The organism is Kribbella sp. NPDC043289 (assembly GCF_056436705.1).
In genome coordinates this window covers 1,003,556-1,060,505 of the sequence record NZ_JBWKCB010000002.1, presented here as the reverse complement: position 1 = coordinate 1,060,505, position 56,950 = coordinate 1,003,556, and the positions used below count along the sequence as shown (strand labels likewise).

56 protein-coding genes (2 of these 56 cut by a window edge) are annotated in these 56,950 nt (G+C 68.8%); 17 read left to right on the top strand and 39 right to left on the bottom strand.

All coding sequences use genetic code 11. The features are described 5' to 3' along the window. The 3 genes in view from AC0662_RS16840 to AC0662_RS16830 are tightly spaced (at most 21 nt apart) and all read right to left on the bottom strand, a layout consistent with a single transcriptional unit that may run on beyond the window. Window positions 1-1,127, bottom strand: the 5' portion of a protein-coding gene (locus AC0662_RS16840) for a lanthionine synthetase C family protein (protein ID WP_452194997.1). It extends 157 nt beyond the left edge of the window; only the first 1,127 of its 1,284 coding nucleotides appear in the window; the start codon lies at window positions 1,125-1,127; the stop codon falls past the left edge of the window. Next, window positions 1,124-3,844 (bottom strand): lantibiotic dehydratase, encoded by a 2,721-nt coding sequence (locus AC0662_RS16835; RefSeq protein WP_478301529.1) that lies wholly within the window; start codon window positions 3,842-3,844, stop codon window positions 1,124-1,126. Before AC0662_RS16835 ends, AC0662_RS16840 begins: the two co-directional genes overlap by 4 nt. Before the next feature lie 21 nt (window positions 3,845-3,865). After that, window positions 3,866-4,039 (bottom strand): hypothetical protein, encoded by a 174-nt coding sequence (locus AC0662_RS16830; protein WP_452194994.1) that lies wholly within the window; start codon window positions 4,037-4,039, stop codon window positions 3,866-3,868. A 212-nt stretch (window positions 4,040-4,251) separates the two neighbouring features. Between AC0662_RS16830 and AC0662_RS16825 the strand changes: the two genes are divergently transcribed. Further along, a complete protein-coding gene (locus tag AC0662_RS16825; RefSeq protein WP_478301527.1) occupies window positions 4,252-8,013 on the top strand; it encodes an endo-alpha-N-acetylgalactosaminidase family protein in 3,762 nt (1,253 codons plus the stop codon). Between the two features lie 98 nt (window positions 8,014-8,111). Here AC0662_RS16825 and AC0662_RS16820 read toward each other — a convergent pair whose 3' ends face one another. The 7 genes from AC0662_RS16820 to hppD all read right to left on the bottom strand — a co-directional run bounded on the left by AC0662_RS16820 (window position 8,112) and on the right by hppD (window position 14,589). Next, window positions 8,112-8,525: a hypothetical protein gene (locus AC0662_RS16820; protein ID WP_478301525.1), complete on the bottom strand. Its 414-nt coding sequence runs from the start codon at window positions 8,523-8,525 to the stop codon at window positions 8,112-8,114. Between the two features lie 71 nt (window positions 8,526-8,596). Next, entirely contained in the window at window positions 8,597-9,841 is a 1,245-nt protein-coding gene (locus AC0662_RS16815) for a HAMP domain-containing sensor histidine kinase (RefSeq protein ID WP_478301523.1), read from the bottom strand. Further along, window positions 9,842-10,507 carry a two-component system response regulator CseB gene (gene cseB, locus AC0662_RS16810; RefSeq protein ID WP_478301521.1) on the bottom strand — a complete coding sequence of 222 codons (666 nt, stop codon included), beginning with the start codon at window positions 10,505-10,507 and terminating at the stop codon, window positions 9,842-9,844. Window positions 10,508-10,555: 48 nt separating this feature from the next. Continuing rightward, a complete protein-coding gene (locus tag AC0662_RS16805) occupies window positions 10,556-11,155 on the bottom strand; it encodes a hypothetical protein (protein ID WP_478301519.1) in 600 nt (199 codons plus the stop codon). Between the two features lie 135 nt (window positions 11,156-11,290). Further along, entirely contained in the window at window positions 11,291-12,667 is a 1,377-nt protein-coding gene (locus tag AC0662_RS16800; RefSeq protein WP_478301517.1) for an FAD-binding oxidoreductase, read from the bottom strand. A gap of 58 nt (window positions 12,668-12,725) precedes the next feature. Next, a complete protein-coding gene (locus AC0662_RS16795) occupies window positions 12,726-13,202 on the bottom strand; it encodes a hypothetical protein (protein ID WP_452194982.1) in 477 nt (158 codons plus the stop codon). Between the two features lie 184 nt (window positions 13,203-13,386). Further along, window positions 13,387-14,589, bottom strand: coding sequence for a 4-hydroxyphenylpyruvate dioxygenase (gene hppD, locus AC0662_RS16790; protein ID WP_452194980.1), 1,203 nt, complete (start codon window positions 14,587-14,589; stop codon window positions 13,387-13,389). 118 nt (window positions 14,590-14,707) lie between these two features. On the opposite strand from hppD, the gene AC0662_RS16785 reads away from it, so the two are divergent. After that, window positions 14,708-15,211, top strand: coding sequence for an Lrp/AsnC family transcriptional regulator (locus tag AC0662_RS16785; RefSeq protein ID WP_452194978.1), 504 nt, complete (start codon window positions 14,708-14,710; stop codon window positions 15,209-15,211). 114 nt (window positions 15,212-15,325) lie between these two features. Here AC0662_RS16785 and AC0662_RS16780 read toward each other — a convergent pair whose 3' ends face one another. Continuing rightward, entirely contained in the window at window positions 15,326-15,970 is a 645-nt protein-coding gene (locus AC0662_RS16780; RefSeq protein WP_184835865.1) for a helix-turn-helix domain-containing protein, read from the bottom strand. Window positions 15,971-16,025: 55 nt separating this feature from the next. Between AC0662_RS16780 and AC0662_RS16775 the strand changes: the two genes are divergently transcribed. After that, window positions 16,026-16,775 carry a hypothetical protein gene (locus AC0662_RS16775; protein ID WP_478301514.1) on the top strand — a complete coding sequence of 250 codons (750 nt, stop codon included), beginning with the start codon at window positions 16,026-16,028 and terminating at the stop codon, window positions 16,773-16,775. Here AC0662_RS16775 and AC0662_RS16770 read toward each other — a convergent pair. Then, window positions 16,772-18,004, bottom strand: a complete 1,233-nt coding sequence (locus AC0662_RS16770; protein ID WP_478301512.1) for an MFS transporter — start codon at window positions 18,002-18,004, stop codon at window positions 16,772-16,774. The genes AC0662_RS16775 and AC0662_RS16770 overlap by 4 nt on opposite strands. Window positions 18,005-18,033: 29 nt before the next feature. Further along, window positions 18,034-18,795: a phytanoyl-CoA dioxygenase family protein gene (locus tag AC0662_RS16765; protein WP_478301510.1), complete on the bottom strand. Its 762-nt coding sequence runs from the start codon at window positions 18,793-18,795 to the stop codon at window positions 18,034-18,036. A gap of 89 nt (window positions 18,796-18,884) precedes the next feature. On the opposite strand from AC0662_RS16765, the gene AC0662_RS16760 reads away from it, so the two are divergent. After that, on the top strand, window positions 18,885-19,565 hold the full coding sequence (locus AC0662_RS16760; RefSeq protein WP_478301508.1) for an AraC family transcriptional regulator: 681 nt from the start codon (window positions 18,885-18,887) through the stop codon (window positions 19,563-19,565). Between the two features lie 112 nt (window positions 19,566-19,677). After that, the gene (locus AC0662_RS16755; RefSeq protein ID WP_452194969.1) at window positions 19,678-20,226 is read left to right on the top strand and encodes an NUDIX hydrolase family protein; all 549 of its coding nucleotides are present in this window, start codon (window positions 19,678-19,680) and stop codon (window positions 20,224-20,226) included. 112 nt (window positions 20,227-20,338) lie between these two features. Here the strand turns inward: AC0662_RS16755 and AC0662_RS16750 are convergent, their stop codons facing one another. Then, the gene (locus tag AC0662_RS16750) at window positions 20,339-21,067 is read right to left on the bottom strand and encodes an SDR family oxidoreductase (RefSeq protein ID WP_478301506.1); all 729 of its coding nucleotides are present in this window, start codon (window positions 21,065-21,067) and stop codon (window positions 20,339-20,341) included. 102 nt (window positions 21,068-21,169) lie between these two features. Between AC0662_RS16750 and AC0662_RS16745 the strand changes: the two genes are divergently transcribed. After that, window positions 21,170-22,012: a helix-turn-helix transcriptional regulator gene (locus tag AC0662_RS16745; protein WP_478301504.1), complete on the top strand. Its 843-nt coding sequence runs from the start codon at window positions 21,170-21,172 to the stop codon at window positions 22,010-22,012. 47 nt (window positions 22,013-22,059) lie between these two features. Further along, the gene (locus tag AC0662_RS16740) at window positions 22,060-22,839 is read left to right on the top strand and encodes a glycoside hydrolase family 16 protein (protein WP_478301502.1); all 780 of its coding nucleotides are present in this window, start codon (window positions 22,060-22,062) and stop codon (window positions 22,837-22,839) included. Between the two features lie 176 nt (window positions 22,840-23,015). On the opposite strand, the gene AC0662_RS16735 is transcribed toward AC0662_RS16740, so the two are convergent. After that, entirely contained in the window at window positions 23,016-24,806 is a 1,791-nt protein-coding gene (locus AC0662_RS16735) for a DEAD/DEAH box helicase (RefSeq protein WP_452194962.1), read from the bottom strand. A gap of 59 nt (window positions 24,807-24,865) precedes the next feature. Beyond that, complete coding sequence (locus AC0662_RS16730; protein WP_452194960.1) at window positions 24,866-25,438, bottom strand: Uma2 family endonuclease; 573 nt, start codon at window positions 25,436-25,438, stop codon at window positions 24,866-24,868. Between the two features lie 120 nt (window positions 25,439-25,558). Here AC0662_RS16730 and AC0662_RS16725 point away from each other — a divergent pair, with 120 nt between their 5' ends. After that, window positions 25,559-25,831 carry a DUF3039 domain-containing protein gene (locus AC0662_RS16725; protein ID WP_452194959.1) on the top strand — a complete coding sequence of 91 codons (273 nt, stop codon included), beginning with the start codon at window positions 25,559-25,561 and terminating at the stop codon, window positions 25,829-25,831. A gap of 95 nt (window positions 25,832-25,926) precedes the next feature. Here the strand turns inward: AC0662_RS16725 and AC0662_RS16720 are convergent, their stop codons facing one another. The 14 genes from AC0662_RS16720 to AC0662_RS16655 all read right to left on the bottom strand — a co-directional run bounded on the left by AC0662_RS16720 (window position 25,927) and on the right by AC0662_RS16655 (window position 39,545). Beyond that, window positions 25,927-26,484 (bottom strand): YqgE/AlgH family protein, encoded by a 558-nt coding sequence (locus AC0662_RS16720; protein ID WP_452194957.1) that lies wholly within the window; start codon window positions 26,482-26,484, stop codon window positions 25,927-25,929. 7 nt (window positions 26,485-26,491) lie between these two features. Next, window positions 26,492-26,884, bottom strand: a complete 393-nt coding sequence (locus AC0662_RS16715) for a VanZ family protein (protein WP_452194955.1) — start codon at window positions 26,882-26,884, stop codon at window positions 26,492-26,494. After that, window positions 26,881-28,308, bottom strand: a complete 1,428-nt coding sequence (locus AC0662_RS16710) for an NAD-dependent malic enzyme (protein ID WP_478301499.1) — start codon at window positions 28,306-28,308, stop codon at window positions 26,881-26,883. The genes AC0662_RS16715 and AC0662_RS16710 overlap by 4 nt, the downstream gene beginning before the upstream one ends. Before the next feature lie 85 nt (window positions 28,309-28,393). Further along, the gene (locus tag AC0662_RS16705; protein WP_478301497.1) at window positions 28,394-29,398 is read right to left on the bottom strand and encodes a substrate-binding domain-containing protein; all 1,005 of its coding nucleotides are present in this window, start codon (window positions 29,396-29,398) and stop codon (window positions 28,394-28,396) included. 13 nt (window positions 29,399-29,411) lie between these two features. Next, complete coding sequence (locus AC0662_RS16700; protein ID WP_478301495.1) at window positions 29,412-30,437, bottom strand: ABC transporter permease; 1,026 nt, start codon at window positions 30,435-30,437, stop codon at window positions 29,412-29,414. Further along, complete coding sequence (locus tag AC0662_RS16695; RefSeq protein ID WP_478301493.1) at window positions 30,434-31,990, bottom strand: sugar ABC transporter ATP-binding protein; 1,557 nt, start codon at window positions 31,988-31,990, stop codon at window positions 30,434-30,436. Before AC0662_RS16695 ends, AC0662_RS16700 begins: the two co-directional genes overlap by 4 nt. Before the next feature lie 188 nt (window positions 31,991-32,178). After that, window positions 32,179-33,684, bottom strand: coding sequence for an ABC transporter substrate-binding protein (locus AC0662_RS16690; protein WP_478301491.1), 1,506 nt, complete (start codon window positions 33,682-33,684; stop codon window positions 32,179-32,181). A 10-nt stretch (window positions 33,685-33,694) separates the two neighbouring features. Then, window positions 33,695-34,462, bottom strand: a complete 768-nt coding sequence (locus AC0662_RS16685; protein ID WP_452194945.1) for an endonuclease/exonuclease/phosphatase family protein — start codon at window positions 34,460-34,462, stop codon at window positions 33,695-33,697. After that, entirely contained in the window at window positions 34,459-35,115 is a 657-nt protein-coding gene (locus AC0662_RS16680; protein WP_478301489.1) for a histidine phosphatase family protein, read from the bottom strand. The genes AC0662_RS16685 and AC0662_RS16680 overlap by 4 nt, the downstream gene beginning before the upstream one ends. Then, on the bottom strand, window positions 35,112-36,116 hold the full coding sequence (locus tag AC0662_RS16675) for an ABC transporter ATP-binding protein (RefSeq protein ID WP_478301487.1): 1,005 nt from the start codon (window positions 36,114-36,116) through the stop codon (window positions 35,112-35,114). The genes AC0662_RS16680 and AC0662_RS16675 overlap by 4 nt, the downstream gene beginning before the upstream one ends. Further along, entirely contained in the window at window positions 36,106-37,092 is a 987-nt protein-coding gene (locus AC0662_RS16670; protein WP_478301485.1) for an ABC transporter ATP-binding protein, read from the bottom strand. The genes AC0662_RS16675 and AC0662_RS16670 overlap by 11 nt, the downstream gene beginning before the upstream one ends. Beyond that, complete coding sequence (locus AC0662_RS16665) at window positions 37,092-37,973, bottom strand: ABC transporter permease (RefSeq protein WP_452194939.1); 882 nt, start codon at window positions 37,971-37,973, stop codon at window positions 37,092-37,094. Before AC0662_RS16665 ends, AC0662_RS16670 begins: the two co-directional genes overlap by 1 nt. Before the next feature lies 1 nt (window position 37,974). After that, on the bottom strand, window positions 37,975-38,901 hold the full coding sequence (nikB, locus tag AC0662_RS16660; protein ID WP_452194937.1) for a nickel ABC transporter permease: 927 nt from the start codon (window positions 38,899-38,901) through the stop codon (window positions 37,975-37,977). Continuing rightward, window positions 38,901-39,545: a helix-turn-helix domain-containing protein gene (locus tag AC0662_RS16655; RefSeq protein WP_478301482.1), complete on the bottom strand. Its 645-nt coding sequence runs from the start codon at window positions 39,543-39,545 to the stop codon at window positions 38,901-38,903. The genes nikB and AC0662_RS16655 overlap by 1 nt, the downstream gene beginning before the upstream one ends. Window positions 39,546-39,732: 187 nt before the next feature. Between AC0662_RS16655 and AC0662_RS16650 the strand changes: the two genes are divergently transcribed. The 3 genes from AC0662_RS16650 to AC0662_RS16640 are packed head-to-tail and all read left to right on the top strand — an operon-like array spanning window position 39,733 to window position 42,097. Beyond that, window positions 39,733-40,677 carry a DUF6772 family protein gene (locus tag AC0662_RS16650; protein WP_452194933.1) on the top strand — a complete coding sequence of 315 codons (945 nt, stop codon included), beginning with the start codon at window positions 39,733-39,735 and terminating at the stop codon, window positions 40,675-40,677. A gap of 4 nt (window positions 40,678-40,681) precedes the next feature. Continuing rightward, a complete protein-coding gene (locus AC0662_RS16645) occupies window positions 40,682-40,999 on the top strand; it encodes a hypothetical protein (protein ID WP_452194932.1) in 318 nt (105 codons plus the stop codon). A 9-nt stretch (window positions 41,000-41,008) separates the two neighbouring features. Further along, window positions 41,009-42,097 carry a LacI family DNA-binding transcriptional regulator gene (locus AC0662_RS16640; protein WP_452194930.1) on the top strand — a complete coding sequence of 363 codons (1,089 nt, stop codon included), beginning with the start codon at window positions 41,009-41,011 and terminating at the stop codon, window positions 42,095-42,097. Window positions 42,098-42,145: 48 nt separating this feature from the next. Here the strand turns inward: AC0662_RS16640 and AC0662_RS16635 are convergent, their stop codons facing one another. From AC0662_RS16635 to AC0662_RS16625, 3 genes are read right to left on the bottom strand one after another with little or no spacing between them, the layout of a single operon-like run. Then, window positions 42,146-43,291, bottom strand: coding sequence for a CaiB/BaiF CoA transferase family protein (locus AC0662_RS16635; protein ID WP_478301479.1), 1,146 nt, complete (start codon window positions 43,289-43,291; stop codon window positions 42,146-42,148). Between the two features lie 46 nt (window positions 43,292-43,337). Further along, window positions 43,338-44,348: an alpha/beta fold hydrolase gene (locus AC0662_RS16630; RefSeq protein ID WP_452194926.1), complete on the bottom strand. Its 1,011-nt coding sequence runs from the start codon at window positions 44,346-44,348 to the stop codon at window positions 43,338-43,340. Then, on the bottom strand, window positions 44,345-46,168 hold the full coding sequence (locus AC0662_RS16625; RefSeq protein WP_478301476.1) for a hypothetical protein: 1,824 nt from the start codon (window positions 46,166-46,168) through the stop codon (window positions 44,345-44,347). The genes AC0662_RS16630 and AC0662_RS16625 overlap by 4 nt, the downstream gene beginning before the upstream one ends. Window positions 46,169-46,253: 85 nt before the next feature. Here AC0662_RS16625 and AC0662_RS16620 point away from each other — a divergent pair, with 85 nt between their 5' ends. Continuing rightward, window positions 46,254-47,006: a MerR family transcriptional regulator gene (locus AC0662_RS16620; RefSeq protein WP_478301474.1), complete on the top strand. Its 753-nt coding sequence runs from the start codon at window positions 46,254-46,256 to the stop codon at window positions 47,004-47,006. A gap of 3 nt (window positions 47,007-47,009) precedes the next feature. On the opposite strand, the gene AC0662_RS16615 is transcribed toward AC0662_RS16620, so the two are convergent. Next, window positions 47,010-47,867, bottom strand: a complete 858-nt coding sequence (locus tag AC0662_RS16615) for a phosphotransferase enzyme family protein (protein WP_478301472.1) — start codon at window positions 47,865-47,867, stop codon at window positions 47,010-47,012. Between the two features lie 130 nt (window positions 47,868-47,997). On the opposite strand from AC0662_RS16615, the gene AC0662_RS16610 reads away from it, so the two are divergent. Continuing rightward, window positions 47,998-48,219 carry a hypothetical protein gene (locus tag AC0662_RS16610; RefSeq protein WP_478301470.1) on the top strand — a complete coding sequence of 74 codons (222 nt, stop codon included), beginning with the start codon at window positions 47,998-48,000 and terminating at the stop codon, window positions 48,217-48,219. A 78-nt stretch (window positions 48,220-48,297) separates the two neighbouring features. On the opposite strand, the gene AC0662_RS16605 is transcribed toward AC0662_RS16610, so the two are convergent. From AC0662_RS16605 to AC0662_RS16595, 3 genes are read right to left on the bottom strand one after another with little or no spacing between them, the layout of a single operon-like run. Next, a complete protein-coding gene (locus AC0662_RS16605; protein ID WP_452194917.1) occupies window positions 48,298-48,486 on the bottom strand; it encodes a hypothetical protein in 189 nt (62 codons plus the stop codon). Continuing rightward, window positions 48,483-49,790, bottom strand: a complete 1,308-nt coding sequence (locus AC0662_RS16600; protein WP_478301468.1) for a hypothetical protein — start codon at window positions 49,788-49,790, stop codon at window positions 48,483-48,485. The genes AC0662_RS16605 and AC0662_RS16600 overlap by 4 nt, the downstream gene beginning before the upstream one ends. A 57-nt stretch (window positions 49,791-49,847) precedes the next feature. After that, complete coding sequence (locus AC0662_RS16595) at window positions 49,848-51,302, bottom strand: flavin-containing monooxygenase (protein ID WP_478301466.1); 1,455 nt, start codon at window positions 51,300-51,302, stop codon at window positions 49,848-49,850. Window positions 51,303-51,366: 64 nt separating this feature from the next. On the opposite strand from AC0662_RS16595, the gene AC0662_RS16590 reads away from it, so the two are divergent. Together AC0662_RS16590 and AC0662_RS16585 are read left to right on the top strand one after the other, a co-directional pair. Then, the gene (locus tag AC0662_RS16590) at window positions 51,367-52,002 is read left to right on the top strand and encodes a TetR/AcrR family transcriptional regulator (protein WP_452194911.1); all 636 of its coding nucleotides are present in this window, start codon (window positions 51,367-51,369) and stop codon (window positions 52,000-52,002) included. Window positions 52,003-52,011: 9 nt separating this feature from the next. Next, window positions 52,012-52,578: a GNAT family N-acetyltransferase gene (locus AC0662_RS16585; protein WP_478301463.1), complete on the top strand. Its 567-nt coding sequence runs from the start codon at window positions 52,012-52,014 to the stop codon at window positions 52,576-52,578. Window positions 52,579-52,581: 3 nt separating this feature from the next. Here AC0662_RS16585 and AC0662_RS16580 read toward each other — a convergent pair whose 3' ends face one another. Then, entirely contained in the window at window positions 52,582-53,481 is a 900-nt protein-coding gene (locus tag AC0662_RS16580; protein ID WP_478301461.1) for an aminoglycoside phosphotransferase family protein, read from the bottom strand. A 59-nt stretch (window positions 53,482-53,540) separates the two neighbouring features. Further along, window positions 53,541-54,575 carry a LacI family DNA-binding transcriptional regulator gene (locus AC0662_RS16575; RefSeq protein ID WP_452194905.1) on the bottom strand — a complete coding sequence of 345 codons (1,035 nt, stop codon included), beginning with the start codon at window positions 54,573-54,575 and terminating at the stop codon, window positions 53,541-53,543. Between the two features lie 131 nt (window positions 54,576-54,706). Here AC0662_RS16575 and AC0662_RS16570 point away from each other — a divergent pair, with 131 nt between their 5' ends. Both AC0662_RS16570 and AC0662_RS16565 read left to right on the top strand, forming a co-directional pair. Next, window positions 54,707-55,702, top strand: coding sequence for an alpha/beta hydrolase family protein (locus tag AC0662_RS16570; protein WP_452194903.1), 996 nt, complete (start codon window positions 54,707-54,709; stop codon window positions 55,700-55,702). A 418-nt stretch (window positions 55,703-56,120) separates the two neighbouring features. Continuing rightward, window positions 56,121-56,950 carry the 5' portion of an ATP-binding cassette domain-containing protein gene (locus AC0662_RS16565; protein ID WP_478301459.1) on the top strand. 46 nt of this gene lie beyond the right edge of the window, so only the first 830 of its 876 coding nucleotides appear in the window; the start codon lies at window positions 56,121-56,123; its stop codon lies off the right edge, out of view.

The following is a 56,950-nucleotide window of genomic DNA, read 5'->3' as shown; positions in this document are numbered from 1 at the left end:
GGATCGAAGCGCTCGATCAAGCGCTCGGCCAGCTGATCGGCCGCCGCCCCGAACTCCTGACCGGGATGCTGCCGATCGAACAGCACGCAAAGATAGAGCATTCCCGCCCAGCCGTGACAGAACGCGTCGTCACTGATGCCCCAGTCGTCGACCGGCCGCGCCAATAACGAGCGAAACGCATCGAGTCCTGCCTCTGTCCACTCCGGGCGGTCCAACGCCTCCGCAGCGAAGTGCAGCGCTCGCGCGATGCCGGGTGCGCCGTAACACCACGAGGCACGCGCCGGCTGCGGCGGCGGCCGATCCGCCCTGTTCGCATACAGATCCAGCGGCACGAAACCGGTCCAGTACTTGCCGTAGGCATCTGTCTCACGGTGTTCGAGCAACCACTCGGCCATACGGGCGATCGCCTCGCGCTGACCGTCGATGCGGGTCCCGGCCGTCCACGCGAGCGACAGTAACGCCAGCGGGCCGGGGATCCCATGCGCCAGGCCGAAGTTCGCCTGTCCGCGCTCGAATCCCGGCCCGACCATCGTCTTCTCGGTCCCGTCGAACCACCACCCCGGCACCTCGATCCCGTCCACGAGCAGCGGCTCACGCAGCGACGCCAGACACGTCAGTACCTCCGCGAGTACGTCGTACCGCTCGCGCGAGAGCAGGTACCGCCCGACACCGCTCAGCCCGCTCACCACGTCGACGACACCGGCGCAGGTCGGCACGCCGGCCCGCCGCGTCGCGTCGTGGACCCTGACCAGCCAGCGCGCATGCTCGCTCATTCGGTCGTCGAGTCGCGTCAGGATGCCTGCGTAGTCGCCAGGTTCGCGGGCAGCGATCCGAGTGGCCGTCGCCAGCGCGCCCAGGCCTTCGAGAGCGCCGGCGACCGGTGCGGACGCCGAGGACGCGACGGTTCTGGTCAGGTACTCGTGCGCGACGTCGCGCTCGCCGAGCTCGGTGAAGAGAATCGCCAGTGCGGCCGGTCCGCGGGAGAGCGTGGATGGGTCCCAGGGCGGGCAGCGAAGGTCGGCGATATCGATCACCGCACCGTTCGCGATCGTTGCTTCGATCACCGATTCGGGGTCTCGCAGGCGGTCCGCGAGTTCGTCGATCAGCTTCGCCGCTTGCTCCCTCATCGGCCGTGCCTCCGTCGGTCGATCCGCTGTTTCAACGCTGTCCGGAGTACGCCGTACGCGCGCCGCTCGAGTGCCCGGTCGGTCCCGAGCAGCCGATTGCTGTGCAGGTGCAGAACGCTCATCACGGCGGGCATCCCGACACCGGCGTAGCGCGCGATCGCCGCACGTCGTTGCCGCCAGCAATCGAGTGGCTCAAAGCTTTCCAAGAGTTGATTGAAGGCCTTGCGGTCGGCGGCCGGAACGGCGTTGGAGAGATCGATCGAGTAGGTGTCGACGAACCATTGTTCGAGATCGCCGAAGCTGTCGAGGATGTCCAGCTGATTGAGGGCCGTGAGTGACTCCCTCGGGATGGTCATGCGCATTCTCAACTGCTCCAGGACAGCCTGGCTGTCGGCGCAGAACACGTCTTCGGCCGCGGCCATCACCTCGGGGCCGCTGTAGCGCGCGACCTCCGGCTCGTACTCGTCCAGTACGACGGTGCGGATCCGGCCGGCGTCGATCAGGTCCGTCGCCCAGGCGTTGAGGATCGCGGGATCGCCGTGGTGGAAGCGGATCCGGAGATGCGCGTCGGGGTCGCGGTAGCGCAGGAAGAACCAGCGCTCGGCTCCCATGCGTTCGACGAGTTGGCGGACGGGTCCGGCGAGCAGTGCGTCCTGCAGGTCCGCAGCGAGGTAGATCTTCGCGGACAGCCACTCGCCGCCAGGCAGGTGCCGCGGCGGGCGCTGGGTCGCCGTACTCCACGACGGGTTGGCGGCGACCTCCGGCCGTTCGGCGACGGACAGCAGCGGTACGACGAGTTCGTTGGCGTGACCCGCGGTGACGCCGTACCCGGTCAGCGGTTCGCTCACCACCGACGACGGCTCCTTGCGCAACTGGTCGCGGAGCAGGCGGCGGTGCAGCGGGGCGCGCAGATCCAGGTCGAGGTGATGGTCGAACATACCGACCCGCACCACATCCGGTACCGCGAGACGCTCGCGCCAGCTGTCGAGAGCCTGGTCCCAATCAGCCGCCGTCGACAGGTCTGGATCCGTTCGCCACAAGGCGGGCGCGAGGATACTGCGGCCATACCTGACCCGAGGCAGCCGAGGTAGTACTTCGAGGCGGCCCCACTGCCAGGGCGTCCAGAACCGACGGCCGGCCAGACCGATCGCGGCTAGGAAACGCGCCACGTTGGGAGCGCCGGTGACGACGTTCAGCATGTTCGGCCGGATGACGGCGAGCTGACGCCCGAGCTTCGCCGAGAACACGTACAGCCGCTCGCCGGTACTGCCGACGCACACGTCACGGACATCCACGGTCCCCGGATCATCCGGATCCGCGAACGTCCCGACCGCCAACGAGTGCGGCACCACCCGCGGCTCCCGCAGCACATTCCCGAACCGCGGCTCGTACGGCGCGAACTCCAGCTGCACCGGCAACGGCCCAGGTACGTCGAGCAACTCGCCCAATCGGTCCTCGAGATCGAGCATCGACGCGAACCGCCCGATCATCGCTCCCGCGGCAATCGATCCACTGGTTGCGGCCAGCAAGAACTCGCCGCGGTCCAGAGCCTCGGGAGAGTCGGCCAACAGCTGCGCACAGAGGTCGAGCGAGTCCGGCGGCTGATCATCCGAGTCGGCCACCAGCCGGCTGATCAACTCGTCGTCCAGGACCAGCTCATCGGCTCCGGTCAGCGCATCGGCTCCCAGCGCGGCGGCGAGGGCCTGGTCGCGAGCCGCCGGATAGGTGTTGCTCGGCAACTCCTCGCGGCCGCGTTCGCCAATCGGGATCTGGTACCCCGCCGGCGGACCAAGCCCGACATGCGGATCCATCAACTCGAGAACAGGCACCACCCGATCGGTCCCATACCGGTCGAGGAAGGCGCGGTGGTAACTCGCGAGCGCGGGTAGCCCGTCACCGGGCGGCGACAAGCGCCACAAGAGCGAGGCCGCGCGAGCCGCCTCCTCCGCAACCGCCTGCGGCAACAGGACATCGGCATCCATCCGAAGATCGACCTGCACCTCATCAGCTGATGAGACGTCGGCATACTCGCCGAGCAGAATCTCGCGGGACAGCAGTTGGCCGAGCAAGCGGTCTGCGTCATCGGCAGTGGCGTCGGGTGTCGCGTCGACCAGTCGCGCCCGCAGGACGGCGTACTCGATCGGGTGGTGGGCCGCTTCCCGGATGAACTGGACGGCTTCGGAGTTTGCGAGGGTCAGCTCGCGGCCGGGGGTTTGCTCGGTCAGCTTGCGAAGGTACGGGAGGACAAGGCGATCGCCGCGGACCCCCGCCAGGTTGTTGGCGACGACGCGCGCGGGTTGTTGCCGTTGGCGCTCAGCGTGCAGCCAGCCTGCGTCCGGCAGGACGTGCCGCGTGTGGGCGGTGCCGATACGGATCTTGGTGGAGTTGTCAAAGGCCACCGGCGCGACGCCGGCCAGCAAACCGAACGGCGTCGGGCGGCCGGTCATCCGGAGGAGGTAGCGGGACGTGGCGAGGGCCGCGCGTTCGAGCTTGGCCCGGTCCAGTTCCTCACCGGACAGGACGCGGCGGAGTGATGCGGCGAGGGACGGGCTCGAGAGGTCGATGGCCTCCAGGAGCTCCGAGTCCTTCAGCACCTCACACAGGTAGGCGTTGAGATCGTCGAGGGCGGCTCGGGTGGGTGCTGCGGCGGCAGCGGGTGAGGCTGCCAGCCGCAGCACCGCGAAGGCGCCCGGCCGGAACTCGTCCGGTGGTGTCACGGTGCGCCGATCAGACCGGCGTCAGCAGCACGGGACGCAGGCGGCGATGCCGACCGCGTACGTGTTCACCGTGGTCGGCGTCAGGCCGCTCCGCTCGTCGACGTCCCGGGCGTCCTCGGGACGCGCCGGCCGGCCCAGGGCCGGGTCGGACGCGGGGATGACATCGAGGTCCAGCTCGAATGCGGTGAGGCTCATGGTGATGACCCTTCCTTCGATATGGGTAGTCGATCGACTACCTAGGGCAATCAATCATGTGAAGTGGAAGGTTTTCAACGGTTTCAACCGTTGACTTTGCACGTCTTTTTCCACCTCGGAGCAGAGCTGAATCTTTGGGCATCTTGCGCTGATTTGTTCATTAGTGTTCGTTTCTCTTGACGGCTTCGCGCTTACGTGCGAACTTTCTCGCCATGAAACGTTCAGTGGGGTCTGGAGTACTCGCTGTAGCGCTGGCTGCCGGTGTGTTGATCGTGCCCTCAGGTGCGCACGCTCAGAGCTCCGCCGGCGACCCGACGCTGCGGTCCGCGGATTTGACGGTCACTGTCGGGGCGGACTTCCCCCGCGTGATCAGGTACGTCGACAACGCTTCCGGCCGGGCTCTCGGTGGCCAGCCGGACGCGATCTCGACCGTGACGATCGACGGTGTGGCGCGGGTCGCGCACCTCACCGAACCCGCCACGATCGCCGCCGGCAAGGCGTCGTACACGCTCGCCTTCGACGCGCTGCCCGGCGTCGAGCTGGACGCGAGCCTGAACGTCGCGGGCCGGGTGACGACGTTCGCGATCGACGCGGTGCGCGACACCGACGCGAGTCGGGTGCACACGATCGACATCCCGAACCACGACCTGGTGTCGGTGGCGAGCACGGACGCCGGCGCGACGACGGCCTTCACGACCCTCGATCCGGACTCGACGCGGACGGCGGACAAGATCACGCCGGTCACCGCGAGTACTCCGGCCGAGACGACCGCGACCGGAGCGGCGTACGCGTTCGTCAACACCAGTGGGCTGGCCGCGGGGATCGAGTCGAACTCGACGTACGACAAGCCGTCCGGTCCGTCGGTCGACGACGGCGCGCGGTTCTGGCACCGCGCGCGCAAGGCGGCGGACGGCAGCACGCGGGTCGGCGTGTGGAGCGGGCAGTGGACGTACCGCGCCGACACCTCGCCGTACACCGAGCCGCTCCCCTGGGCGAAGGTCGTCGTCACGCCGGACGCGAACAACGACAACACCGTCGACTGGGAGGACGGCGCGGTCGCGTTCCGTTCGATCATGACCGAGCCGAACGGTGGCGATCAGGTCAAGGACCGGGTGGTCACCCACATCCCGTTCAACTTCGCCAGTCAGGCCACGCACCCGTTCCTGCGCACGCTCGACGACGTGAAGCGGATCTCGCTGTCCACCGACGGTCTCGGCCAGATGGCGATCCTCAAGGGGTACGGCTCCGAGGGCCACGACTCCGCCCACCCGGATTACGGCGGCAACTACAACACCCGCGCCGGCGGTCTCACCGACCTGAACACGTTGCTGAAGCAGGGCAAGTCCTGGAACGCCGCGTTCGGTGTGCACGTGAACGCGACCGAGTCCTACCCCGAGGCGAACGCGTTCAGCGAGGACCTGGTCGACAAGAACGCCAAGGGCTGGAACTGGCTGAACCAGAGCTACTACATCAAGCAGCGCCCTGATCTTGCCTCCGGCAACATCGTGAAGCGGTTCCAGCAGCTCCGCGACGAGACCGACAAGAACCTGCAGGAGCTGTACATCGACGTGTACTACCAGTCCGGCTGGCTCGCCGACGGACTCACCCGGCAGCTCGGCGCGCAGGGCTGGCAGATCGCCACCGAGTGGGCGGACCGGCACGAGCGCACCTCGCTGTGGTCGCACTGGGCCAACGACCTCGACTACGGTGGCGCGACCAACAAGGGCCTGAACTCCAAGATCATCCGGTTCGTCCGCAACCACGAGAAGGATGTCTGGAACAACGACCCGATCCTCGGCCAGTCCGCGATCGTCGAGTTCGAGGGCTGGACCGGCGAGACCGACTGGAACGCGTTCTACGCCAACATCTGGCAGCGCAACCTGCCCGCGAAGTTCCTGCAGCAGCAGAAGATCGTGGACTGGAACACCAATGACATCTCGTTCACCGGCGGTGTCCGCGGCGCCGTCGAGAACGGCAGGCGCACCGTGTACGTCGGGAACGCGAAGGTGCTCGACGGCGACAAGTACCTGCTCCCGTGGGACAACAACAAGAAGCTGTACCACTACAACCCGGCCGGCGGCAGCACCACCTGGCAGGTCCCTGCGGCCTTCGCCGGCGCGCGCACCTTCTCGGTCTACAAGCTCACCGACACCGGCCGCGTCAAGGTGACCAGCGTCCCGGTCAAGGGCGGCACGATCACCGTCGACGCGGTCAAGGGCCAGCCGTACGTGCTCTACCCGGTCGTCGCTCCGCAGCAGCAGCCCGCGAACTGGGGCGAGAGCTCGCACCTCAAGGACCCCGGCTTCAACGCCGGCAACCTCGAGGCCTGGAACGCGAACGGTGGCGCGACCAGCGCGACGCTCGAGAACGGCCAGCACGTGGCTGAGCTCGGCACGAAGGCGTCGTCCCTGAGCCAGCGCATCACCGGGCTGACCAGCGGTCGGATCTACAGCGCGTCGGCATGGGTGGAGGTCGAGCCCGGCAAGTCGCGTCCGACGACGATCACGGTCGACGGCGTGAAGAACGTGGTGACCAGATCGACCGCGCAGAACATGGTTGCCGCCGACGACAAACACGACGCTTACTACCAGCGCGCCCGCGTCGTCTTCCAGGCCAAGGGAACCGGCGCCGACCTGACCATCGGAGCAGCCGCAGGTACGGCGCGAGTTCGGTTGGACGACGTTCGTGTGGTGGAGACGAAGCGGCCCGCGGCGGGACTCGTCGACGACTTCGAGAACGTCGACCAGGGCTGGGGACCGTTCGTGAAGGGCGATGCCGGTGGAGTGACCGACCCGAGAACCGTGCTCGCTCGCAAACACGCGCCGTACACCCAGGCCGGGTGGAACGGGAAGCTGGTCGACGACGTGCTGGACGGCGACTGGTCGTTGAAGTCGCATGAGGAGAACGAGGGTCTGGTCTACCGGACCGCGCCGTGGACGGTGAACTTCCAGCCGGGCCACAAGTACAAGGTCAGCTTCGACTACGAGAGTGGTCGCGCCGGGCAGTACGCCTGGGTCCAGGGAGTCGACCGGCCTGATTCGGTCGAGGTGAAGGCCACTCCGATCGGCGAGCAGCGGAGCAAGGCGACGTACAACCAGGAGTTCGTGGCCGGCTGCGGTGGCGACTACTGGGTCGGACTGCGCAAACTCACCGACGGCGGCGACCAGTCCGACTTCGTCATGGACAACTTCGCCGTCACCGATCTCGGTACGACGTCGGAGCCGGCCGACTGCACGTCGGTCGCGGTCACCGGCCTGACCGGTCTCGTCTCGGGTGAGGCGAACACCGTGACGACCATGTTCACCAACAACGACGTGGTTGCCGCGAACAACATCACGCTCGGTCTCGCCGCCCCGGATGGTTGGACCGTGACGGCAACGACTCCGGCGACGCACGCCACGGTTGCCGCCGGTGCGACCGCGAAGACCACCTGGGACGTGACTCCCCCGGCCGGAACGCCGGAAGGAAAGTACGTGCTGACGGCAACGGGTGGTCAGGCGACGATCACGGGCGAGGCCACGGTGCTACCGCCGGGCATCGTGCCGCAGTCGCGCATCAAGGTGACGGCCGTGGACAGTGAGGATGTCGGCACCGGCGGAGCCGCGACCTCGGCGCTCGACGGAAACCCCAGTACTATCTGGCATTCCGCCTGGTCCGAGGTCAGTACGCCGGCCGGTTTCCCGCACTACATGACGCTTGACCTCGGGTCGTCGTACCAGGTGAACGGGTTCAGCTACCTGCCGCGGCAGAGTGGTACGAACGGGATGTTCAAGGGGTACGAGATCTACGTCAGCGCGGACGGTCAGGACTGGGGTACGCCGGTCGCGACCGGACAGTTCCCGAACTCCACCGCCGTACAGCGGGTCGACTTCACCGCGAAGCCCGGGCGCTACGTGAAGTTCGTCGGGACGAGTTCGCTCAACGGGGCGGTCTTCGGGTCGGCCGCCGAGTTCAACGTCTACGGAACCCACTAGCAGGGACCTGAAACACCAACTGGGGGCCTTGAACAGGTTATTGCCTGTTCAAGGCCCCCAGTACTTGTCCCCACCCCCGGCACGTGGCCGGCGCCGGACTACTTGGTGATGGTCACCGAGACCGGCGCGGACGCGGTGTTCGCCGCGACGACGCGGAACTTGTTCACGCCGACCCGGCCGCTCTGCACCCACACCGAGTACGTCGCGCGGCTGGTCACCTTGGTGGTGGCCGGGAAGTTCACCCACTTGCCGCTCTGCAGCCGCTGCACCTGCACGACGGTGTTCGCCGCGATCCCGGACGTCTTGCCGGTGAAGGAGACCTTCGCCCACGCCTTCGCGGTGGTCGCGCTCGACTTGATCGTGATCGACTTCGCGGCGGCCGGCGTCGAGACCGCGGCCTGCTGCGTGGTGGCGGCGTTGGCCTGCAGAGCACCGGCGACACCGAGACCGGCGGCGGCCAGCGCGACACCGGCGAACGTGGCAGCGGTACGGCGAACGAACTGAGTACGCATGATGATTGGTTTCCCCTCGTTTTTGTTGGTGTTACGGAGAGGAAGACGCGACGGCGGCTGGAAAGGTTGTGTTACGACTCCGTCTCAGGCCCGGCCGGCAATACGAGACGAGCCAGTGCACCACCACCGGGCGCCTCGCCGAACGTCAGCTCGGCGCCCAGCACCTTGGCGTGACCGGCCGCGATAGTGAGACCGAGGCCGTGGCCGACGCCGCGCTCGGCCATCCCGGACCGGAACCGGCGCGGGCCCTCGGCAATCAGCTCCTCCGGGTAACCGTTGCCTTGGTCAACAACCTCGATCGTCCGGCCACAGACCGTCACCTCGACCGGCGGCTTGCCGTGCCGCAGACCGTTGACGATCAGGTTGGCCAGGATGCGCTCGATCCGCCGCGAGTCGGTCGACACCGTCTCGTCCGGACCGAGCTGGTGCACGATGACGTCGTCCGGAGCGAGCGCTTGTTGCATCCGCAGGCGACCGACCGCCGAGCCGACGAACGCACCGAGCCCGACCAGTTCCAGATCCGCCTGCTCGACCCCCGAGTCGAACCTGGCGATCTCCAGGAGATCCTCGACGAGCCGGCGCAGTACCTTGGCGCGGTCGCGGACCAGCTCACTCGGTCGCCCGGGCGGCAGCAGCTCGGCCGCGGTGGTCAGCCCGGTGACCGGCGTCCGGAGGTCGTGGGCGACGTCCGCGGTGAAGCGGCGTTCGGCTTCGAGTTGACCGCGCAACGAGCTGGCCATCGTGTCCAGGGCGGCCGCGAGTGACTGCACCTCGTCCTTGCCCTTGCCGACGGCCTCGGACGCGGACGCGTCAAGGTCGCCGGCCGCGATCCGGCGGGCCGTACCGGCGACGGCGACGATCCGCTTGGACAGGCTGCCAGCCAGGATCACGCTGACCAGGCCGACCAGCGCGACCGTGCCGATGCCGCCCAACAGCAAGGCCTGCTGGAGCGCCTTCATCGAGTCGTCGCCCGTCTGGTAGTCCTGCTCGATCGAGAGGATCTTGCCGTCCTTGACCGCGACCGCCGCCCACATCTTGGCGTGCGGCGACCCGGTCTTGAACGTGGCCCGCTTGCCCTCGAGCACGGCGTCCCGCAGCTGCGGCGGCAGATCCGGATCGTCGAGCTTCGCCCCGAACACCGGTACGTCGTTGGTGTCGTAGCTCTGCGCCGCGAGTTGGATCCGCTCGTCCGCGAAACTCCGCGTCCGGTCCAGCCGGGCCGACTGGGCCTGGGTGTAGACCGCGACGCAGAGTACGAGGATCGCGAGTGCCGAAACCAGCAGGAAGATGAGACCGAGCTTGCCCCGGAGCCCCATCTAGGCCCGCAGCTTGTACCCGAAGCCGCGGACCGTTTCGATGCGGTCGGCACCGATCTTGGTCCGTAGCCGCTGCAGGTGGACGTCGACCAACCGGCCGTCGCCGCCCCACTCGTAGTCCCAGACCCGCTGCAACAGCGTGGACCGGCTCAGCACCACACCGGGATTGTTGGCGAACTCGATCAGCAGCTTGAGCTCGGTCGGCGTGAGCTGCACGGTCGCGCCACCGCGCCGTACCTCCAACGCCTCGCGGTCCAGCTCGAGGTCGCCGAACGACTCCACGCCGGAGCCGGCCGCCGGCGCCGGACGCTCCGGGTCGTTGACCGCGCGCCGCATCACCGCCCGCAGCCGCGCCACCAGCACCTGGGTGTCGAACGGTTTGGTCACGTAGTCGTCCGCGCCGGCCTCCAGGCCGAGGACGACGTCGAGCGCGTCACCGCGGGCGGACACCATCACGATCGGGACCGTGCTGGTCTCGCGGATCCGGCGGCACACCGAGATCCCGTCCAGCCCGGGGAGCATGATGTCGAGCATCACGACGTCCGGGTGGATCTTCTCGAATCGCTCGATCGCCTCCAGGCCGTCTTCGGCCGTGGTCACGTCGTAGCCGTGCCGCTCGAGGGTCAACTGGGTCGCCTCACGGATCACCGCGTCGTCCTCGACCATGAGAATGCGCGCTGCCGGTTCTTCCGGTACCACCGAACTTCAGTCTCCCTACTGGTCCGTCGAGCTCAGCTTGGTCATCTGTCGACCGTTCCAACGGTAGACCTCGACCCGCCGGCCCGACGGGCAGCAGACCGGGTCGTCGATCGCGAAGATCTTCGACTCGACCACCAGGTCCCCTTGCGGGCTGGCGTTCACGGTCGGCTGCTCGACGTTCAGACTCCAGATCGGTCGTGGGCCCGAGGGTTCCACGGCGATCAGGAAGAAACCGAAGACGAACTTCTCCAGGGTGTGGATCAGGACGATCTGCTGAGGTGTACCGCTGTGCAATACATCAACGGTCTTACCCCTGCTGAGGCAACGCGAAATCACGGTGCAATTCGAAAGGACTGTCCGCGAGTAGCTCGACAGGCGCCGATCGGCGAGCAACCGGGACCGGACCTTGTACAGGTCGACGGCCACTTCCGGGGTCTTCTCGGCCTTCGGCGAGGCGCCACCGGTACCCACTGCCGGCTTCGGCGCAGTACTCGACGGCGGCGGCGTTTCGGGGCCTTCGACCCGCAGGCCGCTGCCGTTCCCGCAGGCGGACAGGCCGGTCAGCGCGAGCACAGCCGCGACAGCAGGCAGCAGAGTACGGCGCCACTGACCCATCGGGCGCCTCCTACCCTGCATCAAGTCCCCCCGCGATTTCAGCTAACTACCCTCCATGATGTCGGCCGGACGTCACGTTCGACGGGCATGGACATCGAGTGGGCTCGACAGTTGTATTGCGGTTGCGTCACAGTCTCAGCCGGCCACGATCTTCCCGGGATTCAGCAGGTTCTTCGGGTCCAGGGCGTTCTTGATCGCACGGTGCACGTCGAGCGCGACCGGCCCGATCTCCTCGGCCAGCCAGGCGCGCTTCAGTACGCCGACCCCGTGCTCGCCGGTGATCGTGCCGCCGAGCTCCAGCCCGATCTCCATCACCCGGTCGAACGCCTGCTGCGCGCGCTCGGCCTGCGCCGGGTCGGCCTGGTCGAACACCACCGTCGGGTGCATGTTGCCGTCACCGGCGTGCCCGAGGACGCCGATGGTGATGTCGAGCTCGGCCGACAGCTTCTCGATCCGGCCGATGAACTCGGCCAGCCGCGACCGCGGTACGGCGACGTCGTCGATCATCGTCGTACCGAGCTGCTCGAGCGCGGTCAGCGCGGCCCGCCGGCCTTCGAGGAGCAGTTCGCCCTCGGCGTCGTCCTCGGCCTCGATGCACTCCAGCGCACCGTGGTCGCGGCACAGCTTGGCGACGGCCGCGACGTCGGCCGCGCCGGCCTCCCCGCCCGCGTCGGACTGCGCGATCAGCATCGCGCCCGCCTCGTCGGGCAGGTCCATCCGCTTGTACTTGTTGACGGCGCGGATCGTGGTCCGGTCCATGATCTCCAGCAGGCTCAGCGAGACGCCGCTGCGGATGATCTCGAGGATCGCGTTGCCGGCTTCCACGCCCGAGGCGAACAGCGCGGCCATCGTGCGCGGCTTCGCGGTCTGCGGCCGGAGCATCAGGGTCGCCTCGGTGATGATGCCGAGCGTGCCCTCGCTGCCGACGATCAGCTTGGCCAGGTCGTACCCGGCCACGCCCTTGACGGTCTTCCGGCCGGTCCGCAGCACGCGGCCATCGGCCAGCACGACTTCCATGCCGAGCACGTAGTCCGTGGTCACGCCGTACTTCACGCAGCACAGGCCGCCGGAGTTCGTGGATAGGTTGCCGCCGATCGAGCAGAACTCCCAGCTGGACGGGTCCGGCGGGTAGAACAGCCCGTGCTCCGCGACGGCGCGGGACAGTACCGCGTTGTACACGCCCGGTTGCGTGACGACGTACCGGTCGACCGGCTCGACGGCCAGGATCCGATCCATCTTCTCGAGCGAGACCACGATGCAGCCGTCCAGCGCGTTGGCCGCGCCGGACAGGCCGGACCGCGCGCCCTGCGGCACGATCGGTACGCCGGTCTCGTTCGCCACCCGCACCGCCGCCTGGACGTGCGCGGTCTCCCGGGCCAGGACGACGGCGAGCGGCATGCCGGCCGGGCAGAACATCGCCCGGTCGTACCGGTAGCTCTCCATCCGGTCCGGATCGGTCACCAGCGCCTCGGGCGGCAGTACCTGACGCAGCTTGTCGACAACCTCACTCATACAGCGAGCCTACGGTCTACTGCGCGGTACTGCGCCCTTCTCCGGTGGCCGTCTCAGGTCAGCGGGTGCGTCTGGTGGCGTTCTCCGAGATCTCCTCGTAGCCGCCGCCGTAGTTGTGGTACTCCCGGCCGATCGCGGCGAACGTGATGCTCCCGCTGCTCGCCTTGATCTTCGGCGTCCGGCAGGTGCGCTGTCCGGCGACGACCGAACCGTTGCCGCCGCTGGTGTCGCAACTGACCACCCGGCCGTTGTTGCCGCCGCCGTACTGCACCAGGAAGGCGTTGGCCTTCGCGTTCGCCACCACGGGCGATGCCATGGTGATCTCGGCCCAGTACTGCGAGCAGTTGTCGCGGACGAGCCGGATCGTGCCCCAGCTCGGCGGTTTGTGGTCGCGCAACATCGGCGCCGAAGCGATGGATGTCGCGCCAGAGCAGTTGGTGGCGGCAGTCGCCGCCTCGGCGGGCGGGGCGGAAAGGGCGATCGCGCCCACCCCAGCCAGGCCCGCGGTGCTGAGCAGAAGGCTCAGTGTCTTCATGACGAAACCCTTCCTGAGTGCACGCCCCGACGCCCACTCAGGAAGGCACACTACGCGAACGGAGCTTGCCCCGACAGTCATTCCGGTAATCGGACGGCGACACGCCGTGTGCAGTTGCTCCCGGCAAGGTTCTGCGTCCGGGTTACCCGATTAACCTCGCCGGGGAGCACCTGGCCCGCTGCCGTCAGAGGTTGCCGCGACGCTCTTGTTCGCGCTCGATGGCCTCGAACAGCGCCTTGAAGTTGCCCTTGCCGAACCCGAGCGAGCCGTGCCGCTCGATCAGTTCGTAGAACACCGTCGGGCGGTCGCCGAGGGGTGCCGTGAAGATCTGCAGCAGGTACCCGTCCTCGTCGCGGTCGACCAGGATCCCGCGCGACTGCAGTTCCTCGATCGGCACCCGCACCTCGCCGATCCGGGCCCGCAGTTCGGGGTCCTGGTAGTAGGAGTCCGGAGTGTTGAGGAACTCGACACCGTTGGCCCGCATGATGTCGACCGTCCGCAGGATGTCGTTGGTGGCCAGTGCGATGTGCTGCGCTCCGGCGCCGTCGTAGAACTCCAGGAACTCGTCGATCTGCGACTTCTTCTTCGCGATCGCCGGCTCGTTCAGCGGGAACTTCACCCGGTGGTTGCCGTTGGCGACGACCTTGCTCATCAGCGCCGAGTAGTCGGTGGCGATGTCGTCACCGATGAACTCCGCCATGTTCACGAAGCCCATCACCTTGTTGTAGAAGGCAACCCACTCGTCCATCTTGCCGAGTTCGACGTTGCCGACCACGTGGTCGATCGCCTGGAACAGCCGCTTCGGGTGCCCCTCGGGCCGCGTCACCTTGGTGGCCGCCGTGACGAACCCGGGCAGGTACGGACCGTCGTACCGGCTGCGGTCGATCAGGGTGTGCCGGGTGTCGCCGTACGCCGCGATCGCGGCCCGGCGGATCGTGCCGTGCTCGTCGGAGACGTCGTTCGGCTCCTCGAGGACGACCGCGCCGACGCTGCGCGCGTGCGCGATGCACTTGTCCACGTCCGGGACCTCGAGCGCGATGTCCGCGACGCCGTCGCCGTGCTTGCGGTGGTGGTCGTGCAGCGGGCTCTTCGGACTCACGCCGCCGGTGATGACGAAGCGCGCTGAGCCGGCCTTCAGGACGTAGGCCTTGCTTTCCTTGAGGCCCGTCTCGGGGCCGGCGTACGCGACCAGGTCCATGCCGAACGCGAGCTGGTAGTACTTCGCGGTCTGGGTGGCGTTGCCGACCACGAAGACGAGCGCGTCCATCGAGGTGACCGGGAACGGGTCGGTGCTCTCGTCGTACGGCACCAGTCCGACGAGCTGCTTCAGCTGGTCGAGGTCGAGATCGGCGTCGAGCTCTGCGGGGGTGAGGTCGGTGCTGGTCATCGGGGTCCTCCCGGGTCAAGTACGTGCACCGAGCCTCGTCGGAGGGCGACAGGTTGTGCAACAGTTCGTTGTTTCACTACGCAGGTTGTGCAGTATTGTGGGGACTTCGCTGGACTGTTTGGTCAGCCTGACTATCTCCCCGGAGGTGCTCGTGTCGGTGGATGCGCTGGATGCGCGGATCCTGGAGTTGTTCGCCGCCGAACCGCGGGTCGGCGTCCTCGAGGCGTCCCGGCGGCTCGGGGTGGCGCGCGGGACGGTGCAGGCGCGGCTGGACCGCTTGCAACGCGACGGCGTGGTGCGCGGTTGGGGTCCCGACATCGACACCACCGCGATCGGCTACCCGGTGACCGCGTTCGCCACACTGCAGATCGAGCAGGGCTCCGGACACACCACGGTCGCCGAAGCGCTCGCCCGGATCCCCGAGGTTCTCGAGGTGCACACGATCACCGGCGCCGAGGACCTCTGGTGCCGCATCGTCGCTCGCTCGAACGCCGACCTGCAACGCGTGATCGACCAGGTGGTCATCGTCCGCGGCATCCAGCGCGCCTCCACGGTGATCGCCCTGGCCGAGCAGATCCCGCACCGCGTCCTACCGCTGGTGAACGCGGCAACCAAGCAGTAGTCCCGGATCCCCAGGCCATCACAATCGCAACTTCGGCGCGGCGCTGAGCGGCGGCGAGCCGGCGAACGCGGATTGTGATGGCCTGCAGATCCGGACCCCGGGGCTGCTCGGTCGTCAGGCGAGGCGTTTGGCGACCTCGACGGCGGCGCGGGCCACGCGGGGGCCGACGAAATCGCGATCGAGCTTGCCGAGGACCACGACGCCGATCGAAGCTTCGACACCCGGTACGCCGAGCACGGGCGACGACACACCCTGGGCGCCGGCCTGGAGCTCGCCGGCGGTGATCACGAACGGCCGGCCGGCCGGGTCGGGCTTGCGGCGGCCCGCCAGGATCGCCTTGCCGGCCGCGCCCTGGTCGAGCGCGTGCCGCGACCCCATCCGGTACGAGACGTGGAAGTCGGTCCAGCTCGGCTCGATCACGGCGATCGCCAGCGCTTCCTCACCGTCCGCGACGGTCAGGTGCGCGGTCGCACCGGTGTCCTCCGCGAGTGAGCGCAGTACCGGCAGGGCGGCGTCACGGAGCGTGGGCTGCACGCGCCGGCTGTAGTGCAGTACGGCGAGACCGAGGCGGGCCCGGCCTTCACTGTCGCGGCGGACGAGCCGATGCAGCTCCAGGGTGTTCACCAGGCGGTACACCACCGTCCGACTGACTCCCAGCGCCGCGGCGAGCTCGGTGATGGAGAGCCCGTCCGGTGCGTCCGCCAGCAACTCGAGGACCGTGAGTCCCCGGTCGAGCGTCTGCGAGGTCTCGGCTGGCACGTTGTCAGGGTATCCGCTATTCGGGCGCGGACCGATGGGCCCGTATCTTGCTGCCGTGCGAAATTATTGGTCGCTGCTCCCCGCCGTCCTCGTGGCCGTGGCGTTGATCCTGGTCTACGCCGTTCCGACCATCATCAATCCGCAGTGGACGAGCTCGATCACCGCACTGTTCCGCAGCACCCCGGTGCCCGCCGACGCGACCCCCGAGGAGGCCCGCCGGGCGGCCGGCATCCTCGGCCCGCAGCAGCTGAAGTCGCGCCGGATGCTCGCCATCGCGATGGTGATCGGCGCGCTGATCCTGGTCGGCTTCAACATCTCGTTCAACCGCGAGGCGGTCGGCTGCTACAAGGCCGCGCGGGCGTTCGGCGCGATCGACGGGCCGGACATGAAGGACCCGTGCGTGCACATGATCTTCGGCACGTTCCTCGGCGACGGCGACGGTACCGGCACGGAGAAGAACCCGCAGCCGGTGCAGTACTACCAGGTCGTGAAGGGCAACAAGCCGAAGTACCTGAAGTGGATCCAGAACGCCCCGAAGTACGACGAGGCGGACCTGCTGATCGCCACCTCGCTGAGCTGTTCGAGCGACCTGCGCGTCGAGCAGAAGGAGGACAAGATCCTCGCGTACGTCGACGTCGACACGCCCTGCCCGCCGGACAGCAACGCCTCGGTGACCCCGATCAAGCTGAAGAAGCCGCTCGGTGACCGCAAGATCGTCACCGTCGGCGACAAGCCGATGACCGAGATCAACCCGGACCTGGACTCCTGGTTCACCGTGCTGAAGAAGCTGGCGACCGGCGGCTAACTAAGTTCTCGGGTTCGCGAGTCGTAGACCCGGAAGGGGCGGTTGCGGGCCAGCAGGATCAGCAGGCCGGTGATGCAGACCGCGGCGCCGCCGAGCAGCGCGACGGTCGGGCTGGTCAGGGACGCCGTCGTCCCTGCGACGAAGTCACCGAGCCGCGGACCGCCGGCCACGACCACGATGAACACGCCCTGCAGCCGGCCGCGCATCGCGTCCGGTGCCGCGGACTGCAGCACGGTGTTCCGGTACGCCGAGCTGACCATGTCGGCCGCCCCGGACATCGCGAGCAACGCCACCCCGAGCCAGATCGTGCGGGACAGCCCGAAGAGCCCGACGGCGGTCGCGTACGCCGTGATCGCCAGCACGATCGCCACGCCCTGACGCCGTACCCGGGTCACCCAGCCGGAGAAGATCACCCCGATCAGAGCCCCGATCGCCGGTGCGGCCTGGAGTACGCCGACCGTCCGCACACCGCCCGCGAAGAACGCGCCCGCGACCGCCGGGAACAACGCCCGCGGCTGCGCGAACACCATCGCGAGGATGTCCGCGAGGAATGTCGCGAGCAGCGCCGGCGCCGCCCGCAGGAACGCGAACCCCTCGAGCACCGACCGCAGGCCGGCCCGCCGGATCGCTCCGGTCGGCGGCACCGCGGGCAGCCGGAAGAGCGCGTACAGCGCCGCGGTGAAGGTGACCACGTCGACCAGGTACGCCGCCGCGAAACCCTGCCAGGCGATCACCGCCGCGCCGAGCAACGGTCCGGCGGTGAAGCCCAGGTTGAACGCGGCCTGGCTGAGCGTGTTCGCGGCCGGCAGCAGTTCGGGCCGGATCAACCGCGGGATGATCGCGGACCGGGCCGGGTTGTTCACCGCGAAACACGCCGACTGACAGGCCACGACGGCGTACAGCACCCCGACCTGTCCCCAGTCGAGGTGTGACTGCAGCACCAGAACCATGGAGAGCAGCCACAACCCGGTCGACGAGACCAGCGCGAGGGTACGGCGGTCGATCGCGTCGGCCATCGCCCCGCCGTACAGCCCGAAGACGATCAGCGGGACCAGCGAGAACAGGCCCACCAGACCGACGGAGAACGTCGAGTGCGTCAACGCGTAGACCTGGATCGACACCGTGACGGCCGTCATCTGCTGGCCGAGCTGCGACACCGTCGACCCGATCCACAACCGCCGGAAATCGGCGGACTCACGGAGTGGGCGGATATCGGTGAGCAGACGCACGATGACAACTTATGCCACGTTGTAAACGCTCACACGCGCGGGAACAGCTCATGGTCGAGGGGCTCGCCCACCCGCAGTTCGAGGCCGTCGGTGCAGACATGGCCGGCGCCGGTGTACGTCGCCTCCGCGTCGAAGTAGATCGCCACGTGCGCGATCCGCGGGTCGTCGGTGAAGTTCGGCGTCGCCGAGTGCGCGAGATACGCGTTGTGGAAGGTGCAGTCGCCGGCCTGCAGCGGGATCGTCAGCCGCTCCTCCCAGCGCAGATCGGGCGCCGCGCGGAACATGTCGTCGCGGTCGGACAGGTCCTGGCTGCGCAGGTTCTGGTGGTTCTGCGAGCCGGGGATGAACGTCATACAGCCCTTCTCCACCGGTACGTCGACGAGCGCGACCCAGGCCGACAGCGACGCCCGCGACCCGGCGTGCGGCCAGTACGGGGCGTCCTGGTGGAACTCGGTCGCGGCCCCGTTGTGCGGCGGCTTGATCAGCAACTGGTCGTGCCAGATCCGCAGCGGTACGCCGGCCAGCGCGGTGGCGACCGCCGCGAGCCGCGGGTCCAGGGTGAGCTCCCGCAGCACGTCGTTCTGCTGCCAGACGTTGACGTACTGGTTGAAGATCTTCGACTCCTTGGACAGGTCGTCGGCGTTCGCGGTCCACTCGGTCGCGGCGGCCGCGAACCGGGCCGCCTCGTCGCGGCTGATGATGTTCTTGATCCGCACCACGCCGTCGCGGTGGTAGGCGGAAATGGTCTCCTCGTCGACGGTCACAGGTGCCGTAGGCTCGGTGGTGGTCATCGGCGTACTCCTCGGATTCCGTTGGCCTGGAAGGTGTTTCCAGGTTCTCGGATGGGCAGCGCCGGGGACAGGCAGGGATTGACCAGGACTTGACCGTTCTTGACCTCCTGGAGGTGCGGATGCACAACGTGCTGAGCCACGAGGTCTTCCCGGACCCGCGGCTGCCGGTCGCGGGCGAGCGGATCGAACTGTTCGCCGACGTCGCGCCGCACAGCCACGCGTTCTTCGAGATCGCGGTCGTGGTGGCGGGTCGCGGTACGCATGTGTCGGCGAGCGGCGAGGTCGAGCTGGGCGCGGATTCGGTCGTTGTGCTGCGGCCGGGTGAGTGGCACGGGTACACCGATTGCGACGGGCTGGTGGTGCGGAACGCGTACCTCGGTCCCGACATTTTCGGTCTGATGTCCGGTGCGCTGGTGCCGGGCGGGGCGTCGCATCCGGTGGTCGAACACGCGATGCGGTCGCTCGAGGCCGGGATCGCCGAGACGTGGACGCTCGAACGGCTCGCCGCGACCGTCAACCTCGCGCCGGGGTATCTGGTCCGGCTGTTCGGGCGGACGGCCGGGATCTCACCGATGGCCTACCTGAACCGGATCCGCGCCGAGCGCGCCGCCGGCCTGCTGATCGAGACCGAGCTCCCGGTCGCGACCATCGGCGCCCTGGTCGGCTGGCACGACCCGAGCCACGCCACCCGCCGCTTCCGCACCACCTTCGGCCTCAGCCCCACCGCGTACCGAGCCGCCTTCCGTCCCACCCCTCCCCCATCCGCTTAGAGCGTTCACCGGTCGTGCCTCTCCCGGTCGCTCCGTGGTTCGCGCCGAGCGTTCACCACCTGTGCCTATCCCGGTAGCTTCGCGGTTTCAGGGGGTAAGCAAAGATGTCCCCATGACGTCGTCGCTGCGCACGCCTGACCCGAACCCCGGCTGGCTCTCCGAGTTCGCGCTCGCCGAGACCCGCACGCGGGTGCCGATCCTGTACGTCGAAGCGGTCCCGGTCCGGGTCGACACGTCCGGCCAGATCGAGCACATCGGGGTCCTGCTCCGGACCTCCAACGCGACCGGCGAGATCACCCGCACGCTGGTGTCCGGTCGCGTCCAGCACAACGAGTCGATCCGCGACGCGCTGCAGCGCAACATCGAGAAGGACCTCGGCCCGGCCGCGTTCCCGCGGCTGCCCGCCACGCTGGTCCCGGTCACGGTCGCGGAGTACTTCCCGTTCCCGGGCATGACCCCGCTGCACGACCCCCGCCAGCACGCGGTCGCGCTGGTGTACGTCGTCCCCGTGACCGGCGAGTGCAACCCGCGCCAGGACGCCCTCGAACTGACCTGGCTGACCCCCGAGGAAGCCCTGGCGCCGAGCCTGCTGAACGACCTCGAGGGCGGCCGCGGCCAGCTCCTCAAACAGGCCCTCGCCTGGTCCGGCGCCATCGTCTGACCATCCCGCGCGTAACCCCGCGCGCGTCACCACCCGCGCGTCACCACCCCCACGGGCACCCGCGCGCGTCCGCACCCGCGCGTCCCGCCTGGCGCGTCAGCACCCGTGCGCGTCACCAGGGGAGGCGGCCCGCTTCGGCGTACACATGGCCGGTCGGGCCGTCGGCGTCCAGCGTCGCGAGCCCGACCGCGACCGTCGCTCCCTGGGCGGGGGTGCGCTGCGCGGTCCAGCCGCCCATGTCGGTGGCGCAGTTGCCGGGGTCGGCGGCGTTGACCAGGATGCCGCTGCCGCGCAGCTCGTTGGCGAGCATCACCGTGACCATGTTGACCGCCGCCTTCGACGAGTTGTAGCCGAGCGTGAGCACGGTCGACATCCGCGATTCCGGATCCCCGACCTGCTCGAACGACGCCAGCGACGTCGACAGGTTGACGATCCGCGCCTCCCCGGCCTTCTCCAGCAGCGGCAGGAACGCCTGCGTCACACCCACCAGACCCACCACGTTCGTCTCGAACGCGGACCGCAGTACGCCGGCCCCGATCCGCGAGGCGGCGTCGTCGCCCGCCGGGATGATCGCCGCGTTGTTGATCAGTACGTCGAGCCGCCCGTACTCCGCCGCGACCCACTCGGCCGCCGCACGCACCGACTCCTCGTCGGTCACCTCCACCTGGATCCCGACCGCTTCGAGGCCCTCGGCAACCAGTTCCCGTACGACGGTCGCGCCGCGCTCGAGGTCCCGCGAGCCCACCAGCACGGTGAACCCGCGCTCGCCCAACTGTCGCGCGATCTCCCGGCCGATGCCTTTGTTGGCGCCCGTGACGAGCGCGATCTTCTGCGTGTTCATGCGGTCAACCTTCGAGCGGATCGTCCGTCCGAGGCAGAGCGAGCCGAGCCTGGGACCGGCCGTCCCTGGATACGCCGCACCCGGCCTGCGATCCTGGGACGCGTGGATCGCGACGGGCTGGCGGAGTTCCTCCGGGTACGACGGTCCGCGTTGCAACCGTCCGACGTAGGCCTCCCCGCGGGACTCCGACGCCGTACGCCGGGCCTCCGTCGCGAAGAGGTGGCGAGCCTCGCGACGATGTCGACGGACTACTACACGCGCCTCGAGCAGGGTCGCGGCCCACGCCCGTCGCGGCCGGTGCTGACCGGGCTCGCCCGCGCGCTGCGGTTGTCCGACGACGAGCGCGCCCACCTGTTCCGGTTGGCCGGCGAGCAGCCTGGTCCCCCGCCCGGTCCACCCGCGGACGTGCGCTCCGGCGTACTGCGGATGCTCGCGCGACTCGACGTACCGGGTCTGGTGCTCGATGCGAAGTACGACGTACTCGCGTGGAACCCGTTGGCGGCGGCGCTGATCACGGACTTCTCCGCGATGCCGGCGCGGGAGCGGAACCTGCTGCGGTTGCGGTTCCTGACGGATCGGCAGACGGAGCTCTTCGGTGCGGACGCGACGCGGGAGTTCGCCCGCGAGGCGGCAGCCGATCTGCGGGCGGCGACCAGCACGTACCCGGATGATCCGGAGCTCGCCCGGTTGGTGCGCGACCTGCAGGACGGGAGTGCGGAGTTCGCGGAGATCTGGGCGCGGCACGAAGTGGGGCGGCAGCAGTCGTTGTGCCAGACGATCTTCCATCCGCAGGTCGGGCGGATCGACGTGATCTGCGAGGTGCTCGTCGTACCGGAACGCGACCAGCGGGTGGTGCTCTACACGGCCGAGCCGGGGTCGCCGTCCGACCAGGCGCTCCGGCTGCTGGAAGTGATCGGAATTCAGAAGTTGACAAGCCCAGCCTGATCAAGCGACTGTTTGACCCGTTGGATTCCGACGGAAGGATCTGCTTGATGCGTAAGTTACTTACGATTCCGGTGGTTCTCGGGCTGTTGGTCATCCCCGCGGCCGCTGCCGTGGCCGACCAGCGCACTGAGCCTACGGTGCCGGCCGGGCCGGGCACGCTCGTGTTCGCCGACGAGTTCAACAGGACGGCGATCGACCGCACGAAGTGGGCCATCCACTCGAACGCGGAAGCCGACCAGTGCCTCGGCAACAAGGGCAACCAGCAGCTCGAGTGGCACACCTGGGACGCACTGTCGGTGCGCGACGGGAAGCTGACGATGACCGCGAAGAAGAACAATCCGGCGAGCGGGTACGACTGGTCCGGCGCGCTGATCACGACCGGTCAGGCGTGCGGGCACGAGCCGTCGAAGCCGTTCGCCGTGAAGACCGGCGACTACGTCGAGACCCGGCTGAAGCTCCCGGCGGACAAGGGGTTCTGGCCGTCCACGTGGACCTGGAACGGCAACGGTTCCAACGAGCAGGACACCTACGAGTTCTACAGCGACAACCACAAGGCGCTGTACCTGACCAACCACCAGTCCCCCGGCGGCGGCTGCACGTACCAGTCGCCGACCGACCTCACCTCGGACTGGCACACGATCGCGCAGCAGCTCGGACCGGACCAGACGGTCTGGTACCTCGACGGCAAGGAGATCTGCCGCCAGGGCGCCTACACCGCCGGCAGCAGTGACGCGCTGATCCTCGACCTGTTCGTGTACGGCAAGATCCCGCCGACGGTCACCTCCGGGTCGATGCAGATCGACTACGTCCACGTCTACCGCCCGTAAAAGCTGAGGCCCAGCACCTCGACCTCGTGAGGAGGTGCTGGGCCTCGGGGATCACCTCGGGGCGCAGCTCCGGGAGCCTGCGACAAGCAATGGGGACTGTGAACAAGCAATTGCTTGTTCACAGTCCCCATTAGGTGTTGTCAGTGGGTTCCGTCGACGCTGCGGCCGGCGGGTGGTCAGGCGCGGCGTTGGGTGGCCCAGTCGCGGATCAGTTCGATGCGTTCCTTCAGCTGGATGGAGGACGCGTGGGCTGCGGCGGGACCGCCGAGTTTGCGGCGCAGATCGTTGTGGATCACGCCATGGGGCTGACCGGTGCGGTGGTGCCACGCGGCGACCAGGCCGTTGAGCTCGCGGCGGAGCAGGGCGATCTGCTCGTGCGTCGCCAGCTCCGTCGGGGTCGGGTCCTCCCGCTCGGCCGCCGCCGGCCTGGACTTCTTCTGCGCCGCGAGTGACTTCTGCTGCCGTTTGTGCAGCAGCTCCCGCACCTGGTCCGGCTCCAGCAATCCGGGCAGCCCGAGGAAGTCGAGTTCCTCGTCCGACGCGTTGTCGCCACCGGTCCCGTAGTCGCCGCCGTCGAACACCACGCGGTCGAAGCTCGCGTCCGACCCGAGCGCCTCGAAGTTCCCCTCGAGCTCGTCGCTGGCGCCCTCGGCCTGGTTCGCCTGCTTCAGCAGGTCGTCCTCGAGGGCGAAGATGTCGCCGTCCTCGTTGTTGTTCTTCCGCCCGAGGACGTGGTCCCGCTCGACCTCCATCTCGGCCGCGAACCCGAGCAGCCGGGTCACCGACGGCACGAACACCGACGCCGTCTCACCCCGCTTCCGGGCCCGCACGAACCGGCCGACCGCCTGCGCGAAGAACAGCGGCGTCGACGTCGGCGTCGCGTACACGCCAACAGCCAGCCGCGGTACGTCGACACCCTCGGACACCATCCGTACGGCGACCATCCACCGGGACTCGTCCTCGGAGAACTTCGCGATCTTCTTGCTCGCCGCCTTCTCGTCGGACAGCACGACGGTCGGCGACTCGCCGGTGATCTCCCGGAGCGTCTTCGCGTACGCACGGGCCGTGTTCTGGTCACCCGAGATCACCAGTGCGCCGGCGTCGGGCATGTGCCGCCGTACCTCGGTCAGCCGCTTGTCGGCGGCCGCGAGCACGGCACCCATCCACTCACCGGCCGGGTCCAGCGCGGTGCGCAGCGCCTGCGCGGTCAGGTCCTTGGTCAGCGGTTCGCCGAGCCGCGCGGCGACCTCGTCACCGGCCTTCGTGCGCCAGCGCATCTCGCCGGAGTACGACATGAAGATCACCGGGCGGACGACGTGGTCGCGCAGGGCGTGCCCGTACCCGTAGGTGTAGTCCGCCTTGCTCCGGGCGACGCCGTCGTGACCCGTCTCGTACGTGACGAACGGGATCGGGTTGTCGTCGCTGCGGAACGGCGTACCGGTCAGGCAGAGCCGGCGGGCCGCGGGTTCGAAGGCCTCGCGGACGCCGTCGCCCCAGCTGAGCGCGTCACCGCCGTGGTGCACCTCGTCGAGGATCACCAGGGTCTTGAACCGCTCGGTCCGGACCCGGAACGCCAGCGGGTTCACCGCGATCCCGGCGTACGTCACCGCGACGCCCTGGAAGTCCTTGTTGGTCTTCCCGCGCCGCCCGGCGAACGACGGGTCGATCGCGATCCCGGCCCGGTCGGCGGCCTCGGCCCACTGGACCTTGAGGTGCTCGGTCGGGGTCACCACGGTGATCCGCTCGATCTGCCGCCGGTGCAGCAGCTCGGCGGCCACGGTCAGCGCGAAGGTCGTCTTGCCCGCTCCCGGCGTCGCCACCGCGAGGAAGTCCCGCGGGTTGCTGTCGAGATAGAGCTGGAGCGCCTCCGCCTGCCAGGCTCGCAGTTTGTTCGCGGTTCCCCAGGCGGCGCGATCCGGGTACGCCGGAGGGAGCACGCCGGGGCCGGCCGGCACATGCGAATCCACAGACAGCTACTCCCCCGAAAGTCGACAGTGAGCCGGGCAGGAAGGTTACCCGAGATCTGTTACGAGATCAGATCCGCCGGCACCACCGTCACGTCGAACGGGCTCGTCAGCCGCACCGATTCCTCCCCGGTAGCCTTCGCGACCTGCGTATATGCGCCGTCCCGTAACTCCCACGCGATCAGACTCGGCGTGTCGGGATCCACCACCCAGTACGCCGGACACCCCGCCGCCTCGAGCCGCGAGAACTTGACCATCGCGTCGAAGCGCCGCGTGCTCGGCGACAACACTTCGACCGCGAGCAGCGGCGGCCCGGGCAGGTCGCGCTTCGTGAATGCGTCACGGCGGGCGACCAGGAGGTCCGGGATCATCACCGTGTCGTCCGCCAGCACCATGTCGAACGGCGCCGCCATGACGTAGAGCTCCGGCGGGCACGCCTGCCTCAGCTGGATCAACAGGTTGACGGCCACATCCTGGTGGTTGAAGGACGGGCTCGGTGTCACGAGGAGCGCCCCGTCGATGAGCTCGTGCCGGTACCCGTCATCGGGCATCCGATCCAGATCGGCCCTGGTCATCGGCGCGGCCACTCGGGTCAGGACGTCCGGCGGGTCGGGAATGGGTTCCACGAGACTCATACTGCCTCCTTTGGTCGGTCACGCCAGAGAACATGCCGTGATCTGCCCCGGGTTGCCCCGCGAATCTTCCCGCTGTGGAAAAGTTCCGGATCGGCTGGTGACGCGGCCTACACTCGGGGCATGAGTACTCAGCTGAGCCCGGGCGCGGAGACGGTCGTCGACGAGCGCACCAAGCCGTCACTGGACGACGGGGACCACGAACGGTTCTCGCACTACGTGCCCAAGGACAAGCTGACCGAGGCGATGGTGATGGGCACGCCCGTCGTCGCCCTCTGCGGCAAGGTCTGGGTCCCGAGCCGCGACCCGCAGCGTTTCCCGGTCTGCCCCGAGTGCAAGGAGATCTGGGACTCCCTCAACCCCGGCGACGAAGGCAACGACGGCGGCGAGGAGTAACCCACCGCACACAGCAGAGGGTCGCCGCCGCACGCTCACCTGCGCGCAGCGGCGACTTTCCTGTGCCACACACAGTCACCACTTGGGGGTGGGGGTTAGTTCTGGGTGGGGTCGTCGGGGTAGGTGGCTACGTAGGCCATCTGGTCGGTTTGGCGGCGGAGGACTCGGCGCCAGAGGGTTTCGGGGGTGTGGCCGAAGACGTCTTCGGGTTCCGACTCGACGACGTACCAGGCGCCTTCGGCGATCTCGCCCTCGAGTTGGCCGCTGGACCAGCCGGCGTACCCGGCGAAGATCCGCATCCGGGAGATGGCGCCCTCGAGCAGTTCCGGCGGTACGTCGAGGTCGACGAGACCGATCCGGCCGAAGCAGCCGCGCCAGCCGGGTGGGTCGGTGGTTTCGATCACCTCGGCGACGGCGAGGGCGCTGTCGGTGCCGACCGGGCCACCCATGAACAGGACGCCGGGCTCGTCGACCGCCGACGACCAGTCGGGGAGGACGCGGTCCACGGACAGGTCCGCGGCGCGGTTGATCACCACCCCGAGTGCACCGTCGTCGTCGTGGTCCAGCAGCAGGATCACCGACCGGCGGAAGGGCGGCTCGTCGAGCAACGGGGTCGCCACCAGCAGCGAACCGGTCAGGGTCGAGACCGTCATACCCCCATCATGGCGTACGACGGTTCGCGCGGCCGAACAATCTCGAGGCTAGCCAGGCACCCAGCGCGACCCCGGCGAGATCCGCGAGCGCGTCGAACGGGTCGCCGTCGCGCTGCGGAAGCAGCCAGTGCTGGACGAGTTCGCTGACGACCGCGTTCGCGGCGAGGGCCCCGAGCAACCAGCGCGCGGGTACGCCGACCTTCAGCCCGGTGAACGCCACGGCCGCGAACAGGAAAAGGTGCGCGACCTTGTCGATCTGCGGGATCCCGACGTGCGGACCCGCCTCGCGCGGTGCGTAGACGCCGTACAGCTGCAGCGCGACCGCCGCGACGAACGCGATCCGCCAGAGCCAGACGGTCCGCCGGCTCGACTTCGTCTCCCCCGCCACGGACACGGTCACGCCGGCGAGTCGTCCGGGTAGCTCTCGTGCGCCGGAACCTTGCCGCCGGCTGCGTCGCGGACGGCGTGCGCCACCATCGTGTGCACCTCGGGGTGGAAGACGCTCGGCACGATGTACGCCGCGTTCAGCTCCTCGTCGGTCACGACACCGGCCAGGGCGCGGGCGGCGGCCAGCTCCATCTCGATCGACACCTTCGACGACTGCGCGTCGAGCAGGCCGCGGAACACGCCCGGGAAGACCAGCACGTTGTTGATCTGGTTCGGGTAGTCGCTACGGCCGGTCGCAACCACGGCGGCGTGCTCGCCGGCCTCGGCCGGGTCCACCTCGGGGGTCGGGTTGGCGAGCGCGAACACGATCGCGTCGTCGTTCATCGTCGCGATGTCGGCACCGGTCAGGATGTTCGGCGCGGAGACGCCGATGAACACGTCCGCCCCGGCGACCGCGCCCTTCAGGTCGCCGCTGTACTTCGCGGCGTTGGTGTTCTCCGCAATCCAGCGCAGCTCCGGCGACAGCCCGGCGCGCTCGGTGTGGATGACACCGTCGATGTCGGCGACGCAGGTGTCCTTGACCCCGGCCGCGAGCAGCAGCTTGAGGATCGCCGTACCGGCCGCGCCGGCGCCGGAGAGCACCACCCGGACGTTCGTGATGTCCTTGCTGACCACCCGGAGCGCGTTGAACAGCGCCGCCAGCACCACGACCGCCGTACCGTGCTGGTCGTCGTGGAAGACCGGGATGTCGAGTTCCTCGCGCAGCCGGGCCTCGATCTCGAAGCAGCGCGGCGCGGAGATGTCCTCCAGGTTGATCCCGGCGAACCCGGGCGCGATCGCCTTGACCACCTGGATGATCGCCTCGGGGTCCTGGGTGTCCAGGCACAGCGGCCACGCGTCGATCCCGGCGAACCGCTTGAACAGTGCCGCCTTGCCCTCCATCACGGGCAGCGCGGCCTTCGGGCCGATGTTGCCGAGCCCGAGTACGGCCGAACCGTCGGTGACCACCGCGACGCTGTTGCGCTTGATGGTCAGCCGACGGGCGTCGTCGGGGTTGGCCGCGATCGCCAGGCAGACCCGCGCGACACCTGGCGTGTAGATCATCGACAGGTCGTCACGGTTGCGGATCGGGTGCTTGGCCTCCATCGAGATCTTGCCGCCGAGGTGCATCAGGAAGGTCCGGTCCGAGACCCGGCCGATCTCGACGCCGGGGACGGCGCGCATCGCCTCGACCAGGCGGCCGGCGTGCTCGGTGTCGGCCGCGGCGCAGGTGACGTCGATCCGGAGCCGCTCGTGCCCGGAGGCGGTCACGTCGAGCGCGGTGACCAGGCCGCCGGCCTGCTCGACCGCGGTCGTCAGCTTGCTCACCGTCGAGCCACCCGCAGGCACCTCGAGGCGAACGGTGATGGAGTACGAAACACTCGGCAAGGCAGTCACGCGGGTGATCCTCTCATGTCACTGGTAAGCCCTGGAGGTTACGTACGTAAAGTGCACGACAGAGGTGCAGGTACGGCGTAGACCGTCAGTTGGTCGGGTTCTCCTCAGCGTAGATCTTGGCGGCGTTGGAGGGGTCGATCAGCCGGGTCGGGAGGGTCTGGGTCTTCTCGATGGTCCCGCAGTCGACCAGGATCTTCTTGGCCGCCGCGATGGCTTCCTTGCCGTTCGTCGGGTAGGTGAAGGTCGCGGACAGCCGGCCCTGTTCGACCGCCTTGATGCCACCGGACGGGATCGGCAGCGCGTCGATCCCGGTGAACTTCATGTCCTTCTCGCGGCCGACCGCCTTCGCGGCCAGGTACGCGCCCTCGGCCATCGGGTCGTTGTGCGAGTACACGACGTCGATCTTCGGGTTCGCCTTCAGCAGCGCGTCCATCTGCGACTGGCCCTTCTCCCGCAGCCAGTCACCGCTCGCGCTCGCGATCACCTTGACCTTCGGGTTGCCCTTGATGCCCTCGACGAAGCCCTCGTGCCGCTCGGCCTGCGGCGTCGCGCCGGCCAGCCCCTTGAGCTCCACCACGTTGCCACCCTGCGGGAGCAGCTTCTCGGCGATGTACTTCCCGGCCTCGCGACCGATCTGCACGTTGTCGCCGCCGATGAACCCGGTGTACGCGTCGCCCTCGACCTTCCGGTCCAGCACGATCACCGGGATGCCCTTGTCGTAGGCCTTCTTCACCACCGCGGTCAGCGGCTTGGCCTCGTTCGGGCTGATGATCAGCAGGTCGATCTGCTGGGTGATGTAGTTCTCGACGTCGGCGACCTGCTTGGCGTTGTCCTGCGCCGCGTCGGCGAACTTCACGTCGAACTGCGGCACGTCCTTGGCCGCCGCCTTGATGTCGTCGTCCATCCGCTGCCGGTACGGCTCGGCGACGTTCGCCTGGCTCATCCCGATCGTGTACTTGCCGTCGGCCCCCTTGCAGGACTTGGAGGCGCCGGGCGAGGAGCCCGCGGTCCGCTCGTTGGTGGTCCCACAGCCGGCGAGCACCAGTGCGGCGACGGCTGCTGCGGCCAGGGGAACTCTCAGAGAACGCATGACGGAACCTTCCTTACGAGGTGGGGCGGAGTCGCTGCAGCGCGGCGGCGGCAACGATCACCAGTCCCTTGATCAGGAGCTGGATGTTGGAGTCGATGTTGTTCAGGGCGAGGATGTTGTTCAGTACGCCGAGCAGCAGCGCGCCCGCCACAGTCCCGGCGACCGAACCGCGGCCACCCGCCAGGCTGGTGCCGCCGATCACCACCGCGGCGATCGCGTCCAACTCGTAACCGAGGCCGTCGTTCGGGCTGCCCTGGTTCAGCTGGACGGCGTGCACGATGCCGGCCAGCGACGCGAGCAGCCCGCAGATCGCGAACACTGCGATCTTCACCCGCACCACCGGTACGCCGGACAGTCGCGCGGCCTTCTCATTACCGCCGACGGCGTACAGATGGCGGGAGAACGCGCTGACCCGGAGGAACACGATCGCGGCGATCGCGACCACCGCGAAGATCAGTACCGGGATCGGGACCAGGCCGCCGAAGGTGCGTTCGCCGAGCAGTGCGAACGACGACGGTGCCTCGTTCGGCCCGTCGCCGTACGCGATCGCGACGCCCTGGCCACCGGACCAGATCCGAGCGAGACCTCTGGCTATCTGTAGTCCCGCGAGCGTCACGATGAAGGACTGGATGCCGATCATCGCGGTCGCGACGCCTTGCAGCGCACCGAAGAGCAGACCGATCACGAGGACCAGGACGACCGAGGGCAGGAAGCCCCAGTTGTTCTCGACCATCAGCACGGCCGACCCGACCGCCGCGAGCCCGAGGACCGCGCCGACCGAGAGGTCGATCCCGCCGATCAGGATCACGAACGTCATCCCGACCGCGATGATCCCGATCTCGGACACCGCCCGGACCACGTTGGCGAGGTTGTCCGCGCTGATGAAGAGGATCTCGCCGTTCTTGCGCGGCGAGAAGACGATCGCCGCGATGAACACCGCGATCAGCCCGAACACGCTCTGGAACCGGAACAACGTCGCCGCGACGCTGCGCTGCTCCCGCGGCGCCGCCTCGACGGTCTTGTCCTGTACGTCGGTCACTGCACTCCTCCGACCTCGTCGAACACTGCTCCCTGGCCCATCGCCGCCGCCAGCAGATCCCCTTCGCCCGAGTCCGCCGTACTGAACGACGCCACGTCGCGCCCGTCCCGCAGTACGACGACGCGGTCGCAGACACCGACCAGTTCGGGGAGTTCGGACGACGCCAGCAGTACGCCGAGACCTTGCGCGGCGAGCTCGCCGAGCAGGCGGTAGATCTCGGCCTTCGCACCGACGTCCACACCGCGGGTCGGTTCGTCGAGCAGCAGCAACCGGGGCTCGGTGAGCAGCATCCGGCCGAACACGACCTTCTGCTGGTTACCACCGGACAACGTGCCGACCTGGTCCTGCAGACGCCCGAACTTCAGCCGCAGACGATCCGCCATCTTCACCGACGCGGCCCGCTCCATCCGCCGCGCGATCACCCCGAGCCGCCCGTACGCCGGGAGACTCGAAACGACCGTGTTGGCGAGGATCGAGTGGAACAGCACCAGGCCGGACGCGCGCCGGTCCTCCGGGACGAAACCGATGCCCTGGGCAAGCGCCTGACGCGGGCCGCGCGGGCGGATCGGTTTGCCTTGCAGAAGGATCTGCCCGGTTCGGGTGCCGCCGGGAGCGACGCCGTACAGGGTCTCGAGGAGTTCGGTGCGGCCGGCGCCGAGCAGGCCGGCCAGTCCGACGATCTCGCCGGAGCGGACGGTGAGCGAGATCCCGTCCGGGTCGCGGCGGCCGGGGCGCGGGCGACGGGGTTTCAGAGCCAGGTTCTCCACGCGCAGCAACTCGTCGCCGGTGGCGGTGTCCGGAGTGGTGAACATCGTCTGCACCGGGCGGCCGACCATCGCCTCGACGACCTCCGCCGTGCTGAGTTCACGCGGGTCGAAGCTGGTGACGATCCGGCCGTTGCGGAGCACGGTCGCTCGGTCGGCGACCTGGGCGATCTCCTCCATCCGATGCGAGATGTAGACGATGCCGACCCCTTCGCGGCGTAGCTCGCGGATCACGTCGAAGAGCCGCTCGACCTCGGTCGTGGTGAGCGCGGAGGTCGGCTCGTCCATGATCAGCACCCGGGCGTCGAGCGAGATCGCCTTCGCGATCGTGACCAGCTGCTGCTCGCCGACCCGCAGCTCACCGACCGGGCGGCGCGGGTCGAGGCTGACGCCACCGCGGTCGAGCAGTTCGCGGGCGGCGCGTTCCATCCGGCGGCGATCGACGGTGCGCAGCGGGCTGCGGAGTTCGCGGCCGAGGAAGATGTTGTCCGCGACGGACAGCGCCGGGACCAGGTCGAGCTCCTGGTGGATCATCGCGATCCCCGCCGCCTGCGCGTCGGTCGGCCCGTTGAACCGGACCGGGGCGCCGTTGATCTCGATGGCGCCGTCGAACTCGGTGACGTCGCCGGAGAGGATCTTCATCAGCGTGCTCTTGCCGGCGCCGTTCTCCCCGAGCAGCGCATGCACCTCACCGGCGCCGAGTGTCAGATCCACCTCGTGACACGCCTGAACGCCGCCGTACCGCTTCCCGATCCCGACCATCCGGACCAGGGCAGGTGCTTCGGTCATGCGGCCTCCGCGCTCGGCTGAGCAATCGATTTCCCGGACGCTAGACCGCGCCCCTCCGGCCCGTCAACCCCTCACCAGGTCAACGGTCGGAACCGTGACCCAGCTTCGGTGCTGAACAGGCCGGAGGGGCAGCTGTTCGATCTCGGTGGAAGGGTGCAGAGAAGATGGAGAGAAGGTGGAGAAGGTGGTCAGCTGCCGGAGACGCTCACCTTCGCGAACAGCGGGCGGCCGCTCGGCGGCATCACGAAGTCCTTGACCCGGCTCCGGACGGCCGCGTTGGAGGCGAGGTCGGCCGGGAAGACCCCGACGGCGTCGTCCCAGATGATCTGGCCGGCCTGGTCGTAGAGCTTGGGCCGGGCGGCCTGGTCGACCGAGGAGCGGGCGTCGAGCAGGAGCTTGTCGAGCGCGGGGTTGCAGTACCCGTTGCGCTTGGCGGTGCAGACGTACAGGCGGGCCAGTGTGTAGTCGGCGTCACCAGTGCCGGTCACGTTGGTCTGCAGGTTCATGTCCCAGTTGAGCTTGCCGAAGTCCTCCAGCCACTGCGCGCGCTCCTTCTCGAGCGGCTTGACCGTGACGCCGATCTTCGCCCAGTCCGAGATCATCGCCTGCGCCAGCGCCCGGATGTTCGGCCCACCTTCCAGCGGCCACTGCATCGACGTGGTGAACCCGTTCGGGTACCCCGCCGCGGCCAGCAACTGCTTCGCCTTCGCCGGGTCGTAGCTGTACGGCGAGAGCTTCGGCGCCCCGATCACGCCCTGGGTCACCGGCGCCTGCGCCACCGACGCCAGGTCGCCGAACAGGTCCTTGACCGTGCCCTCGAGGTTGAGCGCGTGCCACATGGCCTGCCGCACCCGCTTGTCGTTGAAGGGCTTACGGTTCGAGTTGAACCAGTCGAAGTAGTACGTCCAGCTCGGCGTCGTGGAGTAGGTGATCGCGTCACTCCCCTTCACCGACCCGACCTGGTCCGGCGGGATCTGCGTCAGGACGTCGACCTCGCCGTTCTGAAGCCCGGTGATCCGGCCCGCGACCTCCGGGATGTTCACGAACTCGAGCTTGCCGAGCTTCGGAGCTCCGTCCCAGTACGTCGGATTCGCGGCCAGCTCGAGCCTCTCGTCGGGCTGGAACGCCGTGACGGTGAACGGCCCGGTCCCGATCGGCTTGCTGAAGAACCCGTCGGTGTTGACCTTGTCCGCCGGCCCGATGAACAGCAGCGTCAGCGAACTCAGCAACGTGCCGAGCGGCTTGCTGGTCTTCACGGTCACCGTCTGGTCGTCGGTCGCCGCGAACGAGGTCACCGTCGAGTACAGCGGTACGAGCGGCCCGTCGAGCTTCTGATGCCGCTGGTACGACGCGACGACATCCTTCGCGGTGAACGGCGTACCGTCGGAGAACTTCACGCCGGAGCGGAGCTTGAAGATCCACGTGTTCGGGTCGGGGTTCTCCCACGACGTCGCGAGCACCGGGACGATCTTGCCGCCGTCGACGCGGACCAGCGGCTCCATGATCTGCTGGATCGCGGTCTGCACGGCCTCCTCACCGGCGTACTTGTGGGTGTCCAGCGACACCGGGAACATCGCCGGTGCGTACCGCAGGACCTGGTCGCCGTCACTGCTCGGCTCACTGGCCGGCGAACAAGCACTCAATGCCGCCAATGCGGTCACGGCCAGTGCCGCGACGATTCGCTTCCTCAACACAAGGTTCTCCTCAGGGGTGGAGCGTGTAGGTGGCGACGACCGGGTAGTGGTCGGAGGGTGCGCGGCCGTCGTGGAAGAAGTCGACGACCTCGCTGGACCGGGCGGCGAGCGGGCCGCGGCCGAAGATCCAGTCGATCGCCTTGGGTGGTGAGGCGAGCGGTGACAACCGGGTGCCGATCGGGCCGGTGGCCACCGTCGGCACGACCGGGTGGGTCACCGGGGAGTGCCGGCCGAGGGCGGTGAAGCTGTCCAGGAACCCGGCGTTGCCGAGCTCCCACTGCGGTGGGCCGATGTCGTTGATGTCGACGGTGAACAGACAGGCGCCGTCGCCGGCCAGGCGTTCGAGCGCCTCGCCGATCGCGCGCGCCTGAGCGATCCGGCGGTTGACGTGGTCGGCCCGCTCGTCCGGGTGTCCGGGCCAGGTGAGGTGCGCCGTACTGAAGACGAGCTCGGTGCCGTCGGGGGTGCGCAACCGGACCCAGAAGAAGCGCGCGTCGGGCGACAGGATGCCAACGTCCTCGGCGCCGTGCTCGACGTACTCGAAGAGGTCGCGGCGCCACCAGAGGTTGCTCTGGGTCTCCCAGCCGGCCGTGCCGTCGACTCGGTCGTGCTCGGGCAGGGCGTCGTCGAGGAGCTTGCGCGTGACCGGCCGGAGCTCCTGTACGGCGAGCAGGTCCGGGGGCCGCGTCGTGAACAGGCTCGTCAGCGCGTCCCGCCGTTGGTCGAGGTGGAAGTCGGCCCACAGGTTGTAGGTCATCGCGACAAAGGTGAAGGTCATCGGTCCATCCCGGTAGGCACGTTGTACGCCGCGAGTCCGTCGAGGCGCAGCGTGGTGAGCGAGCAGTTCACCGGCGGGTCCAGCAGCATCTCGGCCCCCGGCGGCAGCTGCAGCGCCGACGCGGCCGCGACCCGAATCGGCCCGCCATGCGTCACCACCAGCACCCGCCGTATGCTCCGACCGGCACGCGCTCCAGCGTCCGCATCCACCACGTCTGTCGCGCCAGCGCTGGTTCCGGAATCGGCGAGCTCCCTCGTCGCCTCCCACACGCGCGCACGTAGTTGCGCGAAGGTCTCTCCGCCGCCGCGAGCGACGTCCTCGCCGCGCGCGAAGGCGTCGACCACGTCGGGCTCGTCGGCGTACACGTCGGTGAAGGTCCGCCCGCCCCAGGTGCCGACGTCGATCTCCCGCCAGCGACGGTCGATGCGGACGGTCGGCTGGTCAAGCGTGTCGAGGTACGGCTGCAGAGTCTCCGTCACACGCTGGAGGTCGCTCGCGACGATCGCGTCGAACTCGAACGACTGCAGGTAGTCCGCTGCCTGCTTCGCCTGTTGCCGTCCGCGAGCACTGAGGCCACTGCCCTGCTGGCCTTGGTAGCGATGTTCGGCGTTCCACACGGACTCGCCGTGCCGGAGGAGGACGAGTTCGGTCATCGGGCGGCTCCTGCGAGCTCGGTGGCGAAATGGCATGCGGCGGGGTGCAACTCGAGGCGGGTCGTCAGCTCGGGAACGTCCTGCGCACAGCGGTCGTCGGCCTTCCAGCACCGCGTGCGGAAGCCGCACCCGGTCGGCGGGTCTGCCGGGGACGGCACGTCACCGCCGATGATGATCTGCTCGCGGGCCGGCTTGTCCCAGGGCTTCGGGTCCGGCACCGCCGACAACAATGCCTGTGTGTACGGGTGCAGCGGTCGCGTGAACAGCTCGTCCTGCGACGCCGTCTCCACCACGCGCCCGAGGTACATCACCGCGACCCGGTCCGAGATGTGCCGGACGACCGAGAGGTCGTGCGCGATGAACAGGTACGCGAGCCCGAGATCACGCCGCAGGTCGTCGAGCAGGTTCAGCACCTGTGCCTGCACCGAGAGATCCAGCGCGGACACGGCCTCGTCGCAGATCACCAGTTTCGGCCGCAGGGCGAGTGCGCGCGCGATCCCGATCCGCTGCCGCTGCCCACCGGAGAACTGGTGCGGGTACCGCTGCGCGTGGTCGGGGTTCAGGCCGACCCGCTCGAGCAGTTCCCGGACCTCGGCGCGATGCCGGTTCCGGGGTACGACGTCGGTGTGGATCAGCCACGCCTCGGCGATGATCTGCTCGACGGTCGCCCGCGGGTTCAGCGACGCGTACGGGTCCTGGAAGATCATCTGCAGCTGCCGGCGAACCTGGCGCATGGAGGCCTTGGGCAACGAGGTGAGTTCCTCGCCGTCGAAGACGATGCTCCCCGACCCGGCCTTCTCCAGCCCGATGATCGTCCGCGCGACGGTCGACTTCCCGGAGCCCGACTCCCCCACCAGGCCAAGCGTCCCGCCGGCCGGGATATCGAAGGACACCCCCGCCACGGCCTGGATCTGACCGACGGTACGCCGCAACACCGACGACCGCATCGGGAACGAGGTGTGCAGATCCCGCACCGACAACAGCGGCGACTCAGTGGACATCGGCGAGGGCTCCTTCCGGGTGGTGACAGGCGGCTCGGTGGGATTCAGGTCGGTCGGGGAGTTGCCGGAGCGCCGGTTCCAGTTCGGTGCACAGCGCGTCGGCGTACCGGCAGCGGGGACGGAACGAGCAGCCGGACGGGAGGGCGAGGAGGTCGGGTGGCGATCCCTGAATGGGGACGAGGCGCTCGCGTGGACCGTCGACGGCGGGGACGGAGCCCATCAGGCCGGAGGTGTACGGGTGCCCGCTGTGTTCGTAGACCTCGCGCAACGGGCCGGTTTCGACGACGCGGCCGGCGTACATCAGCACCACCCGGTCGGCGACGTCCGCGACGACTCCGAGGTCGTGGGTGATGAGGACCAGCGACATGCCCTCCTCGGCCTGCAACCGGGTGAGCAGGTCCATGATCTGCGCCTGCACCGTGACGTCCAGGGCGGTCGTCGGCTCGTCCGCGATCAGCAACCGGGGCGACAGAGCGAGCGCCATCGCGATCATCACCCGTTGCCGCATCCCGCCGGAGAACTGGTGCGGGTAGTCGTCCAGTCGCTTCGAGGCGGCCGGGATCCCGACGCGCTTCATCAACTCCAGCGCGGCCGCCCGGGCCTCCTTGCGCGATGCCCCACGATGCCGGCGGAACATCTCCCCGATCTGCGCACCGACCCGGAACACCGGGTTCAGCGAGCTCAACGGGTCCTGGAAGACCATCGCGATCTCCCGGCCGCGCAGGCCTTTCGCCGTCCCCGGGGCGAGCAGGTCGCGGTCGTCGTACGTGATCGATCCACCGCTCACCCGGCCGGCGGGCTTCGGCACGATGCCCATCACGGCCTGCGCGGTGACACTCTTGCCGCTGCCGGATTCACCCAGCAGGGCAACGGTTTCACCCGCGCCGACCTCGAACGACGCACCGTCGACCGCCGTCACCACGCCACCCGACGTGGCGAACTCGACGCGCAGGTCGCGCACACTCAGCAAAGCCATCACATGCTCCTCAGCCGCGGGTCGTAGCGGTCCCGGAGCGCGTCGCCGAGCACGCCGAGGGAGATCACCAGGAACGCCAGCGCGATCCCCGGAATCGTCGAGATCCACCAGGCGTCCGCGAGATAGTTCCGGCCGTTCGCGATGGTGACGCCCCAACTGGGAGTCGACGCCGGCGTCCCGAGACCGAGGAAGCTCAGCGACGCCTCGGCCAGGATCACGTGCCCGATCTCGACGGTCGCGACGACCAGTACCGGCGCGACACAGGCCGGCAGTACGCACCGGGTGATCAACCGCCAGGTCCCGGCGCCGAGCGTCCGGGACGCGTCGACGAACTCGCGCCGCCTCGTCGCGAGCGCCTGCCCGCGGGCGACCCGGGCGAACGTCACCCAGTTCGCTACCGCGAGCACGATCACCACATTCACCACCGAGGGACCGAGCAGCGCCGCGATGAAGATCGCGAGCAGGATCGACGGGAACGCCAGCTGGATGTCTGCGAGCCGCATCAGGACACCGTCCAGCCAGCCGCCGAAGTACCCGGCGGACAGGCCGATCGTCACCCCGATGGTGCCGGCGAGCAGCAACGTCGCGAGCCCGACCGCGATCGAGATCCTTGCCCCCTGCAACATCTGGGCCAGCAGATCCTGGCCGACCTGGTCGGTGCCGAAGATCGCGAACGATCCGTCGGACAGCCGGCTGAACGGCGGTTTCAACCGATCCGCGGTCCGCGTGTCGACCGGGTTGTAGTGCACCAGCCAGGGTCCGATCACCGCGGCCACGACGTACGCCGCGATCACCGTGAACCCGAACCGGATCCGCGCCGATCCGGCCTTGGTACGGCGTCGCGCGGTCGCCGGGGCCGCCACCGAGAGTTCTGCAGTCACGTCAGTCACCAGCCAGCCGGACCCGCGGGTCCAGGAATCCGTAGAGCAGGTCAACGAGCAGATTGATCACCACGAAGATGGTTGCCACCAGCAAGATCGAGGCCTGGACGACGCCGTAGTCGCGGCGGCCGATCGAGTCGATCAGCAACCGCCCGACACCCGGCCAGGCGAACACCGTCTCGACGATCACCGTGCCGCCGAGCAGCGCACCGAACTGCAGGCCGACCACGGTCACGATCGGGATCAGCGCGTTCCGCAACGCGTGCACCAGAACGACAACGCCCTCGCCGAGTCCCTTGGCCCGCGCGGTCTGCACGTAGCCCTCGTGCACGACCTCGAGCAGTCCGCTGCGGGTCAGCCGGACGAGGATCGCCAGGAACGGCAGCGCCAGCGTGATCGTCGGCAGCACCAGGTGCGACCACGTTCCCGATCCGGCGCTCGGCAGCACCTTGAGACCGCGCGCGAACACCAGGATCAGCACGATGCCCAGCCAGAACGACGGGGTCGACTGGCCCATCAGTGAGAAGACCGAGATCGTCCGGTCCACCCAGCTGTGTGCCCGCAGCGCCGCGATCACGCCGAGCGGAAGACCGATCAGCAACGACAGCAGCAACGCGGTCGTCGCGAGCTGGATGGTCGCCGGAACCCGTTGCAGTACAAGGGTCATCGAGTCCGCGTTCAACCGGAACGACTGCCCGAAGTCCAGGTGCACGACGTTCGCCAGGTACGTCGCGTACTGCTGGATCAGCGAATGGTCGAGCCCGAGCTGCGCTCGCAGCGCGGCCACCTGCGCCTGGTCCGCGTCGGGCCCGAGCATGATGTACGCCGGGTCGCCGGGCACGAGCCGCAGTACGACGAAGATGATCGTGACGGCGCCCCACAGGACGAAGACCGAGAAGAACAGCCGCCGGACGACGTACGCCGCCATCAGACGCCGCTCCGCAGTACGGAGACCACGCGGCGGACCTCGTCGACGGAGCCCGGCTGGATCAGCTCGGCGCCCAGTGCGCCCGCGCAGGACCCGTCCGTGGCGCGGACCGGGACCGCGACCATGCGCGGCAGCGATGCCACCGGTCGCGCGTTGTGCGCGAAGCCGGACACCCGGATCCGTTCCAGGGTGTCGAGCAGATCGGGCGTACCGCTGACCTGGTCGGCCGGCAGCGCGGACAGATAGGCCCGGCCGAGTGCGCTCTGCCGCAGCGAGACGGCATGACCGGGCTGGATGGAGCCACCGCCAGCGACCGCGGCGACCTGCAGGACGGTTCCGGCGGTCTTCGGCAACGGCTTGGCGAGGACGACGAGCCGACCGAGCCGGTCGCCGAGATGCGCCAGCGTGGACTCGGGGCCGGCGCGTCGTTGCGCCCGGCGCCGGAGTGCCACCAGTCCGTCGGTCGCGGTGTAGCGGTGGTCGTCGACCTGGGCGGCCAGACCGTGGGAGCAGAACGTGGCGAGGATGCGGTGCACGGTGCTCTTGTGCAGACCGACGGTGCCGGCCAGCTCGGTGACGCCGTACGGGCGGTCCTCGCGGTTCAGCTCGGCCAGGACGGTGAGGGCACGGCTCAGCGACTGCATGGTGCCTCCTGGGCAGAAAGGACGCTGCCGTGAACGTTAACGGTAGCGTTAATGCACCGTAGAAGTGTGTGATTTACGTGTCAATAGACCACCGTTGCTCAGGGTGAAACGGCCCGTTGACGGCCAATTCCCGTGAACGTTAACTTCACACAACATCCACTTGATCCGCCCCCTTGGGAGGGACTGCGTGACGACATCCGACGTGCGCGCCGCGCTACTGTCCGCCGATCCCCGGCTGTCCAAGTTCTCGCCGCTGCCGCGCATCCTGGCCTTCGACGAGTTCGACAGCGGGACGCACGGCTGGACCGAGCTGCTCGGCAACTACAACGGCCGCGGCGACCTCAGCACGGTCGACGACCACATGCGCGACTTCCGGCCGCCCCAACTGTCGGCCTGCAACTTCTTCGACATCGGTACCCACGGAGCACTCAGCGGCACGTACGCGCTGAAGCTCGCGACCCGCCCGCACAAGGGCCACACGGCGGTCGCGATCCGCCGGCTCACGATGAGCGGCCGCGGCCTCGTGCAACTGGAGACGTACTTCGCCTTCAAGTCCGAAGCGACTCTCGGCGGTGGCGCGGAACTGGACAACTTCGGCGACGTGCAGTGGGACGGCAACACCCACCCGTCCGAGGCGCAGTTCGGCGCGTTCACGGTCGCGACCGACCTGTGCGGCGACGGCGGCCTGCGCTACCACACGGTCGCGCGCTACCAGAACACCGACCTGGACAACCACTTCACCCGGCAGTGGATGGCTCCGACCGTCCCCGAACCGACGCCGCGTGAACACTTCGAGGGCAAGGTGAAACTGGAGTACGCCGCCGACTTCACCGCGCCCAACCCGGAGGACTGGCAAGCGTTCGGCGAGCCGCAGGAGCTCTGCTACAACGAAGTACCGACCAAGGTGAACTGGCACTACCTGCGCTGGCTGATCGACACCGAGAAGCGCCAGAACGTCGAACTGCAGGTCAACGACCGCGTGATGGACATGCGCGACGTCCCGGTTCCGCCGTACGAGGAACGCTACGAGACGCTCGAGAACCTGCTGAACTTCTACTTCTCGGTCCGCACCCACAGCTCGGTGCGCAACTTCCTCTTCCTCGACTCCGTCCTCATCTCGGTTGATTGGTAGGCCCATGCGACAGTCCATGACGGCGGTGCTGGAACGCGACACCACGTTCGACACCCGGTTCGCGACCGAGCCGTACGAGGTCGCCTGGGCGAGTGAGGCACGCTGGTTCGTGCAGCACGTCGGCGGCGACGGTACGGCGACGTACATCACCCAGGTGTCGCCGGACGGCCTCACCTGGTGCGACCTGGACGACAGCGAGCACGTGGTCGAACCAGGCAAACTCGTGAGCTGGCCGGCCACCGGGTTCGGCCATTGGCTGCGGCTGCGCGCTAAGGTCGAGGGCTCGGTGCAGGTACGGATTCACCTGGCTGTGAAGGCATAGGAGACGGGGATGGGCGAGGCACGGCGGCCGACGCTGCGGGACATCGCGTCGGCGCTCGGGCTGTCGGTGAACACCGTGTCGCGCGCGCTCGGCGACAAGGACAGCGTGAGCGCGCGGACCCGGGCCGCCGTACAGGCCGAGGCGACCCGGATCGGGTACGTCCCGAACACGCTGGCCCGGTCGCTGGTGCTCGGCTCCGCGATGACACTCGGCCTCGTCATCACCAACCCCTCGAACCCGTTCTACGCGCAGTTGATCAGCAGCATCGAGCTCCGGGTCCGCGCCCAGGGGTACTCGTTGCTGCTGCTCGTCACCGACGAGAGCGCGGAGAACGAGCAGCGCGCCACCGAGGCGTTGCTGCGCTCCGCGGTCGACGGCGCCGTGGTCGTCCCGGTCCAGGCCGAGTGGGACCACTGGCGCCGCGTCCGGGACACCGGCATCCCGTTGGTGTTCGTCAACCGTGACGTGCCCGAGCTCGACTGCGACATGGTCGGCGTCGACAACGAGCGCGGCGCGTACGAGGCGACCAGTCACCTGATCGCGGGCGGCGCACGTCGGCTGCTGGTGCTGGAAGAAGATCTGCCGATCACCACGACCGCGGACCGGGTGATCGGGTTCCGGCGGGCGATGGCCGACGCCGGTCTCCCCGTCTCCGACGATCAGGTGCGCGCGGTGCCGACGAAGCGGTACGACTCACTCGCGCTGCCGTGGCAGCCGGAGGAGGCGTACCGGTTCGCGAGCACGCTGCTCACCGACGGACACCCGGACGGGATCGTCACCGGGAACGACTACTTCGCGCTCGGTCTGCTCCGGGTCCTCGCCGAGCAAGGTCTCGACGTCCCGGGCGACGTCGCGATCACCGGGTACGGCGACCACCCGTACGCCGCCTACCTGCAGACGCCGCTCACCACCGTGCGGCTGCCCGCGGCCGAGGTGGGGACGACCGCGGTCGCTCTCCTCCTGCAACGCCTGAAGAGCGGCGCCAGCGAACGCCCGAGGAAGACACTGATCCGCCCGGAGCTGGTGGTGCGCGCGTCGACGGGCGGACCGTCGGCACTCACCAAGCGCCAGAAACAGCCGAGTTCGGCGCCTCGCTGAGCGGCAGCCGGCGGTTCCCTGCGGGGTTGGTGAGTGGCGCAGGTCCGCTTACTCGTCCAGCCACCGACGCACCGACTCGTTGTGCTCGCCGAGGCGGGGTGGCGGGAGGTTGGTTTCGCGCGCGCCGGCGTACGGGTTGTCGTCGAAGCGGAGTGGCGGGCCGGGGAGCTGGATGGTGCCGAGCGTCGGGTGGTCGACGTCGATCAACAGCCCCTGCGAGAGCGTCTGCTCCCATTCGTAGACCTGCTGGAAATCGCGAACCTTCCCGGCCGGAATCCCCTTCTGCGCAAGGCGTTCCAGCCACACGTCCGCCGAGTCGGCCGCGAACGCGCTCTCGATCGCCGCGGTCAGCTCGTCACGCCGGGCGACGCGCTCGGAGTTCACCGCGAACCGCTCGTCGGCGGGGTCGAGCCCGACGATCGGGGCGAACAGCCGCCACAGCCCCTCGCTGCCGACCGCTACCTGCACGATGTCGTCCCGCGTCCGATACAGCCCGTACGGCGCGATCTGTGCATGGTGATTGCCGACTCGCTCGGGGAGCTGGTGCGCGACCGTCCACTTCGTCCCGTGGAAGGCGTGCACGCCGACGACCGCCGCGAGCAGGCTGGTCCGGACGACCCGGCCCTTGCCGGTGACGGATCGTTCGTGCAGCGCCGCGAGTGCGCCGTACGCGCCGTACATGCCGGCGAGTAGGTCCGCGATCGGGGCGCCGACCTTGGTCGGTTCGGTCTCGCCGGTGATGCTCATCAGACCGCCTTCACCCTGCGCGATCTGGTCGTATCCGGCTCGGCCGCCCTCGGGGCCGTCGTGGCCGAAGCCGGTGATCGACAGGATCACCAGGCCCGGGTTCAGCTCGTGCAGCCGCTCGGTCGAGAACCCGAGCCGGTCGAGCACCCCCGGCCGGAAGTTCTCGATCAGCAGATCGGCCTTCCGGACGAGCTTGGTGAGGAACTCTTTGCCCTCGTCCGACTTGAGGTCGGCCGTCACCGACTCCTTGTTCCGGTTCGCCGACAGGTAGTACGTCGCCTCCCCGTCGACGAACGGCGGTCCCCACCCCCGGCTGTCGTCCCCACCGTTCGGCGTCTCGACCTTGATCACCCGCGCGCCGAGATCCCCCAACATCATCGCCGCATGCGGCCCGGCCAGCGCCCGCGTCAGATCGACGACGACCACATCGGAGAGAAGATTCTGCACACCCGGAGCCTAGGCCAGGATCCCCTCGCCGACCGTGACGCGCTTCTCAGTCGCGGACCTTGCGGGCGAGGGAGGCGAGGCGGTGGGTGACGTCGCGGGGGCGTTCCTGCATCAGCATGTGGCCGGCGCCGGGGTAGATCCAGAGGCGGGCGGTGGGGAGCTGGGTGGCCATCCGGTTGGCGTGGCGCGGCGGAAGCAGGCGGTCGCGGGTGCCGTGCATGATCTCGACCGGGAGCTGTTCGAGGGCCTTCAGCGCGTCACCACGGTCGTGCTCAAGCATCGTCTCGAAGAACCCGCCGTACGACGGGCCGGGGACGACCGCCAGATCCTGCAGGAACAGGTCGACCTCGGCCGGGTCCGGCTTCTTCCCGAACACGACCTGCCGCAGCGCCGGCCGCTGCAGGTTCGCCGCGAGAACGGCCGCGCGCCGAGCAGCGCCGCTCACCCGCGAAGACCCATGCCTCGCACCTCCGGCGGCCCCCTCCGCCGGGTCGCCAACCGATTCCGCCCGACCTGAGCGCGCCGCCGCGCGGCGATCCGCTCGGGTGCCTACCAAGTTCAGGACGCGGGGTGCGATTCGAGAGGCTGCGGGGTCGAAGCGTTTGGGGAGGCCGAGCGCACCTTCGGTGAGGTGACCGGAGGTCGTGCTGACCAGGGCCGCCGCGCGGATCCGGGTGCCGAACAACTCCGGGTACCGATCCGCGGCCGCCATCAGGGTCATCCCGCCCATCGAGTGCCCGGCGTACACCACCGGGCCGTCGCCGACGACGGTGTCGAGAACGGTGACGAGGTCGTCGGCCAACTGGTCGAGCCGGGTTGACCCGGCGGGAGCGGCGTCCGACAGCCCGTGACCACGGTGGTCATAGGTGACGATCCGCACGCCGTCACCGAGGATCTCCGGCAGCTTCTCGACCTGGTTGTGCCAGGACCGGGTGGAGCAGGTCCAGCCGTGCACGAGCAGCACCGTCACCGGTGCGTCGGCGCGGCCGGTCACCTCGACGTTCAGCCGTACTCCGTCCGGCGTGGTGATGCCGGATCGCTCCAACTGGATCGTCACGCGGTCTCCCGTTCCCGTTCGCCGGCGGCCAGGTGGGCCTCCCGCAGCCGCCCGCCGCGGGCACCACGCCCAACGAGCCAGGCGATCCCGAACACTTCGAGCAGTCCGACCACGCCGAGCAGTGCGTAGCCGGCGTTCCATGCCCATCGTGGCACGTCGGCCCGCTCCTCGCGACGCAGCACCTGCTGCTCGTTGACGAAGTCGACCGTCTGCCCGTTCGACACCTGTACGGCAGGCTTCGCAATCGCGAGGTCTTCCGGCGCGTACACCCAGGCCGCCACCATGTCCCGCTGCCCCTGGTGCAGCCGGATCATCGACTTCCACTTCCCGTACATCGGCAACGCGTCCGCCGACCGGTACGTGCCGTCGGCAACCTTCTCCATCGGGTGGTACACCAGCCCGCCGCCCTGCCAGGCCAGCGCCTCGAACCACCGCGCGCCGTCGGCCGCGTCCTCCGGCGACAGCTTGATCGTCACGTACGCCGTCGGCTCGGCCCCCGTGGCCGCCCGCTCCAACGACACGACTCCCGACACACCCGGGTCCGCGGACCGCGGTACGCAGAAGAACACCGTGGCCGCGACCGCGACCAGCCCGACCGCGCCGAGCTGATGGGTACGCCGGACCGCGACCGGCCGGATGTGTTTGATCCCGACCGCCCGTTCCTCGCCCGCGACCTCGGCGTACCGGGTCGCCAGCCAGGCCCCGACGAGTCCCGCTCCGATCCCGACGACGACGCCGTACCCGATCGCGGACGGGAGCATCGAGGACGGCCACGCGATCGGCATCCAGACGTGACTCCAGGCGTACTCCGCGACGACGCCGACGGTCCCGATCAGCAGACCGGAGACGGCGCCCAGGCGGAAGCGGTTCTTGTTGCCCAGGGCAAACGCGGTGAGCTCGACGAGGAGTGCCTCGACGATCAGCAGCGGGAAATGCCCGACGATCTCGCCGAGCGGCTCGGCGACGGCCCACGCGATGCCGCCGCGGATCACCAGGTACACGGCCAGCGCGGCGAACGTCGTCCCCGGACCCCGCCGCGCCCGCAGGATCGTGAACGCCATCGCGGCGCCGAACACGATCAGGATCGGCTGCAGGATCAACGGGAACTGCGGTACGCCGTAGTTGAACTCGGTGCTGAACAGGTCCCACGCGATCAGCAACGCCCCGACCGAGACGATCTCCTGGCACCGGCGCCGGACGTTGATCCCGATCAACTGCTCCACCTCGGCCAGCGCGAGCAGCCGGGCGAAGATCGAGAAGACCACGCCGCCGATCATCAGCAGGTGGGTCGGACCCCAGAGCGTGACGTCCTCACCGAACAGCCGGTGCCAGACGTCGTCGAGTGGGAACCCGACGAGTGCGAACGTGCCGCAGACGGTGACCAGCGCCGCACTGCACGGGATCCGCCAGCCCTTGGTGAGCTTGATCGTCCGGGCCGGCAGCGGTTTGCCCGCCAGCGCGATCGGCAGTACGCCGGAGACGATCACGCCGAGGATGCCGAAGAAGATCGGGTAGTGCGCCGGTGTCCCGAACGGGCCGGTGTCGCGGCCGCGGTCGATGTGCACCGCGATGTCCCACCAGACGCCGAACGCGCAGGCGAGCAGTGAGACCGCGTGCAGGTACGGCGTCAGCGCTGCCCATCGGGGCACTCCGTCGAGTCGCCCGATGGTGTCCGCGAACCGGCCGACGAGCGTGACGCGGCCGGTGCGTTCGCGCCACAGCAGGACGGCGAGCGCGACGTACAGCAGCGACACGACGCCGGTGACGATGGCGATCTGGTCGAAGCTCGCCGTACCGGTGGTCGCCAGCGGGATCGCCATGGACACTCTCCTTCAGGACATGAGGCATGCGCCATGGAACATGTTACATCGACTATGTAACGTGGAGTCTGGAAGACTGTCAAGGGTGGAACGGAACGCGGACGCGGAGCTCACCGTCGACCAGCTCGCCGCCAAGGTGGGCATGACGGTCCGGAACGTGCGTGCCTACGCCGGGCGCGGGCTGATCCCGCCGCCGCGGCTGGTCGGCCGGACCGGGTACTACGGTCAGGACCACATCGCCCGCCTGACCCTGGTCCGGGAGCTGCTCGACAAGGGCTACACGCTGGCCGCGGTCGAGCGGATGATGGGCGAGCTGCCCGACGGGGCGATGGCGCTGGGCGTCTTCGAGACCCTGGTGAACCCGTGGAGCCCGGCGGAGCCGGAGGAGCTCGACGAGGTCCAGCTCGCCGAGCGGGCCGGCGTACCGCACGATCCGGCGGTGATCGAGCAGATCGTCGAGCTCGGGATCGCGGAGCGCCTCGACGACGGCCGGCTGCGGATCCCGAACCCGGACCTGCTCCGCACCGGACTCGAGGTGATCAAGCTCGGCGTCCCGATGCAGGCGATCTTCGAGATGCTCCCGAAACTGTTCGCGCAGGCCGACGCGGTCGCCAAGATCTACGTCGAGCTGTTCCGCTCGACCGTCTGGCGTGACTTCACCAACGCCGGCATGCCCCCCGACGGCTGGCCGGAGATCCAGCGCACCCTCGAGGGCATCATCCCCCTGGCCGGCCAGGCACTCGTCGCAGCCTTCCGCGAGGCAATGGGCCGCGAGATCGAGCAAGTCGCCTACGAAGAACTCGGCCTCGACCCGAAAACCCTCCCCTCAACGGGCTAGCACTCACCTCCGCGGTTTCCCAGTCGCGACGCGCACCAACCGATCCGCCCTCGCGGCGACATCCTGCGCCGTGGTCAACCCGTCCAGATACCGCCCGTACCAATGCACCATGCTGGTTGCCTCACGCATCAACTCGAGCTCCGGCAACGCTTCCAGCTCGGCCTCCGACAGCGGGAACCGCTCGAGATAACCGTGCCGGAGCGCAGCGCCGACCTGGCCGAAGAAGTACGCGCCGACCGCGAGATCCATCGCCCGATATCCGGGACCGGCCGTCTCGAAGTCCAGGATCGCGGTCACCCGGTCGCCGACCATCAGCACGTTGGTGACGGCGAAGTCACCGTGGATGATCTGCCGCGGCAGATCCGTGCGCGGCCGAACACTCCGCAGAATCCGCTCGACGTCGGCGCGGTGATCCACAGGCACGCCGCCGATCACGAGCGCAAGGTCTGGCACCCGCGGATGGATCGCTGTCAGATCCCCATCCCACATCTGTGACGCCGGCAGCCCGGCTGGGTCCAGCTGTCCTAGTACGTCGTCGAGCTCGGCCAGTGCACGTCCACACGCTGCTGCCTGCACCGCGTCGTCCCGATCCGGGTGTTCCCCCGGGAGTCGCCGGCTCAGGCTCGCGGTCACGGGCTCGCGGACGATGGTCGCTCCGTCGTCAGCCGGGATCGGCACGGGTACCGCGAATGACAGTCCGTCGAGTGCACGCAGTACGGCGTGCTCGTACGCCGACGCTGCGTTGCGGTAGATGCGCAGTACGAACTCGTCACCGACGTAGTACGCGGTGTTGTTCGTGCCCGCGCCGACCGGGCGTACGTCGTACCCCTGAAGTCCCCAGCGCCTCAGTAGCTCGTCCACCCCGGCATCATCCCCTGGGTGTCATCAGGGATTCTTCGGGTGCGGGATAGGTAATCCTCCGCATGTGTGAACCGGTCCGGGCGCGGCACCGTGTAGCTAGCAGAACGGCCCGCACCGAAAGACCACGACCATGAGACTCCGGCTTCACGTTCACCACCTCCGTAGCGGTGGCTGGTGTGCCGACATCGACGACGACAACGATCGGCAGCCCGACGACCCGTACTGGTGCGTCGACGACTGGCCGACGCTGGAGTCCGCTCTGACTGCCGGGTGCGCGCAGCTGGCCAAGCTCGCCACCACGCCCGGCATCTCGCGCGTCAGCGGGTACTACGAACCTGCGCTGGCTGCCTGAGCAAACGGGGGCTGAGCGAACGGGGGCAGGACCAACGGGGGCAGGGGGCCCGGCGAACCGCAGGGGGTTTGCCGGGCCTCACTGATGCGCGTGCCGGTCGGCCGGCTTGTCCGGGAGATCCCCCAGGTCGGCGTCCCAGTCGTCGCCGTCGTCGTCGGGCAGGTTCGCCTCGTTGCGGCGGGCGATCCGGAGAAACGCGATGATCAGGAAGATCGGCCCGACGACCATCGCGGTCTCGGGGATCCCACCCATGTGCAGCGCGATCACGACGCGGTCACCAGCGCGATCCCGCCGGCCGTGAACGCAACCATCGCCGCGAGCATCGGGTACTGCGCTCTGCGCAACTGCCGGCGACGGAACAGATCGGCAGCGCGATCGTGCGCGGACACCACCCCGAGGACGTGTCCGAGCACGATCGCACCGATCTGGACCCCCGCGATGAACCCGGTGCTGAGGAACGCGTAGTCGATCCGCATGCCGCTCGTCCCGAGCACGTCCCAGCCGCGCCCGAACGGGTCGGTCGCGAGCAGCCAGCCCTCCTGCCCCTGGAACATCGCGAACGAGAAGTAGTGCGCCACGGCGTACCCGATCGCGATCGGGACCAGCGAGTGCGCGAACGCGCCGGGCAACCCGGCGGTGCCGAGGGCGCCGGGGCGTACGTCGGCGGTCGTCCGCGCGGCGAGCAGGAAGAGACCGGTCACGATCGCCACCGCGACGATCAGACCGAGTGTGTAGACGACGAGGTGCTGCGGGCGGCTGAGTTCGCCGGTGCGTTGCGTCCAGACCGACCAGCGGGAGACGCCGTCGAAGGCCGTTGACCCGAGCAACAAACACAGCAGGCCGACGACACCGGGTTGCTGCGGCAGTTTCGCCAAGCCCGCTAGCGGATTGCGCAGCACCAGTTGGCCGTTCTCGCGGGCCAGTGGGCTCAGGTGGGCGAGTACTTCGGCGTACACCTCGAAGCTGTCGCCGATCGCGGACCAGCTCGGGCCGTAGACGATGCCCGCAGCAACATTCGCCACGGCGTACACGGTGACGGCGATCGCGACCGTGCGCGGCTCCGAGCCGTCGGGGTAGACGAGCTCCAGCCAGAGGAACACGGCAAGACCGGCGACCGCCGGCCAGTAGGCGATCCGGTCGGGGAGCTGCCGGTGGGATGTGCGCTGCAGTAGTCCCGCGATCGTGCGGAGTGGATTCGCGAGCCGCCAGATCGGGCCACAGACGAGGGACAGCGGGATGATCCCGACCCAGATCCACACGTACAGCCAGGTCGGCGCCGGGTTCCGCGACGGCTCGGGATCGCCGAACCACGCGGCCCCCAGCAGCAGCGCGAACGCCACCAGCCCGGCCAGCTTCAGCACGACGCGGGTCGCCGGATGATCGACGACACGGGTCAGGACACCGAGCGGCCGGCCCACGGTCCCCTCGAACCGCGGGCGCGACCAGAACGCGGCGAGCGCGAAGAACGACACCGCGACCGCGGCACCGGCGGAGTAGATCGCCAGCCACAGCGGCACCGGCAGGTCCCCTCGACCTCCGATCCCGTGCAGCGGCAGCAGCAACTCCAGCACCGCGGCATCCTCCGATCAGCCGGGCTATCCGACCGATCGAATGTAACACGCTCGATGTCACATAGCGAGAGTCTGATATTCGCCGGCGTCGAACCGGCGGGTGAGCCGCCGGAACCGGAATGTGAACGACGGCCACAGGGTGGTGTTCCGGCCCGCCGAGTCGAGGTACCAGCTGGTGCAGCCGCCGCGGGTCCAGACCGTGTTCCGCATCGAGGACCGGACGCCGTCGACGAACGCGCGCTGGACGTCCCGGCGTACCTCGACCTGCTTCAGGCCCTGGGCGTCCATCGTCTTCAGGGCGTCGATGATGTAGGCGATCTGGGACTCGATCATGAACACCATCGAGCTGTGGCCGAGGCCGGTGTTCGGGCCGATCAGCATGAAGAAGTTCGGGAAGCACGCGATCGCTGTCCCGAGGTGGGCCTCCATGCCGTCGGCCCAGGCCTCGCGCAGCGAGACACCGTCGCGGCCGTGCACCATGTCCATCACCGGCAGATCGGTGACCTTGAAGCCGGTGCCGTAGATGATCGTGTCGACGTCGTGCTTCACGCCGTCGGTGGTGACGATGCCGGTCGGGGTGACCTCGGCGATGCCGTCGGTAACGACCTCGACGTTCGGGCGCGCGACCGCCGGGTAGTAGTCGTCGGAGATCAGCACCCGCTTGCAGCCGAGGGTGAAGTCCGGCGTCAGCTTGGCCCGCAGCAGCGGGTCGCGGACCTGGTGCGCGAGGTGCTTCTCGGCGACCTTCTGCGCCTGCTTCATGATCGCCGGCAGCTTGGCGAACCCGAGCACCATCGACTCGCGACCCCAGTAGATCCCGGCCCGGACAGCCTTCTGCACAAGGGGGAACCGCTTGTAGATCGCCTTCTCGGCCGCGCTGATCTTGCGGTCCGGCCGCGGCATCACCCACGGCGGCGTCCGCTGGAACAGATGCAGTTCCTCGACCTCGGGCTGGATCGCGGGCACGAACTGGATCGCCGACGCGCCGGTACCGATCACGGCGACCTTGCGGCCACTCAGATCCAGGTCATGGTTCCAGCGCGCGGAGTGGAAGACCTCACCCTCGAAGTCGTCGATCCCCGGGACCTTCGGGTACGACGGCTCGGCGAGCGGACCCATTCCGGACAGCACGATGTCCGCCGTGAACTCGCCCTCGCCCGTGTGGATCCGCCATTGACCGTCCTCCCAGTGGGCGGACTCGACGGCGTGGCCGAAGCGGATGTGCGGGCGGACCCCGAACGCGTCGGTGACGAGCCGCAGGTAGTCCTCGATCTCGGGCTGCGGCGAGAACGTCGACGACCAGTTCGGGTTCGGCGCGAAGGAGAACGAGTACAGGTGTGAGGGGACGTCGCACCGGCAGCCCGGGTAGGTGTTGTCCCGCCAGGTGCCGCCGACGTCGTCGGCGCGCTCGAGGACCACGAAGTCGTCGTACCCGGCCTGCTTCAGGCGGACGGCCATGCCGATCCCGGCGAACCCGGTGCCGATCACCACGATCCGGTGCTGCTCGCTCATCCTGGCCTCCTGCTCGGCTGAACTTACTCATAGTAAGTTACTCGGAGTCAGTTAGACTGCGCAAGTGACGTCGACCACCGTTCCGCCAGGCCCGCCGAAGCGCCGCCGCGACCGCGCAGCGCGGGAGCGGGAGATCCTCGAGGCGGCCGAGCGGATCTTCGGCGAGCGCGGGTACCAGGGCACGTCGATGGACGACGTCGCCGCCCAGGTCGGGGTCTCGAAACCGCTGATCTACCAGTACTACGGCTCGAAGGACGGACTGTTCCTCGCGTGCCTCGCCCGGCTCCGCGGACACCTGCTGGACACCGTGTCCGACGCGGTGCTGGCGGCATCGGACGCCGAGGACGCGCTGTACGCCGGGTTCCGCGCGTGGTTCCGTTTCCTGGACGAGCACCCGCAGGCGTGGTCGGTGCTCGTCGACGAAGGCATGCTGAGCGCGGGCCCCGCCGCGGAAGCGACCGACGAGGTACGGGCGGCCTTCATCGAACTGATCGCGACGATGGTGCGGATGAACCTCCCCGCCGGCCGCGCGGTCGACGACGACGAGATCCAGATCGTCGCCCAGAGCATCTCCGGCGCCACCGAACGCCTCGCCATCTGGCGCACCCGCACCCCCAACCCCCCAACCCCCGAAAAAGTAGCCCGCACCCTCCAAGACCTCCTCTGGCAAGGCCTGAACACCCTCAAAGTGACGGGTTAGGTTCGTCGGGTGCGGATCGAGTGTTTCGCGGAGGGCGACGTGCCGCGGGAGCTTCGGCGGCAGATGCTGGGATTGCAGGACGACGCCTGGCCTGGGTCCACTACGCCGATGAACGCCTTGGTGCATGATCCGGCGCTCGACCCGCTCTCGATGCTTCTCGTCGATGAGGGTGTGGTGGTCGCGGCGCTGGATGTTCTGCGTAAACCGCTCCAGCACGCGGGCAGCACCTACCTGGCCGGCGGGTTGAGCACCGTGGTGACGCGCGCGGATCGTCGTGGCGAGGGACACGGGCATCGGCTCGTCACCGCGGCCCGGTCCGCGATGATCGAGCGCGAGCTGGATCTGGCGATCTTCACGTGTGATCGCGAACTCGGGCCGTTCTACGGTCGCGCCGGCTTCCGCATCCTCCCCGGCACGGTTCTCGTCGGTGGGACCGATGACAACCCGTTCCCGAGCGATCAGCCCGGCTTCGACAAAGTCACGGTCGGCGCCTTCTTCAACCCTGCTGTTGAGCAGTCCGACTTCCACCACGCCAGGATCGGTCTCTACCCAGGCGAGATCGACAAGCTCTGGTGAGGGTCAGTCCGTGAGGATGTCTGCGATGAACTGCTGGCCGTCGGGGATCGCGTCGGGGTTGCGGGCGCGGTAGTACGGGATCGCGATCAGACACAGCGAGAGCGCCCAGCCGCGGGCGCGAAGCCAGGTGGGCTCGTCGACGGAAAGGGCTTGTTTGTAGGCCTTTCGGGACTCGCCTTCGAACAGCCACCACGCGGGCATCACGTCGCCGGCCGGGTCCGCGGCGCGCGCCGTACCGAAGTCGATGATCGCCGATAATTTGCCGTCGGCAACGAGGATGTTGCCGGACATCAGGTCGCCGTGGATCCAGCGCGCCGATCCGGCGAACGTGTCCGCGGCGAGCGATTCCTCCCACGAGGCGAGCACCTGGCCGACGTCGAAGTACTCGCGGAGTTCGTCGAGTGCTTCGCGGAACATCGCGTCCCGCGGCGCGAGCGGCGTACCACGCTCGAACGGATCGTCCGACGGCACCGGCGCACCGGTCGCGTCCACCTCCCGCAGACAGCGCACGAACTCCGCGAGCTCCCCTGCGATCTGGACCGGGTCGGCGTTGTCCGGCGCGTACGGCTCCCCCGGAAGCCACCGGTAAACACCCCAGGTGAAGGGATAACCGGCCCCGGGCACCCCGAGCTCCAGCGGCTCCGGGATCGCCAACGGCACGTACGGCGCGAGTCGTGGCATCCACGCGAGGTCCTTCTCCACCTGCCCCCGGTTCCGCTCCGTCCGCGGCAACCGGACCGCGAGCTCGTCCCCCACCCGGAACGTCACGTTGTCGGTGCCGGACCGCTCGACCACGCGCACCGGCAACCCGGTCCACTGCGGGAACTGTTCGACCAGCAGTCGCTCCACCAGCGCGGAGTCGATCTCGACCTCGTCATCGTGCAGCTTCGGTACACCCGTCATCGCGCGACTGTCACACCTCGCCGTACGGCGGTCAACCTCTTTAGCCACAGGTACTGCAGTTAGAGAATGTCGTACGGCTCCAGCCTCGGGCCGACGGTCGACCGGCCTTCGACGTACCGCGGCTGGACGTAGTCGATCCCCGGCTCGCCAGTCCCGCCGATCACGGACAGCAGCCGCTCGGCCGCCCGCGCGCCGACCGTCATGAGCTCCGGGTCGAACGTGCTCAACGGGTGGTCCGGCCGAATCACGCCGGCCAGCCGGTTGTCGTACCCGACGATCGCGATGTCGTCCGGCACCCGGATCCCGTGCCGGTGGAAGCTGGCGAACAACCCGATCGCGATCTCGTCGTTGGCGGCGAAGATCGCGTCCACCGGCTGGCCGCTCGCGATGATCCGCTCCGCCGCGTCGAGCCCCCAACGCTGCCGGTAGCTGCCGTACAGCGGCACGCCGCCCATCGCGATCGGCATCCCGGCCGCCGCCATCGCCCGGGTGAACCCCTCGACGCGCGCATCGACGGCCGGCTCGTGGACGGCGGCCGTGACGTGCGCGATGTGCCGGTGCCCGAGGCGGATCAACTGCTCAGCCGCGGCCGCGCCGGCGCCGCGGTTGTCGGGCGCGACGACATAGTCCGTCTCCGGTGTCGCCGACGAGGACGCGAAGACGACCGGTACGGCTAAGTCCTCCGACAGCACGAGACTCGCCCGGTTCGGATCGTCACCGACGACGAGCATCCCGTCGATCCGGCGGGACCGCAGCCGCTTCAGGTAGTCGTGCAGCACCCGCGGCGTACCGTGCGCGTCCAGGGTGACCGCGGCGATGTTCTGCCTGCCGAGGTGGTTCGTGGCGCCCATGATCAGCGGCATGCTGAACCGTCCGTGCGCGTTCTCCGCGAGCACGCCGACGATGAAGCTGCGCCCGGTGACGAACGACCGTGCGATCATGTCCGGCTGGAACTGCAGGCGCTCTGCAGTCTCGATCACCTTCGCCCGTGTCTCGGCGGACACCCGGCCGACACCGTTCAGCGCACGCGAGGCGGTGGTCAGCGAGACGCCCGCCACCCGGGCGACGTCACTCATGCTGGCCCGTTTCGCCATGACTGTCTCGACTCCTCCTCGCGCGACCGGTAGAGACCCCGAGTGTAGAGGGGTGCAATCGCTTGCGCTTAACGCGTCGTAAACAGGGCAGAATCGGCCGCGAAAATAGTTGCGCTACGACGGGACTCCTGATGACGGAACGACCGCTCCCCGAACCCTGGCAGGACGCCACGCTGCCCGACGACCTCCCACCCCTCGGCGCCGACGTGATCGGCACTTTCACCCGCACCATCTTCGGCCACACCCCACCCGGCGGACAGCTCACCGACCTGGTGCTGCAGTCCCGCGAGGACGGCGTACTCGACGGAGCGGCCGACCGCCTTCGCCACCGCGCCGTGATCGCCTGCCCGCTCGGCGATCTCGAGCTCGACCTCCTCACCCACCTGCCCGCGGGCGCCAACTCCGCGCCGGTGATCGTCGTACTGAGCTTCACCGGCATCGAGGACACGATCGACAGCGAACAGGCCCGGCGCTGGCCCTACGCCACGATCACGAAGGCCGGGTACGCCGTACTCGCGGTCGACTACCGCCAGATCGAACCCGACGACCCGGCACCCACCGCGACCGGCGTTCGGGCGCTCTTCCCCACCACGGACGGCGAATCCTGGGGCGCGGTCGCGGCCTGGGCCTGGGGGCTGTCCCGCTGCCTCGACGTCGCCGGGCGCATCGAAGGCATCGACCCGACCGACGCGATCGCCGTCGGCCACTCCAGGTTGGGCAAGGCCGCTCTCTGGGCCGGCATCCAGGACGAGCGGTTCGCCGTGACGGTCTCCAACGACTCGGGCTGCTGCGGCGCCTCGCTCTTCCGGCACCCGGGCGGTGAGGACATCGCCGCGATCACGTCGAGGTTCCCGCACTGGTTCGTCCCGTCGTTCACGGCGTACGCCGGTCGCGAGAACCGCCTCCCGGTGGACCAGCATCAACTGCTGGCGAGCATCGCGCCCCGCCGCGTCTACGTCTGCAGCGCGGAGGACGACGCGTGGGCCGACCCGGTCGGCGAGTACCTGGCCGTGGTCGCGGCCCGTCCCGCGTTCGGCGTGAACGACATCGGCTATCACGTCCGCCCGGGCGGCCACGACCTCATCGAGGAGGACTGGCGGCACATCCTCGACTTCGTACGGCGCTGAGCACGCCGCGGCCGCCCCTCCCTCGGAAGGGCGGCCGCGAACGTGTCAGTTCTGAGGCGCGGTTCGGGAAGCCGCTCCTGATGACCGAGTGGAACTCCGACCCCAACCAGGGCACGACCCACCGAGCGTCGTACATCCAAAGTCAGTTGGCGGAGTTCCGGTCACACCGCCAGACCAAGGGTTTTGGCGTGTGCCGGCGGCGATCAGTGGAAGGTTTTGGTCGCTGGGCGGCTATTTGTTTCCACAAAGCCGGGGGCACGCGCCGCGCGGGCGGGGGTGGTAGTCGCCCCTGAGAGCCGACCCTGAAAGTGGGCTGACGGATGTCATGGGTCGGTTGTGACGGGCGATCCAGGTCCGGTACGGCGTTTCTCGGGAAGCTCTGCGTATGACGACAACGACTGCGGTCAGCCTGCGGGGTGTGACCAAAAGGTATGCGGACGTGCAGGCCGTCGCCGGGGTGGATCTGACGATTCGGGCCGGTGAGGTGGTGGCGCTGCTCGGCCCGAACGGGGCCGGTAAGTCGACCACGATCGAGATGCTGCTCGGTCTGGTCAAGCCGGACCAGGGCAACGTCCAGGTGTACGGCGGGACGCCCACCGACGCGATCGCCCAGGGGCAGGTCGGTGTGATGCTACAGAGCGGCGGCATCATCGAGGACGCGAAGGTCGGCGAGCTGCTGAATCTCGTCGCCGGCCTCCACAAGGACCCGATGCCGGTCCAGGAAGCGCTCGAGCGCGCCGGGATCGGTGACCTGACGCGCCGGACCATGAAGGGCCTGTCGGGCGGCCAGAAGCAGCGGGTGCGGTTCGCGATGGCGATCATCCCGCAGCCGGACCTGATCGTGCTGGACGAACCCACGACCGGGATGGACGTCGAGGCCCGTCGCGACTTCTGGGCGTCGATGCACGCCGAGACCGCCCGCGGCCGGACCGTGCTGTTCGCCACCCACTACCTGGAGGAGGCGGACGCGTACGCCGACCGCGTCGTGCTGATGCGGCAGGGCAAGGTCGTTGCCGACGGCACCTCCGCGCAGATCAAGGCGAGTGTCTCCGGGCGGACCATCCGCGCCACGATCCCGGGTGCCGATCTGGCCGCGCTCGCGTCGCAGCCCGGCGTACGGAACGTGGAGACCCGTGGTGACGTGGTGCTGCTGCAGTGTGCGAACTCCGACGACACCCTGCGGTACCTGCTGGACAACACCAAGGCGCACGACATCGAGGTGACCTCGGCCGACCTCGAGGACGCCGT

Bases quoted from the DNA above. Each gene is read 5' to 3' on its own strand.
- AC0662_RS16765 (WP_478301510.1), bottom strand. From the start codon at position 18,795: ATGACCACCACCGAGCCTACGGCACCTGTGACCGTCGACGAGGAGACC.
- AC0662_RS16795 (WP_452194982.1), bottom strand. From the start codon at position 13,202: ATGAAGACACTGAGCCTTCTGCTCAGCACCGCGGGCCTGGCTGGGGTG.
- AC0662_RS16705 (WP_478301497.1), bottom strand. From the start codon at position 29,398: ATGCGTTCTCTGAGAGTTCCCCTGGCCGCAGCAGCCGTCGCCGCACTG.
- AC0662_RS16740 (WP_478301502.1), top strand. From the start codon at position 22,060: ATGCGTAAGTTACTTACGATTCCGGTGGTTCTCGGGCTGTTGGTCATC.
- AC0662_RS16640 (WP_452194930.1), top strand. From the start codon at position 41,009: ATGGGCGAGGCACGGCGGCCGACGCTGCGGGACATCGCGTCGGCGCTC.
- AC0662_RS16820 (WP_478301525.1), bottom strand. From the start codon at position 8,525: ATGCGTACTCAGTTCGTTCGCCGTACCGCTGCCACGTTCGCCGGTGTC.
- AC0662_RS16680 (WP_478301489.1), bottom strand. From the start codon at position 35,115: ATGACCGAACTCGTCCTCCTCCGGCACGGCGAGTCCGTGTGGAACGCC.
- AC0662_RS16750 (WP_478301506.1), bottom strand. From the start codon at position 21,067: ATGAACACGCAGAAGATCGCGCTCGTCACGGGCGCCAACAAAGGCATC.
- AC0662_RS16815 (WP_478301523.1), bottom strand. From the start codon at position 9,841: ATGGGGCTCCGGGGCAAGCTCGGTCTCATCTTCCTGCTGGTTTCGGCA.
- cseB (WP_478301521.1), bottom strand. From the start codon at position 10,507: ATGGTCGAGGACGACGCGGTGATCCGTGAGGCGACCCAGTTGACCCTC.
- AC0662_RS16830 (WP_452194994.1), bottom strand. From the start codon at position 4,039: ATGAGCCTCACCGCATTCGAGCTGGACCTCGATGTCATCCCCGCGTCC.
- AC0662_RS16730 (WP_452194960.1), bottom strand. From the start codon at position 25,438: ATGAGTCTCGTGGAACCCATTCCCGACCCGCCGGACGTCCTGACCCGA.
- AC0662_RS16805 (WP_478301519.1), bottom strand. From the start codon at position 11,155: ATGGGTCAGTGGCGCCGTACTCTGCTGCCTGCTGTCGCGGCTGTGCTC.
- AC0662_RS16685 (WP_452194945.1), bottom strand. From the start codon at position 34,462: ATGACCTTCACCTTTGTCGCGATGACCTACAACCTGTGGGCCGACTTC.
- AC0662_RS16575 (WP_452194905.1), bottom strand. From the start codon at position 54,575: ATGGCGAAACGGGCCAGCATGAGTGACGTCGCCCGGGTGGCGGGCGTC.
- AC0662_RS16595 (WP_478301466.1), bottom strand. From the start codon at position 51,302: ATGAGCGAGCAGCACCGGATCGTGGTGATCGGCACCGGGTTCGCCGGG.
- AC0662_RS16610 (WP_478301470.1), top strand. From the start codon at position 47,998: ATGAGACTCCGGCTTCACGTTCACCACCTCCGTAGCGGTGGCTGGTGT.
- AC0662_RS16655 (WP_478301482.1), bottom strand. From the start codon at position 39,545: ATGCAGTCGCTGAGCCGTGCCCTCACCGTCCTGGCCGAGCTGAACCGC.
- AC0662_RS16695 (WP_478301493.1), bottom strand. From the start codon at position 31,990: ATGACCGAAGCACCTGCCCTGGTCCGGATGGTCGGGATCGGGAAGCGG.
- hppD (WP_452194980.1), bottom strand. From the start codon at position 14,589: ATGACCAGCACCGACCTCACCCCCGCAGAGCTCGACGCCGATCTCGAC.
- AC0662_RS16755 (WP_452194969.1), top strand. From the start codon at position 19,678: ATGACGTCGTCGCTGCGCACGCCTGACCCGAACCCCGGCTGGCTCTCC.
- AC0662_RS16570 (WP_452194903.1), top strand. From the start codon at position 54,707: ATGACGGAACGACCGCTCCCCGAACCCTGGCAGGACGCCACGCTGCCC.
- AC0662_RS16725 (WP_452194959.1), top strand. From the start codon at position 25,559: ATGAGTACTCAGCTGAGCCCGGGCGCGGAGACGGTCGTCGACGAGCGC.
- AC0662_RS16625 (WP_478301476.1), bottom strand. From the start codon at position 46,168: ATGGCGATCCCGCTGGCGACCACCGGTACGGCGAGCTTCGACCAGATC.
- AC0662_RS16825 (WP_478301527.1), top strand. From the start codon at position 4,252: ATGAAACGTTCAGTGGGGTCTGGAGTACTCGCTGTAGCGCTGGCTGCC.
- nikB (WP_452194937.1), bottom strand. From the start codon at position 38,901: ATGGCGGCGTACGTCGTCCGGCGGCTGTTCTTCTCGGTCTTCGTCCTG.
- AC0662_RS16720 (WP_452194957.1), bottom strand. From the start codon at position 26,484: ATGACGGTCTCGACCCTGACCGGTTCGCTGCTGGTGGCGACCCCGTTG.
- AC0662_RS16675 (WP_478301487.1), bottom strand. From the start codon at position 36,116: ATGTCCACTGAGTCGCCGCTGTTGTCGGTGCGGGATCTGCACACCTCG.
- AC0662_RS16645 (WP_452194932.1), top strand. From the start codon at position 40,682: ATGCGACAGTCCATGACGGCGGTGCTGGAACGCGACACCACGTTCGAC.
- AC0662_RS16800 (WP_478301517.1), bottom strand. From the start codon at position 12,667: ATGAGTGAGGTTGTCGACAAGCTGCGTCAGGTACTGCCGCCCGAGGCG.
- AC0662_RS16580 (WP_478301461.1), bottom strand. From the start codon at position 53,481: ATGACGGGTGTACCGAAGCTGCACGATGACGAGGTCGAGATCGACTCC.
- AC0662_RS16670 (WP_478301485.1), bottom strand. From the start codon at position 37,092: ATGGCTTTGCTGAGTGTGCGCGACCTGCGCGTCGAGTTCGCCACGTCG.